This is a genomic window from Acrocarpospora phusangensis (assembly GCF_016862995.1).
Lineage (GTDB): Bacteria > Actinomycetota > Actinomycetes > Streptosporangiales > Streptosporangiaceae > Acrocarpospora > Acrocarpospora phusangensis.
In genome coordinates this window covers 1-56,345 of the sequence record NZ_BOOA01000029.1, presented here as the reverse complement: position 1 = coordinate 56,345, position 56,345 = coordinate 1, and the positions used below count along the sequence as shown (strand labels likewise).

The window sequence follows — 56,345 nt, the reverse complement described above, 5'->3', positions numbered from 1 at the left end:
TGCCGTGCATTGGGCATCCCCGCCGGGGGTGGGGCTAAACCCAACCTTGACTAACAATTGAATAACGCGGCTCACCGGATGGGCGTGTTACCCAGGAGGGTCGAAAGGTCCGAAACCAGCCAACGATCATCGATTCGTACCATGACCAGGCGTGCTCTGTTCTGGACCACCTGCTGCCGCGGGCTCTCCGACGTGGTTTCGGACGAGGACGTCGTGACATTGAGGAAGACCAGTACGCGGGCCTCGTCCGGCGTCGCGGATTCCACGGCGGCTCCGGCGACTACAGCCTGTTGCACCGTTTTCTGGCGCGCGGCGGCCGGGGCGAGCGTCTTCGCGAGGCGGTCCAGCCGGCCCACCAGATCGCCGGTGGCGTGTGCCCGGGCCCGGGCCCGATCCTCCTGGATCGTCCGGTAGTCGTAGGACAACATGTCCGCCGCGTACGTGACGGCCGCGTTGGCCGCCTCCTGGCCCGCCGCACGGCCCTCCGCCATCCGCCGCTGGTCCAGGAACACCCACCCGGCCGCGACGCCCGCGGCGACCGCCAGGACGGCCAGGAAGGCGGTCAGCCGGAGTTTCACGGGACCAGCTCCGCCCGGGACACCAGCCACTTGCCGGACTCCTTGACCACGGTCATCCGCCAGCGGGTGAACCGCTCCTCGGCCGGATCGTCCCGGTCCGCCCAGTCGATCACCGCGTCCGCCACCACGAGCACCTGCGCGCTCCTGGCGTTGTAGGAGGCCAGCCCGGCCGCCCGGAGCACCCCCGTCTGCTGGACCTTGTTGGCCAGCGCGACCTCCCGCATCGTGCCCTGGTAGCCCGCCTTGGCCTCGCCGGTGGAGGTGGCCAGGATGCGGTTGAGGGTGGAGTCGATCGAGCGGTGGTCCAGCGACATCAGGTTGATCGCGTGGGTGGCGGCGGCCTGCACGGCGGCCTGCCGGTCCGCGGCCAGTGCCAGCTCCTCGGCCCTGCCCTGCCAGGCCAGCCAGCCCAGGGCCGTGAAGCCCGCCGCGAGCATGGCCAGAGCGGCGTTCAGCCGGGCCGGCGCCCGGCGCACGTCACGCGCCACCCCGGCCTCCGGAGACGATCTCTCCGCCTGCTTCTACGCCCACACAGGGCACGGTATAGGAACGCGAAAGGAGCGGCCCACCGAAGTGAACCGCTCCTATCGGACAGGATCTGACAAGCGTTACTTGACGGTGACGCTGGCGCCGGCGCCCTCGAGGGCAGCCTTGGCCTTCTCCGCCTGCTCCTTGCTGACCTTGCCGTCGAAGACGGACTTGGGAGCGCCGTCCACCAGGTCCTTGGCCTCCTTGAGGCCCAGGCTCGTGAGGGTACGGATCTCCTTGATGACCTGGATCTTCTTGTCGCCGGCCGACTCGAGGATGACCTCGAACTCGTCCTGCTCCTCAACCTCTTCGACGGCGGCGGCCGGACCGGCCGGGCCCGCGACGGCGACCGGGGCGGCGGCCTTGACGTCGAAGGTCTCCTCGAAGAGCTTCACGAAGTCGGACAGCTCAAGGAGGGTCATCTCCTTGAAGGTCTCGAGCAGCTCGTCGGTGCTGAGCTTCGCCATGGTGTTCCTCCAGTGAATCTAGCTACGTTAAAAGGGACCGCGGTCTGCGTTTCCCCCCGCTTTCGCGGACCTTCCTGATTACTCGCCGGCCTCTTCGCGCTTGACGCGCAGGGCTTCGGCCAGTCGAGCCATCTGCGTGGGCAGCGCGGCGAAGGTGGCGGCAGCCTGGGACTGCTTGGCCTTCAGGGCGCCGGCCAGCTTCGCGAGGAGCACCTCACGGGACTCAAGGTCAGCCAGCTTGGAGATCTCGGCCGGGGTCATCGCCTTACCGTCGACGACACCGCCCTTGATCACCAGAAGGGGGTTGGCCTTGGCGAACTCACGCAGACCCTTGGCCGCCTCCACCACGTCGCCCTTGACGAAGGCGATCGCGGTCGGGCCGTTCAGCAGCCCGTCGAGGACGGTGATCCCGGCGTTGTTCGCCGCGATCTTGGTCAGCGTGTTCTTCGCCACGGCGAACTTCGCATTCCCACCGAGAGAAACGCGCAGCTGCTTGAGCTGGGCGACGGTGAGACCGCGGTATTCGGTCAGAACAGCGGCGCTGGAGCTGTCGAACTCGCTCGTGAGCTCGGCGACCGCGCCGGTCTTCTCCGACTTCGCCATGGGCCCTCCTTCCAGATGTGCCACCGGCGAAGGCGTGAAAAACGAACAAGCCCCGGCGCAGGGCGCACGGGGCTCACGACTAGCGAAGCTCACATCCACACCTGCGCGGGCCGTCCACTCACGTGGATCCTTCGGTCAACGGGCTTGTAGGCACCCGAAGACGACCGGCGGTCTTTGGCAGAACACAGAGTACGTGTCAATCCCCGCTTAAACAAATCGGTGGTGGTGACCAGCCCCCAGGACCGGCCGCCACCACCGACCAAAGCGGGATTTATTCGGTTACCGGGGCGCCCTTGGGCATGTCGCCTACCTGGTCGGCGGGCGGGGCGGCGATGGAGAGCTGCTCGTTGAAGGAGGTGAAGACCAGGGCGGCGCTGAAGGTGCCCTGCTCGGCTCCGCCGTTGAGCTGAATCTTGCGGGGCAGGCCCTCGGCGTCGATCCAGGCGTCGAACTTCATGTCCTTGACCGCCGAGAGCTGCCCGGCGATCGCCGCCTGCGAGTCCGCGGGCAGCAGCTTGACGGCCTCGGCCACCGGGAACGTGCCCGCGTAGTGCGTGGTGTCCACGTTGCTCACGGTCTCCTGGCCGACGGCCTTGACGTCCTTGGAGGCGGTCAGCAGGGCGACGCTGGACTTCAGGTCGATCTGCTGGGCCTGGCTGAGGAACTGCCGGACGCTGACGTCGTCGCCCAGGTCCTTCAGGCCGACCTTGACCCAGGGCTTGGTGCTGCCGGTCAGCTGCTTGAGCACGTCCAGCTTCAGATAGGCGGTCTCGTCGGCGAGGATCACCCGGACGCCGCCCGGCAGGGGCTGGCCGGCGAACGTCACCTGGCTGAGATTGATGTCGGAGGCGAGGGTGGGCTTCTGCTGGAACAGCATCGTGCCGCGCACGTTGCCCGAGGAGCCCTTCTGGTCGCTGAAGTCGACCACGATGTCGGCCGCGTAGGACGTGACGTCCTCGGCCTTCTGAGCGGTCTGGGCTAAGGCGTCGGCCGCCGAGAGCTGGACCTCCCCGAGGGGCTGTGCTGTCGTCGTGCCACACCCGGCCGCGGCGATCAGCGCGGCGGCCACAAGAAGTCGGCGCATGTGTTGTCGTCCCTTCGTCGCCCAGAGCCTACGTTCGCGGAAAGATCGATGCGGCGGTCGCGCGATATCCGCACACTTTCTCCACACCCCCGCGTTCTCCGCGAACAAATGAAAGACCCCCACCCGGTTACCCGGATGGGGGCCTGTCAGTCCTGAGCGGCTCAGGCGTCGATCTCCGCGGTCATCGCGCGCGTCACGTTCGGGTCCACCGGGATGCCGGGGCCCATGGACGTGGCGAAGGTGACCTTCTTCAGGTAGCGGCCCTTGGCGGCGGACGGCTTGAGCCGCAGCACCTCGTCCAGGGCGGCCGCGTAGTTCTCCACCAGCTGGCGCTCCTCGAAGGAGGCCTTGCCGATGATGAAGTGCAGGTTCGCGTGCCGGTCGACCCGGAACTCGATCTTGCCGCCCTTGATGTCGGTGACGGCCTTGCCGACGGCCGGCGTGACGGTGCCGGTCTTCGGGTTGGGCATGAGGCCACGCGGACCGAGCACGCGGCCCAGGCGGCCGACCTTGCCCATCAGGTCCGGGGTGGCCACGACGGCGTCGAAGTCGAGGCGGCCCTTGGCCACCTCCTCGATGAGCTCGTCGGCGCCCACGATGTCGGCGCCCGCGGCGCGGGCCTCCTCGGCACGGTCACCGGTCGCGAAGACCAGGACCCGGGCGGTCTTGCCGGTGCCGTGCGGGAGGTTGACGGTGCCACGGACCATCTGGTCGGCCTTGCGCGGGTCGACGCCCAGCCGCAGGGCCACCTCGACGGTGGCGTCGAACTTGGTGGAGGCGGTCTTCTTGGCCAGCCGCACGCCGTCCAGCGGCGAGAGGACGGAGTCGCGGTCGATCTGGACCGCGGCGTTCTTCCAGTTCTTGCTGCGCTTCACTGCTGCTCCTACAGGAGTTCGTGGTACGGGCCGCGCGAGGCCCTTCCACTGGGTGGGAAAGTCTTACTCGGCGACCGTGATGCCCATGGAACGGGCGGTGCCGGCGATGATGCGCTCGGCCATCTCGATGTCGTTGGCGTTCAGGTCGGGCATCTTCGTCTCGGCGATCTGCCGCAGCTGCTCCTTGGTGAGGTGACCCACCTTGGTCTTCAGCGGGTTGGCGGAGCCGCCCTTGAGGCCGAGCGCCTTCTTGATCAGCTCAGGCGCCGGGGGCGTCTTCGTGATGAAGGTGAAGGTGCGGTCTTCGAAGATGGTGATCTCGACGGGGATGATGTTGCCCCGCTGAGCCTCCGTGGCCGCGTTGTACTGCTTGACGAACTCCATGATGTTCACGCCGTGCGGACCGAGCGCGGTACCGACGGGCGGCGCGGGGGTGGCCTGGCCAGCGGGAAGCTGGACCTTCACCAACGCCGCGATCTTCTTCTTGGGAGGCATGACTCTCTCCGGGTCCTCAATGTTTTTCCGTGGTGCCCCGGCGTTTACCTGCCTGTGGGCAGCCTGGGGCGTCCCCGCGTAGCGGGGAGAACTAGACGAGTCTACTTGACCGGGACGAAGACCCGGGCCAAAGGGCCCGAGCCCCCGGACGACTCCGTCAGATCGTGGAGGTCAGATCGCCGAGATCAGATCTTCGAGACCTGGTTGAACGAGAGCTCCACCGGCGTCTCCCGGCCGAAGATCGACACCAGCACCTTGAGCTTCTGCGACTCGGGGCTGATCTCGCTGACCGAGGCGGGGAGCGTGGCGAACGGGCCGTCCATGACGGTGACCGACTCGCCGATCTCGAACTCGACGGTGGAGGCCGTGGCCTTCGCCGAGGCCTTCTTGACCTCTTCGGTCGGCTCCGGCGCCAGCAGCTTGGCGACCTCGTCGAGGTTGAGCGGGCTGGGCTTGTTGGACAGGCCGACGAAGCCGGTCACGCCGGGCGTGTTCCGCACGGCGGCCCAGGACTCGTCGGTCAGGTCCATCCGGACCAGCACGTAACCGGGGAGCACCCGCTCCTTGATCGGCGTCTTCTTGCCGCCCTTGAACTCGGTGACCGTGTGCGTCGGCACCTCGACCTGGAAGATGAAGTCCTCCATGTTGAGCGAACCGGTACGGCTCTCGATGTTCTGCTTCACCCGGTTCTCGTAGCCCGCGTACGAGTGGATCACGTACCACTCGCCGAACTGGCCGCGGAGCTGGCGCTTGAACTCTTCGATGGGGTCGACATCGGGAAGCACGTCACCGTCTTCGTCGACGGCGGAGGCCTCGACGTCAGCATCGCCTGCGCCGGCGGCCTCCTCGACCTCCTGCTCGACCTCTTCTGCCTCTTCCGTCGTCTCGGCTTCCCACTCGTCGTGCTCGTCGTGGGAGCCGTCGACCGGCAGCGGGGACTCGGACACGGTGACAATTCCTCTTTCTTCGGTGGAACTGACGTGCGCGGCGATCAGGAACCGAAGATCGCGAGCACGCCCCTCGTCAACAGGTAGTCCAGTCCGGACACGATTCCCACCATGATCAGACAGAACACGAGGACCACGATGGTGTAGTTGATCAGGTCCTTCCGGGTAGGCCAGATGACCTTACGCAGCTCGCCGACGGCCTGCCGATAGAAAAGGGCGGGAGAGGTGCGCTTCGTCTTCTTCTCGCCGCTCGGCTTGCCTGGCTGTGCCGCGGCCTCGCCGCGCGTGTCGATCGCCACAGTCCTCACCTGATCCGTCGTGTCCATCGCAACCGGCGGCTCTTACGCCCTTAGTGCGCGGACCGCACTCCGCAGGGCACGAGGGACTCGAACCCCCAACCGCCGGTTTTGGAGACCGGTGCGCTACCAATTGCGCTAGTGCCCTAAGCCGTGCACCACCCTACCCGACTGTTTCGGCGTTGTGGCCCACTAGACGGTGAAGTGTACGTGGGAATGGCTGCTTCGTCGAACCAGTAACTTCCCCGTACGTCCCCGCAGCTCAAAGCTACCGTGTGGCAATGTCCGGATGCTGGAATAGCGCGGGAAACGCGGTCCGTGTTCTGAAAACATGGACTCATGTCCCGAATCTCCGCGCGAGTCGCCGCCATCACCGAGTCCGCCACCCTGGCCGTGGACGCCAAAGCCAAGGCCATGCAGGCGGCCGGCCGCCCGGTGATCGGGTTCGGCGCAGGTGAGCCCGACTTCCCGACCCCGGACTACATCGTCGAGGCGGCGGTGGAGGCGTGCCGGAACCCGCGCTTCCACAAGTACACGCCCGCCGGGGGCCTGCCCGAGCTGAAGCAGGCCATCGCCGACAAGACCAAGCGGGACTCCGGCCTGGCCGTGGACGCCGCGCAGGTGCTGGTCACCAACGGCGGCAAGCAGGCCGTCTACGAGGCCTTCGCGACCCTCCTGGACCCGGGCGACGAGGTGCTGGTGGTCGCGCCGTACTGGACGACCTATCCGGAGGCGATCAAGCTGGCCGGGGGCGTGCAGGTGGACGTGGTCACCGACGAGACCACCGGCTACCTGGCCTCGGTGGAGCAGCTGGAGGCGAAGCTGACCGAGCGCACCAAGGCGCTGCTGCTGGTCTCGCCGTCCAACCCCACGGGTGCGGTCTACTCCCCCGCGCAGATCGCCGAGATCGGCCGCTGGGCGCTGGAGAAGGAGCTCTGGGTGGTCACCGACGAGATCTACGAGCACCTCGTGTACGGCGACGCCAAGTTCACCAGCGTCGCGACCGCCGTGCCGGAGCTCAGGGACCGCGTCGTGGTGCTGAACGGCGTCGCGAAGACGTACGCGATGACGGGCTGGCGGGTGGGCTGGCTGATCGGCCCGGCCGACGTGGTGAAGGCGGCGACCAGTCTCCAGTCGCACGCCACCTCGAACGTGTCGAACGTGGCGCAGGCGGCGGCGCTGGCGGCGGTCAGCGGCGATCTGACCGCGGTGGCGGCCATGCGGGAGGCGTTCGACCGGCGGCGGCAGACCATGGTCCGCCTGCTCAACGAGATCCCGGGCGTGGTGTGCCCTGAACCTTTCGGGGCCTTCTACGCGTACCCGTCGGTCAAGGAGCTGCTGGGCAAGGAGCTGCGCGGGCAGCGGCCGGCCACCACGGCCGAGCTGGCCGGGCTGATCCTGGAGGAGGCGGAGGTCGCGCTGGTGCCCGGTGAGGCGTTCGGCACGCCCGGCTACTTCCGGCTCTCCTACGCGCTCGGCGACGAGGACCTCGCCGAGGGCATCAGCCGGTTGGCCAAGCTGTTCGCCGAGGCCCGCTGAGGGTAAAGCCCGCCCGGGGCCCGGAGCGGGTGCGGCAGGATAAGGAAATGCCACGCCCGCTCCCCACACTGCCCAAGGCACACCTGCACCTGCACTTCACCGGCTCGATGCGGCACACCACGCTGATCGAGCTGGCCGCCGAGCAGGGCGTGCACCTGCCGGACGCGCTGGTGGAGGACTGGCCGCCGCGGCTGCGGGCCACCGACGAGCGCGGCTGGTTCCGGTTCCAGCGTCTGTACGACATCGCCCGCTCGGTGCTGCGCCGCCCGGAGGACGTGTACCGGCTGCTCAGGGAGGCCGCCGAGGACGAGCGGGCGGAGGGCTCGCGGTGGCTGGAGATCCAGGTGGATCCGTCCGGTTACGCGCAGCGGTTCGGCGGGCTGACCGCGACGCTCGAACTCATGCTGGACGCGGCCGACCGGGCCGCCCGGCAGGTCGGCATCGGGGTGGCCGTGATCGTCGCGGCCAACCGCACCCGGCATCCGCTGGACGCGCGCACGCTGGCCCGGCTGGCCACCCAGTACCGGGATCGGGGCGTGATCGGCTTCGGGCTCTCCAACGACGAGCGCAGGGGCCGGGCCAGGGACTTCGACGGCGCGTTCCGGATCGCCAAGCGGGCCGGGCTGCTGGCGGTGCCGCACGGCGGGGAACTGCTGGGCGCGGTCAGCGTGGCCGAGTGCGTGGACGATCTCGACGCCGACCGGGTCGGGCATGGGGTGCGGGCCGCCGAGAGCCCCCGGCTGATGGAACGGCTGGCCGACCGGCAGATCGCCTGCGAGGTCTGCCCGCTCTCCAACGTCGGGCTCGGCGTGGTGGAGCACGCCGAGGACGTGCCGCTGCGGCGGCTCTTCGACGCCGGGGTCCCGATCGCGCTGGGCGCCGACGACCCGCTGCTCTTCGGCGCCCGCCTGCTCCCCCAGTACGAACTGGCCAGAGACGTGTACGGCTTCCGCGACGCCGAACTGGCCGAGCTGGCCCGCCAGTCGATCCGCTCCTCGGCGGCCCCGGACTCCCTGAAGAAGGAACTCCTCACCGAGATCGACACCTGGCTGGCGGACTAGCACCTCCCATTCCGCCCCGACGCATGGGCGCATTTCACGCCGGGCCGATCCAGCTGTCCCATGAGTGATCAATCTCACGCGTGAACCCGCTACTGCGCGGAGGCGCCGATCCGGCGGGCTTCGTCGATCGTGGCCGGGCCTTCCAGGCGGAGGCCGACGGGGCCGCGCTGCCAGATCAGGGTGGGTCCGGCCAGCCGGAACTCCTGGGGCGGACCGGTCGGCGGGTTGTACTGGATGCCGTGCTTCTGCTGGATCCAGACGCCGGGAACGCCGCCCACGTTGACGGACTCCGGCCAGGGCGGGCCCAGGTCCTTGCGCCAGACCTCCGCGAGGGTGCCGTCGTACTGGTCGAGGCGGACGCCGGGCCAGAACATGGAGACGACGCGGCCGTCGTCGGCGACCCTGATGTCGGCGGGTTCGCCGAGCACGGCGGGCACGACCAGCGGGAACCGCACCTGGGCGCGGGCGTCGTCCAGGGAGACGCGGCGTTCGCCCGGCAGCGGGGACGGCACGCCGGTGGGCAGCGGGGACGGCTCGCCGATCCTGATCTCCACGCCGGCGAACCGCAGGATGGACGCGACGGCGGCCCGGCCCTGCGGCGTGGCCGCGATCAGGACCACCAGGAACGCCGCCACGACCGCGACCACCCGGCGCCGCCTCCGCCAACGCCTGGAAACCACGTGCGAACCAGGCCGCTCCGAACCCTCAGCCTCAGGACCCTCAAGCTCCGAAATCTGGCGCCGCGGAGAAAGCGGGGACTGCGGTAGATCGCCCTCGGGGGTTTCGTCGTGTGAGGCGCGTTCCTCGGCTTCGCGTTCCAGGACGGCCCGGACGGCGCGGGCGACGTCGGCCGGTGGGCTCGGTTCGGGGACTGCCAGCGCGTCGCTCAGCGCCCGCAGTTCATCCTCCAGATCCCCAAATCCCGAAAAATCGTCACTTCCCGGCACAACTTCCGGCGTCTGCTCGTTCTCCGGAAATTCGTCGGCGTTCTCAGAAGAGTTATCAGAGGAGTTCACGGCCCACCTCCTCTCGCAGTCGCCGCAGGCCACGGAACGTGCGGGATTTCACCGACCCCACCGGACAGCCGAGCACCTCTGCGGTCTCCGCTTCCGACAACTGCAGGAAATACCGGCAAACCACCGCTTCACGTTCCCGATCAGGCAACCCTCGTACGGCCGCGAGCAACCGGGACGACCGATCGGCCGCCACGGCCTCCCCCTCCGGGTTCCCGTCCTGGGACACCTCCTCGGTCTCCTGCCCGAGCCGTACGGCGAGCTCGGCCCGCCGCCCCCGCGACCGCGTCAGGTTGTGCGTCTCGTTGGCGACGATCCGCAGCAGCCACGGCTTGAAGGCCGAATCCCTCCGGAACCCCGACAGATGCCGGTACGCCTTGACGAACGCCTCCTGGACCACGTCCTCCGCCTCGTGCCCCGCGCCGAGCAGGTGCGCGGTCCGGTGCGCGACCGCGCTGTACCGGGCGACCAGCACCTCGTAGGCGGCCAGATCGCCGGACAACGCGCGGGCTATCGCCTCGTCGTCCTGCATTCGGGGGGATCAACTTCCAGCGGGGATCGGATCATTCGGGGGCGGGAAGATTCCACCGTACAACTCGCGAATTGGGAAGACCGCCCAAGGCGTAACCGACCGCACGCTCGGGAGGGATCGCCTCGCCTTCCCGGTATTCGCGGTCGAACGCCGCGTCGCCCACCGCCGTCCTGGCCCGGTGCTCCGCCTCCAGGCGCGGCCCGGCGAAGTCGGGCGAGCCGAACTGGCTCAGGCCGAAGCCGTCCCAGATCCGCTGGCCCGCGCCGAGCAGCCGGGCCGCCCGCAGGTGGTCGCCGATGGCGGCGGCCGTCACCGCCAGCTGGTCGACCGCGACCGCGCTGCCCAGCACGTCGCCGAACCGCCAGACCGCCTTCAGCCCGGCCCGCGCCAGCCGGTCCGCCGCCACCGCGTCGCCGCGGCCCAGCGCCACCCGGGACCTGATGTAGTCGCCGCACGACCGGGCCCAGACCTCCCCCACCAGCTCGCACTCGGTGCCCTGGGCGGCCATCACGGCGGCGGCCCGCTCGTGCTCGCCGCGCATCAGCAGGCAGAGGCTGAACACGGTGGCGGCCACCAGGCGGCCGACATGCCGGCCGCCGGCCTGGTCGAAGTAGCGGATCGCCTGCTCCACGACCGCGCCGCCGTGCGCAGGATCGCCCTTGACGATGGCCAGCGCGCCCAGGCCGAGGTGGGCGTATCCGGCGCCGACCCAGTCCTCCTGGGCCAGCGCGGCCTCGCAGGCCTCGGCGGTGCGGCGCGCGACCAGGTCCAGGTCGCCCTGCGCGAACGACACCCAGGCCGCGGCCCACAGCGCTTTCGTCCGGGCTGGTCCTGGTTTGCTGTTACGTTCCAACGCCCGGTCCAGGTAGTAGCGCCCCTCCCGGATCTCGCCGAGGCAGAACCAGACGAACCAGAGCGCGCCGACCAGCTCCAGGCCGACCGCGCTGGCGATGCTGTGGTCCAGGGCCAGCCGCAGGTTGGGCAGCTCGCAGCGGACCCAGAGCGCCCAGGTGAACTGGTTGGGGCCGAACCAGTCGGCGTCGGCCTCCCGGGCCAGGGTGAGGTAGTAGTCCCGGTGCCGCCGGAGCTGGAGTTCCTCCTCGCCGAGTTCGCGCAGCCAGTCCCTGCCGTACTCGCGGATGGTGTCGAGCATGCGGTAGCGGTCGTCGCCGGCCCGCACGATGGACTTGTCGGCCAGCCTGGCCAGCAGGCCCGGCACGTTGGCGAGACGTTCGTCGGCGCAGACCTGGTTGGCCGCGTCCACGTCGAAGGAGCCGGCGAAGACCGACAGCCGGGCCCAGAGCAGCCGCTCGTCGGGCGTGCACAGCTCGTGGCTCCACCCCACCGCCGACCGCAGCCCGTCATGCCGCCCGGTACGGCTCCCGCCCCCCAGCACCGCGAACCGGTCGTCCAGCCGGTCGGCCATCTCCTCGGGGGAGAGCGCGCGCAGCCGCCGGGCGGCCAGTTCGAGCGCGAGCGGGATGCCTTCGAGGCGGCTGCAGAGCCGTACCACGGCGTCGGTCGGGGTGAACTGGGGGAGGACGGCGACGGCGCGCTCGCAGAACAGGCGTTCGGCGTCGGCGGCGATCAGCGGTTCCACCCGGTAGACGCGCTCCCCCGGCAGGCCGAGCGGCTGCCGGCTGGTCGCCAGCAGGCGCACGCCGGGGGCGGCGGCCAGGATGCGTCCCGCCAGGTCCCTGGCGGCCTCGATGAGGTGCTCGCAGGTGTCCAGGACGAGCAGCAGCCGCCGGCCGGCCAGATGGTCGGCGACCACCTCGGCCTGCGGGCGGACCGACTGCTCGCGCAGGCCGAGGGCGGCGGCGACCGCGTGCGCGAGCAGGTCGCCGTTGCGTTCCGCGGCCAGTTCGGCGAAGTACACCCGGATGCCGGGATCGGAGGCGGCGGCGCGGATGGCGAGGCGGGTCTTGCCGACACCGCCCGGACCGGTCAGCGTGACCAGCCGCGACTCGCCCATTAATCGGCGGAGCTCAGATAACTCCAGGTAGCGGCCGACAAAGGTGCTCGTCTCGGCGGGCAGATTCACGCCCGCAGCAAATCACGCTCAGGGCCGAGAATCGACCACACCTGTGGAGAAAACCACTCCTGGGGAAGATATTTCTAACGCATAGTCCAGCCCGGCCTGGCGGCCTCTGGCCAGCGCGGCCTCGTATCCGGCGTCCCCCAGGGCGCTTCTGGCCCGGCTCTCCCAGTCCTCGTGCGGGGCGTTGAAACCGCGCGAGCCGAACAGGGGCGGACCGACCGAGCGCCACAGCCGGGCCGCCGCGCCCCGCAGCAGCACCGCCCGCCCGTACTCCCCGGCGTCCGCCAGCACCAGGGCCAGCAGTTCCACGTCCAGCACCGTGCCGACCAGGTCGTCGAAGGACCGATTGATCTCCAGCGACTCCCGGGCGAGCCGCTCGGCCTCGTCCGGCTCCCCGTTCGCCCAGTGCGCGTACGCCTGCGCGTAGTACGCGTACGACAGCACCCACCGGTCGCCGTGGGCCTCGCAGTCGGCCCTGACCTCCTGGGTCAGCCGCAGGCACTCCTGGAGCCGCCCGTCGAAGGCCAGGGCCAGGGACAGGCCGACCTTGCCCAGGAGGGTCTGGCTGTCCAGGATGCCGAGCCAGGCGTACTGGTCCAGGGCGTCCTCGAAGAGGGGGATGGCGGCGGCGTAGTCGTCGGTGAGCAGGGCGGCGCTGGCCAGCCGGTGGGTGGCCCTGGCCCTGGTCCGGTTGTCGCCGCCCTCCCGGCACTCCTCCAGCAGGCGTACGGCGCGGTCGGTGTCGCCGCCCAGCAGGGCCACGTATCCGGTCGCCCACAGGGCCTTGGCGCGTTCCGGCGTGGGCGAGGGGTCCAGCGCGAGCGCCTGTTCCAGCCAGTGCCGGCCCTCGCCGAGGTGGCCGCAGCCGACCCAGTAGAACCAGAGGCAGCCGGCCAGCTCCAGGCCGTCGCGGACCTCGCCGGGGATGCTCAGGCAGAACTCCAGGGCGCTGCGCAGGTTGCCGTGCTCGGACCTGGTCCTGGTCAGGACCGCCCCCTGGCCGGGGCCGAACCACTCGGTCTCGCCGCGGCGGGCCAGGCGCAGGTAGTAGTTCTTGTGCCGGCGGCGCAGGCGGAAGGTCTCCTCCTCGCCGAGGCGGCGCAGCCACTCCGCGCCGTACTCGCGGACGGTGTCCAGCATGCGGTAGCGGGAGCCCTCCTCGCGCACCAGGATCGAGCGCTCCACCAGGCCGCTGACCAAGTCGAGCACCTCGTACGGCGGGATGACGCGGTCGGCGCAGACCTCCTCGGCGGCGGACAGGTCGAAGCGGCCGGAGAAGACGGCCAGCCGGGCCCAGAGCAGCCGTTCGCCCGGGGAGCACAGCTCGTGGCTCCAGCCGATCACCCGGCGCAGCCCGTCCAGCAGGCGGAACCGGTCGCCGAGGCCGCCGATGACCTCGGCCACCGACCGGTCGGCGAGGCGGCCGGCGGCGAGTTCGATGGCCAGCGGGATGCCGTCCAGGCGTTCGCAGAGCCCGCCGTCCTCGACCAGCGCGCGTCCGGCGCGTTCGTTGAGCAGGGTGATCGCGTCGGCCTTGGCCAGCGGGCCGACCACGAACAGGTGCTCCCCCGCCACGTCCAGGGACTGCCGGCTGGTCACCATGATCCGCAGCTCGGGCGCGGCCTTGAGCAGGGTCTCGGTCAGCCTTGCGCATCCGTCCACCAGCGCGTCCGCGCCGTCGAGCACGAGCAGCTGCCGCCGGTCGGCCAGGTACGCGGCGAGCGTCTCCTCCGGGGTCCTGGCCGGCTCCTCGGCGAGCGGGACGGCCTCCGCCACCGTGGGGGCGAGCAGTCCGGGGTCGCGGACCTCGGCCAGGTCCACCCGGGTGACGCCGCCGGGGAAGCCCGCCCGCAGCTCGTCCGCCACCGCGCCGGCCAGCCGGGACTTCCCGATTCCGCCGACGCCGGTCAGCGTGACCAGGCGCGACAGCTCCAGCAGTCGGGCGACTTCGGCGATCTCCGGCCTGCGGCCGACGAAGCCGGCCTGTTCGGCGGGCATTCACGAATCGTAACCCTCAGGACGCGGAACGGGTGTTCTGAATCATCCGCCCGGGCCGGGGCACTAGACTTCGCACACCGCCACCTGCCGTAAACGAGGATCGCATGTCTGGGTATGACCGAGTAGTTCAGCCGGCGGCCGGAGACGAGGCCCTGGAGAACCACCTGGGCGGGGACGAAGCCCGGAATTACCGGCAGTACGAGTTCGACATGGTCGCGCCGCACGTCGGCCGGTCGATGCTGGAGATCGGATCCGGTCTCGGGCACTTCGCCGAGCAGTTCCTGCCCCGGCTGGACCGGCTGGTCGTGAGCGACTTCGACCCGTACTGCGTGGAGCAGCTGGAGAAGCGGTTCGCCGATCGGGACGACATCGACGTGCTGCAGTTCGGGCTGCCGACCGCGATCCCGCTGGAGAACAAGGTCGACACCGTGGTGATGATGAACGTCCTCGAGCACATCGAGGAGGACGTCGAGGCGCTGCGCTCGCTGGCCGAGGTGACCCAGCCCGGCGGCAAGATCATCATTTGGGTGCCCGGCTACATGCAGCTCTATGGGGACTTCGATCGCAAGGTCGGGCACGTCACGCGGTACACGCCGGCCACGCTCGGCCGTACCGTCGCGGCGGCGGGGCTGGACGTGGACGTGCTGAAGCCGATCAACTTCCTCGGCGGCATCGCCTGGTGGCTGGCCGTGCGGCGGGGCGGTGTCGGGTATCCGGACCCGCGCCTGGTCAAGATCTACGACCGGACCGTGGTGCCGAGCACGCGGTTCATCGAGCGGTTCATCCGGCCGCCGTTCGGCCAGACCGTGTTCTGCGTGGCCAGGGTTCCCTTCTAGTTCACACGGATTTCTCACCTTTCTCCGCTGATCAGCCCAGCGTGGGCGGCTTTGCTGGGCTCCATGAGAATGAAGCTCGCCCTCGGCGCCACGGTCGCGGCCGTGTTCCTGGCCTCGGCCCCCGCGTCCACGGCGTCCGCCGGCCCCGTCGCGTACGCCCCGGCGAAGGCCTCCGCCGATTCACGGCAGGGGGCCGCCACGCCGCTCAGCCGGGTCAAGCGCAAGGCCGTCGGCATCCACGGCACCGCCACCCTGCGGACCAAGAACGCCTTCGTCGACTACACCTGGCAGCGTGGCTCGATCGTCGCGAAGGACGCCTCGACGCTGACCGTACGGAGCCGTGACGGAGTGACCTGGACGTGGAAGACCACGTCGGACACGCGGTTCCGCCGCGCCGGGGCCAAGGCCGACCTGGGCACGCTCGTGGTGGGTGACCGGGTCTTCGCCATCGGCGTGGCCGGGAAGCCGAACCCGACAGCGGCGCTCGTGCGCGTACCAAAGAAGCTCAAGAACCCCGAAAGCAAGGTCCTGGGCAGCTAAAACGGACATTTGGGGCTTCTGGCCGTACGGAAGCACCCATACTTGTGTCAGTCATGAGTGAGACCAGAATCCTCGTCGTCGAGGACGAACCGAATATCCGGGACATCGTGGATGTCGCGCTGCGCTTCCACGGCTTCCACGTGACGGCGGTCGCCAACGGCCGCGACGCGCTGCGCGAGTTCGCCGCCCGGCGCCCGGATCTCGTCGTCCTCGACGTCATGCTGCCCGACATCGATGGATTCGAGGTGTGCCGGCGCATCCGGTACGAGGGCGTGCAGACACCGGTGATCTTCCTGACCGCGCGGGACGCCGTCTCCGACACCGTACGCGGGCTGACCATGGGCGCCGACGACTACGTCACCAAACCGTTCTCGGTGGAGGCGCTGATCGCCAGGATCCGGGCGGTGCTGCGCCGTACGACCGTGCCGGACGCCGAGGAGCGGCCCAACGGCGACGTGCTGCGGGTGGCGGACCTGGAGCTGGACGAGGCGCGGTGGGAGGTGCGCCGGGGCGGCGTCCGGGTGGACCTGTCCCCCACCGAGTTCCGGCTGCTCGCCTTCATGATGGAGCACCCGGGCCTGGTGCTGACCAAACGGCAGCTGCTCGACCAGGTGTGGGGCTACGGCGGCTCCTCCCAGGTCCTGGAGACCTACATCTCCTACCTGCGCCGCAAGCTGGACCCGCTCGGCCCCCCGCTCATCCACACCCAGCGCGGTGTGGGGTACGCCCTGCGGCCCTAGATGTCGCTGCGCACCCGTCTTCTGGCCGGACTGCTCGCCATCAGCGCCCTCCTGCTGGTGGTGTTATCCGCGGTCAGCGCCGTCGTGCTCCGGGGCCACCTGTACGACCGGCTGGAAGGCCAGCTGCTGGCCGCCACCTCCACCGCGTCCCGCCGGGTGGAGGCCACCGACACGCTCACCCAGGCCCTGACCGGGTCCACCTTCGCCGTGGTCACCCTCAACCTGAACAACCGGCGGACCCGGCTGGTCAGCGGGGACGCGCCGCAGGCCGGTTCGGTGCCGGGGCTGGTGGAGGGCATCGGCCTGGAGCGGCTGACGGCGCACGCGTCGGCGGGCCGTACCTTCGAGCTGGGCGGGGATCTGATGGCGGCGGCGGCGCGGACCCGGATCGGGGCCCGGCTGGTGATCGTCGCGGTCCCGCTGGACAGTGTGGACGATCCGGTCCGCCGGGTGCTCCTCGCCGAGCTGGTGACGGGCGGGCTGCTGATCGCGCTGCTGGCGCTGCTCGGGCGGCTGCTGATCGTGACCGGCCTGGCGCCGCTCGGGCGGATGGCGCGGATGGCCCTGGGCATCGCGCGGGGCGGCGACCTGTCGGCGCGCATGCCGGAGGGCACCTCCGAGGTGGGCAAACTGGGCAGCGCCATCAATCTGATGCTGGACCGGATCAGCGCCTCGTTCCGGGACCGGTGGGCCTCCGAGGACCGGATCCGCCGTTTCGCCGCCGACGCCTCCCACGAGCTGCGTACGCCCCTGGCCGCCATCCGCGGCTACGCCGAGCTGTACCGCGCCGGGGCCATCCCCGAGAAGGAACTGCCCAAGGTCATGGGCCGGATCGAGGACGAGGCGACCCGGATGGGCAAACTCGTCTCCGAGATGCTGGAGCTGGCCCGGCTCGACCGCAGCGCCGCGCTCACCCTCTCCGAGACCGACCTGTCGGAGATCGCGCGGGAGGCCGCCGCGGACGCCACCGCGCTGGACCCCGAGTCCTCGATCATCGTGGACGCGCCCCCGACGCTCGTCGCGCTCGTGGACGAGGCCAGGATCCGCCAGGTCGTGGTCAACCTGCTGGCCAACGTGCGCGCCCACACCCCGCAGGGCACGCCCGCGTTCATCCGGCTGGCCGAGACCGGCGGCAAGGTGCTCCTGGAGATCGCCGACGACGGGCCGGGCATGTCCCCCGAGCAGGCCGCCCGCGCCTTCGACCGCTTCCACCGCGGCGAGGAGCGCCTGTCCGACGGCGCCGGCCTGGGGCTGTCCATCGTCAAGGCGATCACGGACGCGCACGGCGGCCGGTGCTGGATCTCCTCCGCGCTCGGGTCCGGGACGATCGTGCACATCGAGCTGCCGGCCGCCCGAGAGCTCGCGGACAAATGAGAGGACCGCCCCGCGTGCGGCAGGACGGTCCTCTCGGGTGGTGATCGCTTCTCGGGTGTGATCGTCAGAGGCGCTCGATGATGGTGACGTTGGCCTGGCCGCCGCCCTCACACATGGTCTGCAGGCCGTAGCGGCCGTTGACCCGCTCCAGCTCGTGCAGGAGCTTCGTCATCAGGATCGCGCCGGTGCCGCCCAGCGGGTGGCCGAGGGCGATCGCGCCGCCGTTCGGGTTCGTCCGGGCCGGGTCCGCGCCGAGCTCGGCCAGCCAGGCCAGCGGAACCGGCGCGAACGCCTCGTTGATCTCGACGACGTCGATGTCGTCGATGCTCAGGCCGGCCTTCTGCAGGGCCTTCCGGGTGGCCGGGATGGGCGCGGTGAGCATGTAGACAGGGTCGTCGCCGGTCAGGGCGAGGGTGACGATGCGGGCCATGGGGGTCAGGTTGTGGTCGCGCACCGCCTGCTCCGAGGCGATCAGGAGGGCGCCCGCGCCGTCGGAGATCTGCGAGGAGGTGGCCGCGGTGATGCGGCCGTCCTCCCGCAGCGTCCGGAGCTGGGCCATCTTCTCGATGGTGGTGTCCGGGCGCGGGCCCTCGTCGTCCTCGACCCCGTTGAGCGGAGCGATCTGGTCGCGGAAGTACCCGTTGGCGATCGCCTTCGCCGCCCGCTGGTGGCTCTCGTACGCGTAGCGGTCCAGGTCCTCGCGGGACAGGTTCCACTTCTCGGCCATCAGCTCGGCGCCGCGGAACTGTGAGATCTCCTGCTTGCCGTACCGCTCCACCCACTTCTCGCCGAAGGGGAAGGGCATGCCCTTCTCCAGCGCGGCCGTGATGCTGGAGCCCATCGGGACGATGGACATGGATTCGACGCCGGAGGCGACGACCAGGTCCTGGGTGCCGGACAGCACCCCCTGGGCGGCGAAGTGGATCGCCTGCTGGGAGGAGCCGCACTGGCGGTCGATGGTGACGCCCGCCACGGTCTCCGGGAGGCCCGCGCTCAGCCAGGCGTTGCGCGCGATGTCCATCGACTGCGGGCCGAACTGCATGACGCAGCCCATGATGACGTCGTCCACGGCCGCCGGGTCGACGCCGGTGCGCTCGATGAGCGCGCTGAGCGTGTGCGCGGCCAGGTCGACGGGGTGAACGGCGGACAGCCCGCCCTTCTTCTTCCCGACCGGGGACCGGACCGCTCCCACGATGTACGCCTCTGCCACACTGCCCTCCAACTCAGAAACCGAGCATTGTTCGGTCAGTAACAGCTTACCGCAGAACGGTATTCCGCCAGGGGTGCCCGCCGGGTCATCTGCCGATCGTGACCACGGTGCCCATCGGGACCTTCGCCATCGTCTGGAGGGCCGACCGGGGCACGCGGACGCAGCCGTTGCTGACGCTCTGGCCGAACACACTCGAGTCGGACCAGCCGTGCAGCCCGATGGTGGCGGGGCCGCCGTCGAAGGTGCGCAGGGTGGGCGAGTGGGTGCCCAGCGGAAGCACCGGCACGCCGTACCCCTTGCCGGTGTCGACCGCGGACATGACGAACGTGCGGCCGACCGGGGTGGGCGTGCGCGCGGCGCCGGTGGCCACCCGCCAACTGCCCACGACGCGGCCGCCCCGGTGAATCGACATTCGGTGCGAACTCAGGTCGACATTGATTCTGTAGTCGCTGTGGGAGTACTGCACGCCACCCGAGCCGGTGTGAATCCAGCCGGTCGAATGGTTGGGACGGCTGGGCAGGAGCACGCGCGCCCAATCCGGTCGCGAGTCCACTACCGGGACCCATGTCGGACTTTCTACCAAATGAGTGGGCAGGACGCCGATCGGCTTTCCGCCGGGGCGGCCATAAACGATTTTCGGCTTCGTCGGATGAAGGATGCGGCCACTGGTCCGCGCGAAAGCGTGGTGATCCCGGGGCACTCTGGGCAAAGTGGACCAAGTAGTGACACGGGGCAAATGTCGCTTAATTCCGTCGGGCAGGTTCATAGGCGCGATGGCACGCGGACGGTCCTGCGGGTACGAAATAGGACGAATCATCGGGCGCGAGCTGTAACCGTCCTGCGAACGGTCGTCGTAACGGTCCTGCTCCGCGTAACGCGACTGCGGGCGCTCGGCGTAACGCTGCTGGGGCTGCTCGGCGTAGCGCTGCCGCGAGTCGTCGGAGTAGCGCGACTGCGGCTGCTCGAAGTAGCCCTGACGCGGCTCCTCGGCGAAGCGCTGCAGGGGCTCCTCCATGTAACGCGGCTGCGGACGCTCGGCATAGCGCTGCTGCGGCTGCTCGACGTAACGCGGGCGCGACTCCTCGGCGTAACGCTGCCGCGGTTCTGAGGCGTAACGCGGCTGCGGGCGCTCGGCATGGCGCTGGCGCGGCTCCTCGTAACGCCGGTGGTGCGGACGCCCCGCCTGGCGATGCCGGGTCTGCTCGACACGCCGCTCCTGCTTGAGCTCGGCCTGGCGCATCATCTGCTTCTCGACCTTGCGCTCGGCGGCGCGCTCCATGAGCCGGATGCGGCGCGCCATGGGCCCCTGCACCCGCGTCTGGGCCCTCCTGACGCCCGCCTTGGCGTGCCCGGCCCGGTAGTGGACTCCCCCGCGCACGCGGTAGTGACGTGCGCCCTTCCCGCGGGCGCGATTGTGCCCCTTCGTCCGGGGCTTGCCCTGGGCCGGCGTGGCCTGGGCGGGCTCGGTGAACGCGGTCACGGCGCGCTTGGCGTACGCGATCTCGGCGTGGGCGGTCGCGCCCAGGACATCACCGAAAACGGGGACCAAAACGCCGATCGCGCTACCGGTGGCTATCGAGAGCAAAAAAGGTACTCGCATCGGACACCTCCGAAAAGAAACCAACGAAGGAACTATGACATGCGAAGGCCCGAAATTAAGGACGGCGACACGAGCGGTTCGTCTCCGGCAGGGCCGTACCACCATGTCAGAGCCAATCAATAACGCCACGCCGTGTCGTATTGCAAAGAATCGGCTTGTGTGAAAATCAATCGTCCTTTACGCATGAGTGTGTCGGCTTCTTTCGAAAATCGGGGAGATCGACAAGTAGCAAGCGATTCGAGTAAGAAGATCACTTAGATACGGGATCGACGAATCTCGCATCGTTTCTCATAAAAGAGAGGATCGTCTAATGAAGAGCCAACTCAAGCTCGCTCTGGCGACCGGTTTCGCCGTTGTTCCGGCCGTCGCCGCCATGTTCGCCATGGCCCCCAGCGCGCACGCCGCCGCTGTCGCCCTGAGCGCGACCGCGAAGGTCCAGCCGGTCGTCCCGGCGCAGCCGGAGGGCCCGGGCGAGGCTGCCGAGAACCTCATGCAGCACGACCCCGAGGAGCGGCGCCGTCACCACGACGACATCGACATCGACATCGACAACCGTCAGCGCCAGGACAACGACCAGCGCCAGTTCAACAACCAGCGCTTCTTCGTCGAGCAGCGTCACTTCGGCGACCAGCGCCACCACGGTGAGCACCGGGTCTTCGGTCACCACCGTCACTGGGGCGAGCACCGTCACTGGGGCCACCACCGCCACCACGGCCACCACCACCACCGTCACCACGGGCATGGCCACTTCCACCACCGCCACCACCACTTCGGCCACATCCACCACCGCCACCACCACTGTGGCCGGTTCGGTGTCGCTGGTTGAAGGCGATAGCCGACTTCCTGCCGGGGTGACACGGCAGGAAACCGGATGAAAACCAAGCGGACCCCTCCGTGCCTGGCACGGAGGGGTCCGCCCCTTTGTTGCCTGTTACCTGTCTCGGATCAGGCGCGCCGCGCGGGCAGCAGATCCTCCGCTTCCAGAATCTGGAAGCCCCACGCGTCCACGACCGGGCCGTCCAGCGCGCTCCCCAGAGCCAGCGCCACCTTGCCGGGTTCGAGCACGAGATCGTCCCCCTCCAGCTCGCCGTCCTCCAGCGCCCGCACCGCGATCCTGACCACTTCCGTCGCGTACGGCAGCAGCCCCGCGACCACGGCGGGGAACCGCGTCTCATAGCTGGCGGTGACCTGGATGTCGGCCCCGGTGTAGACGATGCTCTGCCCCGCCTGAACCACCAGCCCGCTCTTCCCGGGCTCATCCACCTCTTCCTCAGAGGCGGCCTCCTCGGACGCGGTGTCGTCCGTCGCAGCCTCGGAACCGGCTTCGGGCGTGGTTTCGTCGGAAGCAGCGCTCTCAGACGCGGCCTCAGTGGACGCCGCCTCCTCGGACGCCGCCTCCTCGGATGCCGCTTCCGCGGATGCGGTCTCCTCAGCGGCGGCTACCTCGGCTTCTTCTGCTTCTTCGGTTTCAGCCTCGGCGGTGGTTCCGGCGGCTTCGGTGGCTTCCGTGGTTTCGGCGGTTTCGGTGGCTTCCGGGAGGCGTAGCAGGCCGCGGAGGAGGGCGGCGAGTTCCTCCTGGTCCGGCATTTCCGGCAGGTACACCGCCGCCAGGCGCGAATCGTCCTCGGCCGGGTCGTCCGCGGAACCCTCGCAGAGCGACCACCCGCCGTACCGGTACGCGATCCCGGCCGCCAGGAACTTGTCGTAGTAGTCCATCGGCAGCGGCCGCTCGGCCACCACCCGGTACGCCCAGAGCCGTTCCTCGTCCTCGATGCTCAGCTTCCGCAACAGGTCGGCGGTCAACTCCAGCGGCGCGTGGATCCGGGTCCCGGCCGCGAGCAGTTCCTCGCCGTCCTGCGCCGCGGTCGGATCGGCGAGCTGTACGGCCTCCAGCAGCGCGTCCGGCTTCACCTTCGCGGGCAACAGAACCGTGGGCCCCGTCCTAAGCCGCCCCGGCAACAGAAGATTCGATAGCAGGCCCACGAGTCCTCCTCCTCTTTTTGAGGAGCACGATAGTCGTATTTGGCGCTCTTTGTGATCAGGAGTTCGCGAGCCGCGTTCCGGTCATTCTCGCGTACACGATGACATTATCCACATAGTGCCCCGTGCTCCGGTTGTAGGTGCCGCCGCAGGTGATGAGACGCAGCTCCGCGTCGTCGGCGTTGCCGTACACGCGGTCGGTGGGGAAGGTCTCCTTGTTGGCCTGCTCGACGCCGCCGACGGTGAAGATGGCGATGGTGCCGTCGCCCCGGATGACCTCGACCGTGTCGCCGTACCGGAGTTCGTGGAGGCGGCTGAAGACGGCGCTGCGGGTCTGGGTGTCCTTGTGGCCCAGCATGATGGCGGGCCCGGCCTGGCCGGCGGTGGGGCCGCCGCGGTACCAGCCGACGAGGTTGGGGTTGGCGATCGGCGGCGTCTCGATCGCGCCGCGCTTGTCCAGGCCCACCGACTTGATCGGCGCGTTGATGCCGAGCTTGGCGATGATGAGTCGTTTGGGCGAGGAGGGCAGCAGCGGTTCGGCCGCGGGCAACGGCGGCGCCGGCGGCGGCGCGGACGGCTCCGCCTGGGCCATCTGCCCCGGCCCGCCCGGCCCCACGCTCGGCGCCAGCACGCCCGCCTGCGACCGCAGCGTGGTCCGCTCCGGCGCCGCGTACTCCTCCGGCGAGCCCAGCCAGAACATCAGCCCGGCCGCGACCGTGGCCACCCCGGCCAGCGCGGCCAGAATCAGCACCGCCCGCACGACCTGCGTCCCGTTCAGCCGGGGACGCCTCTCATACTCCTGCGCGTACGGCTGGTAGGCGGGTTGCGCGTACACCTGCTGCTGGTATCCCGGATGTCCGGGCGGAAAATGTCCCGGCGGCGTCGTCATACGCGTCCTACTGGCGTACGGCGCCGCGCCGCGAACGCAGCATCAGCCCGCCGGTGATGGCGGCGAGGATCAGCGCGGTCCCGCCAAGAACGAGCAGCCGCCCGTCGGGGCCCAGTTCACCGCCGCCGCCGGTCGAGACACCACCGCCGGGGGTGTTGGTCACCTGGCCGGGCTGGCTGGCGGTGACGGTCGCGGTGAACGTTCTGGTCTGGCGGGGAGTGGGGGTGGTGGCCGAGGGCGTCGGGCTCGGTGTGGGCGTGGGGGTGGGGCTCGGGCTGGCCGCGCCGCTGGCGACCACGACGGTGGCGGCGGCTGCGGTCGCGGTGGAGGCCATGGCGCAATCGTATTCCCGGGCGGATGTGCTCGCACCGATGGTCAGCAGGAATCCGGTGGTCTTCACCGAGACGGTGCCGGTGGCGGCCGGGGTCGCCGTCACGGAGACGGTCGGCAACGGAATCGCCGCTCCCTGCGCGACCTGCGCGGCGGGGGTCAGCGTGGCCAACGCCGTGACCGTGGCTGTGACGCCCGTCTGAGGGCCGGTCATCACGATCTCACCCTCGAAGATCACGGTGTCGGTGGTGTTGATGGTGACGGGCGCGGTCATCATCTTGCCGGTGACGGTGTTCAGGTTCGTCCAGACCATCGCGATCCTCTGGATGGAGGTGGCGGTGGTACCGGCCGTTGCGGTGGCGGTCAGCGTGGTGATGAGGTCCGGGTTCTGCGGATCGCCGCCCGAGGTCGTGCAGTTGTAAGTGATCGTCTTGGTGTCCGCGGTGGCTCCGAACAGGGGTAAGACGCCGAAGAGGATGCCTGCGCTGACAACTCCGGCTGCGGCGGCCTTGGTGGCGATGCGACGCCGTGCCTTCAACTTCAGCACTGACCTATCTCCCATTTCAGACAGTCTGCCCGGTTTACGGTTGGCCCAGCTTTCCAGCCCATGGTCACGGTTCGGTTTTCCGATCCTATGGAGTTGTCATGGGGTCTGGGGTGGATACGGTCGATCTGTCATCGATTACCCACACCGAGGGAACCTAACAAACATGGTGTGCGTGTGTCGCATCAGGTGTCCGTACCACGATTGGCGTGAAGGCTGAGGCGGCGGCCCAGGCGATGACGAAGGACCAGGCCACCGATGGCGGCGGCCCCGATGAGCGCCGTCCCGGCCATCATGATGAGCCGCGCGTCCGGCCCCAGATCCCCGCCCCCACCGGTCTGCGCCCCACCCACCGGCGTGATCCCAATCTGCCTCGTGTTCGTGACCGAAACCGTGTTGGTCGTATCAACCGAGTTGGTCACCGTCTCGGTCTCCGTTTCGGTCGCCGTCGCCGTGACCGTCTCCGTCTCGAACGCGGTTTGGGTCGTCGTGGTGGTGGGGTCGTCCGACTCGGACGTCGCGGCGGATGTGACGACCGCGATGGTAAGAGTCGCCAGCGACGCCGGGTTGGCGAGCTCGCAGGTGTAGGGGGTGCTGGTCGAGCCGCCGCCAGACGGGATGATCTTAAGAACGAAGCCGCCCGCGGCGACAGCCACCGTGCCTGTCGCCGTGGGCGTGAACACCAGCACCATGTCGGGTATCAGCGACATCGTTGCGCTCGCGGTCAGCAACGCCACAGCCGATTCGGTGGCGCTAGGCGACGCCGAGATCGTGGTCGCACCCAGCGGCAGGCCCGTGATGGTCGCCTTGCCCTCGATCACCACAGCGTCGCTCGGTGAGATGTCCACCGGTGCGGTCAGCAGAGACTCTGTTGGAGCGCCGCCCTCCGCCGGGCTGGACGGGGCATCCGGAGCCATGGCCCAGGTCACCGTGACGACCTGGCTAGGCGTCGGGTTGGCGGCCGGACCGTCCAGCGTCACCTGGAGGGGGTAGGTGGTGCTGGAGCAGTTGTAGCGGACCGTATCGTCGAAGTCGGCGGCGAGGACGGGGAGGGCGATCAGGCCGAGGAAGGCGGCGGCTCCGGCGACGGCGGCTCTGGTGGCCAGGCGGTGTCGTCCGGTGGTGGTCGTCACTTCCGCTCCCCTAGGTGGTGGCCAGATAGCGCATCAGCATTTCAGGAAATATCGAGTTATATGCCGGGCGAATCCTGAGAATCCGCTGAATTCTGGCTGGGAATCCGGTCACCCGTTGAAGGACTGGGCCGATCTGCTGAGGTGCCTGCTTACTTTGCGCTGGCTTGCGTGGTTCGGGTCCGTACGGGGGTCTACGTGGTCTTGGTGGCGCTCAGGGTCGCGTAGACGATGATGTTGTCCGTGTAGTGGCCGGTTCTGCGGTTGTAGACGCCGCCGCAGGTGATGAGGCGAAGCCCGGCGGTATCCAGCCTGCCGTACACACGATTGGTCGGGAAGGTGTTCTTGCTGACTTGTTCGACCCCGTCCACGGTGAATTCGGCCACCGTGCCGTCGGTCCTGACAACCTGGATCTTGTTGCCGCGCTTCACCTCGCGGAGACGGTGGAAGACGGCGGGTCCGCGCTTGGTGGTGACGTGGCCGAGGATCACCGCGGGTCCCGGCTGGCCGGGCACCGGGCCGAGTTTGTACCACCCGGCGACCCTGGGCATGGACAGCGGCGGCACCTGAACCTCACCGTTCCGGAGAACCCCCACAGAACGAAGCGGAGCGTTGAGCCCGACCTGCGGAATGACGATCCTCGCGGGGGCGACCGCGCCGGTGCTGACGATCGGGTCCACCGGCACCACGGCCGGGATCGGCGGTGGCGCGCTCGGAGCCGCCGCCGTGAGCGGAACATCGGCCCCGCCTGGCCCCACCGTCGGCGGCAACGCCCCCGGCTGCGCCATCGGCGTGATCCCCGGCCCCGGCGGCCCCTGGATCGCGGCCTCCTGCGGCGACAACACCGCCAGCAACCCCGCCATGATCAGCGCGATCCCACCGAAGGACCCGACCACCAAAATCGCCGGCAACGCCTTGTTCCACCGCTGCCGCCGCTGCTCCTCAGGCCCCACCGGCGCCTGCTGCGGCACCGCCTGCTGAACCTGCATCTGGTACTGCTGCGCCATCTGCATGACGTGCTGCTGCGCGGGCGTCAACTCCACCGACGTGGGCGCCACTCCCGGCTGCTGCACCGGCTGCGGCTGCATCGGCTGCACGGCCTGCGGCTGTGGCTGCCCGGCCTGCGGCTGTATCAGCTGTGGCTGCACGGCCTGCGGGTACACCTGCGGCACCTGCATCGGCTGCCCTTGCGGCCCTTGCATGTGCGACGGCTGCTGACCCGGCTCCAGCTCGTTCATGACACCCCGAAAACCTCAGCCCGCGCGCCCGGCGTCCGCCTTGACACGCCGCCGCCAGACCAGCCCTGCGCCCACACCGCCCAACACCAGCACAACCCCGAGCCAGATATAAACCCGCCCCGAAGGCCCCTCAACCGCCATCTCCCCGGTCTGCGCCCCACCCTTCGGCGTGACGATCACCTGCGGCGACTGACTGGTCGAAGCCGACGGCGTCACCGTAACGGTCGTCGTCGTAGTCGGCCTAGGCGTCGGCGACACCGTCGTGTGGTTACTGGAGGACGGCGTCGCGCTGGGCTTGACGACCTTGATCTGGGACACCACGACGTCCGTGGGGGCCTCGCACTTGGTCTCGAAAGCCTTGTAGAGCTCGGGCTTCGACTCCGCGTAGACCTTGAGAGCATCGAGGATCATGTAGGTCCCGCCGGGAGTCCCGCTGACCTTGGACAGCTTCACTGTGTGCTCCCCATAGGCCAGGCCCTTCACAGACCAGAGAGCTTCCTGCCCCAATTTGTTGGGCTCGGTCGCGCCCAGCGGGGTCCCGTCCGCCTTCTTCGAGGCGTCCCTGATCACAGGTGTCGTCGCGTCATCGAGCAGGATGGATACCTGGCCCATGTCGTTGTCCCGCTCCGAGAGGATGTCGATCCCGGTCCCGGTGAACTTCACCGTCGCGGTCGCGTTGTCCACCGTCGCGTGCTGGATGTCGTCCTGATAGTCCTTGAGGCTGCCGGACGCGAACTCCACATTCGCGCGATTGCCCGCGTAGGTCCACTGATTGCCGAAGTTGAACCATCCGCGAACGAGACCCTCACCGGGGTCAGCGACGATGGTGTCGTTGAAGAGGCTCGAAGTCTCCGCAGGCGCGAGATTGAAGACCAGGTCGCTGGGCTTCGCGTTGATGGTGCCGTCACGGCTGGTCATGTAAGAGCCAGCGGTGATGGTCGGCAGGGTTAACGCGGCACCCTTCGCGAGAGCAGCCGTGGTTGTGCTGCTCCCGGTCGACTCAAGCAGACCGGTGCCATCCCAATAGTTGGCAATCACAGCCGAAGCCTTCACGGACAGCTTCGCGCCGACCGCGAGCGCCTCCGGTGCCTTGAACGGCGAGTCGCCGAGCGCCCACCCCACCTGGAGGCCCTGACCACTGGTAACCGTGCGCGGGACGGAGACGGTGACCTTCAGAGGCTTGGTGCCCTCGACCAATGCCCCCTTGCACAGGTAGTCATACGTGCGGTGATCGGTGTCCACCGCCTCCGCGGGGCCGATCAATAAGATGGCACCGCTCAAGATGCCCAGGCCAGATGCGACAGCCGCTTGTCGGAGTACTGATCGCCGCCTGAACACCGCACGCTCCGAATGGTCGAAGATCGGCCCAAATCGGACCACTCAAACATGAAACAGACGTGATCCTAGGGGCTCAACAAGGATCTCAGCAGCCCCTTGAACACCCTTACCAAGCTTGTGGCCCAGTTGTAACAGAAGAGACGTTTGCCGTTCAGCGGGAGCGCTCCAGCGGGTATCAATCCCCCAGAACGGTGTACCTGCACGAAACCGAATCGTATTCTGGCCACGGCGGACCCAGCCCGACCCCGGAAGGCGTACCCGATGCAGCGTGACCTCTACGACGAGGAGCATGAGCTCTTCCGCGAGACCGTACGCGAGTTCCTGGCCCGCGAGGTAGCCCCGCACCATGCCCAATGGGAGCAGGACGGCGTCATCCCGCGCGAGGTCTGGACGGAAGCCGGCAAACTCGGCATGTTCGGCTTCGGCGTCCCCGAGGAGTACGGCGGCGCCGGCGTCACCGACTTCCGCTACAACGCCGTCATCGTCGAGGAGATCATGCGCATCGGCGCCACCGGCGTCGGCTTCTCGCTCCACAACGACGTCATGGCGCCGTACTTCGTGGATCTCACCAACGACGAGCAGAAGCAGCGCTGGCTGCCCGGCTTCGCCTCCGGCGAGCTGATCACCGCGATCGCGATGACCGAACCGGGCGCGGGCAGCGACCTCCAGGGCATCCGCACCACCGCGATCCGCCAGGGCGACGACTACATCGTCAACGGCCAGAAGACCTTCATCACCAACGGCATCAACTCCGACCTGGTCGTCACGGTCGCCAAGACCGACCCCTCCGCCGGGGCGCGCGGCACCACGCTGTTCGTGATCGAGCGCGGCATGGAGGGCTTCTCCCGGGGCCGGAACCTGGACAAGGTCGGCATGCACGCCCAGGACACCGCCGAACTCTTCTTCGAGGACGTCCGGGTGCCGGCCGCCAACCGGCTGGGCGACGAGGACGGCCAGGGTTTCTTCCACCTGATGAAGAACCTGCCGCAGGAGCGCCTGTCGATCGCGGTCGGCGCGGTGGCGGTGGCCGAGACCGTGCTGGCGGCGACGATCGACTACTGCAAGAGCCGCCAGGCGTTCGGCCGCAACCTCGGTTCCTTCCAGAACACCCGGTTCGTCCTGGCCGAACTGGCGACCGAGGTCGACATCGCCCGCCTGTACGTGGACAAGTGCATCCTGGCCCTGAACGCCGGCGAGTTCACCGCCGTGGACGCCGCCAAGGCCAAGTGGTGGACGACCGAGCTCCAGACCAAGCTGGTGGACCGCTGCGTGCAACTCCACGGCGGGTACGGCTACATGCTCGAATACCCGGTCGCCAAAGCCTGGCTGGACAGCCGCGTGCAGACCATCTACGGCGGCACCACGGAGATCATGAAGGAAATCATCGGGCGCTCGTTCGGCTTCTGACGAACCCCGCCAAGCCCCGGATTTTCCGCTCATAATGGGCGTGTGGACACCACCGGGCTGATTCTCCTGATCTTCCTGGCGTTCCTGTTCGCGTGGCTGTTGAACAAGGTGCGCCGGTTCTTCCGGCTGGGCAATGTCGCGTACGCCGGCGTGATGATCGTGTTCGTCATCGCCATGCTGCTGATCTGGGGTCAGACCGTTAGATGAAGCCCATTCTTGACCCGGAACTCCCGGCGTCGGACCGTGCCCTGATGGCGGCCCACCCCCAGTTCCTCAACACTCCGATCGCTGCGCCGCGCTGGGGCGGCCGCGTCCCCGCCGACGCCTGGGCGAGCCTGCTTTCAGCATCCTTATGGGGATTCCTCCCCGCGCTGATCGCCCCCCTCTACGGCCGCCTCGCCCTGGTCGGCGGCCTGATCCTCCAGGCCGGCCTGCTCACCCTCTGGATCGGGTACGGCTTCACCACGATGTTCCTGACCGGCCTCGGCCTGGAACTGATCGTCTTCCTGCTCCTGCTGGCCCTGGCCGGCGAATCCCCGGTGAGCCGCCTGGCCCGCCGCCACCGCGGCCGTTTCCGGCTGGCCGGCGACTTCGAGCCGGAGGACGCCGCCCTGATGGAGCGCACCCAGACCGCCGTCGCCACCGTCCTGGAGTCCAAGGTCAACGAGGCCGGCCTGCTGGACGACATCGCCAACCGGGTCACCCTGCCCCGCCAGGAATGGGAGATCGCCGAAACCCTGACCGAGATGACCCGCCTGCGCCGCGAGCAACGCTCCGTACGCCGGGGAAAGGTCACCGACCGGATCTCCACCATGCTGGCCACGCACGCGGACGCGCTGCGGGTGGCCACCGAGTCGCTGACCCAGCGGGTGGACGCCCTGGAGGACTACGCGTTGCGGACGATGGCCGCCGACGAGGCGTACACGGAATGGCAGACACTCCAGGACATGGCGGAGGACAGCGACGCCTACCGGGAACTGCTGGCGCGCACGGTGCGCGACCGGCTGGCCGCCGGTGAGCTCGACGCGATGAGTGAGCGGGCCCGCCTGGTCGAGGCCGCACTGCGGGAAAGTGTCAAGGACGCCCGCCGCGCCGGCCTCGTGCTCCTCCCCGAGGCGAGCTGATGCCCAAAGTATCCCCCCGGGGTCAGAGGATCTTCGGCCGCGTCCCCACGGCCGTCAACGTGCTCGGCTCGGCCCTGCTGATCACCCAGATCGTGGTCGGCATCTCCCTCGCCACCAGCTCGGACACCCCGGAACCCGGCCCTGCCGCCGTGACCCCACCGGCTCCGCCGGTTCCGCCGACTCCCCCGGAACCCGAGATCGCCGAGGTGCCCACGCCCGAGCCCCCGAGCCCCACTCCCAGCCCGACGCTCCAGGTCGAACGCATCGCCGAAGGCGAGATCGTCCGCCTGAAGCGCTACCCCGGCCAGGGCTCCGCCGTGATCGGCCAGGTCAGGGACAAGAAGGCCCGGCTCACGTTCGTCGAACTCGGCAAACCCTGGGGACGGAGCAAACCGCTCGGCACCGGCCCGATCGTGGACGGCACCTACACCCGACGCCAGACCTTCGTCACCGAGGAGTACGGTCCCGACCTGGACCGCCAGTGGTGGGCCGACATCGACAGCTACCGCCACACCGCCGACCTGACCCCCGGCGACAGCATGTACGAGATCGTCGCCGGCTTCCTGGACGCCAGACAGGACGGCAACTTCCCCAGCGGCACCGCCGGCGTCGACGTGGCCTCGTACCCGGTCAAGAACGGCTGGGTGATCGTCCGCGAGATGCACATGCCCGAGAGCGACGCCGGCCGCAAGGCCAGGGTCGAACTCGCCGCGGTGGTCGCCCTGGACACGGGCTCACCCCGCCCGGGCATCCTCTGGATCACCATCCCGGACACCCACAAACGCCTCTGGCCGGACATCGGCCGCGTGATCAGGTCGGTCCGCGTGTTCACCCCGTAGGACTGAGCTCCCGCGCCCCATCAGTGATCACCCGCGTCACCAGCTCGGGATCGTCGCTCATCGGCAGGTGCCCGCACCCCTTCAGCAGCTTGACCCGCTGCTGCGCCCACCGCCCCGCCCGTACGGCTTGGCGGCGCACCAGCAGCCGGTCGTGCTCGCCCCAGGCCACCGTGATCGGCACCTTGGGCGGCGCGGGCGGCGCCTGCCACAGGAACGAGTCGAGCGTGTCGTCGAACCCCACCGAGGCCCGCAACGCGCCCATCCCCGCCACCAGCTCCTCGGACGGCACCCGCGACGGCTTCCACACCAGCAGCCGCCCGAGCATCGCCCGCCCCAGCCGTGATCCCGCCATCTCCGGCGGGGACGCCACGGCGGCCGCCCGCAGCAGCCGCAGCATCGCCCGCGCGTAGAACAGCTCCGACCGCGACCAGAACCCCGTCGGCGCCAACGCCGTGGCCGACCGCACGACCCCGCGCGAGGCCATGTCCAGCGCCAGATACCCGCCCAGCGAGCTCCCCGCCACATGCGGGTCCCGGACACCCAGCCGCTCCCAGCACGCCTCCACGGCATACGCCAGCGTCTCCGCGTTGTACGGCATGCCCGGCGGCAACGGCGGCGAGGCCCCGAACCCCGGCAGATCCACCGCGATCACATCGAACCGCTCGGCCAGCAGGTCAAGGACGGGTGCCCAAGCCTGCCAGCGGTGCCCGATGCCATGGATCAGCACCAGCGGCGGCCCGGACCCCCTGCGCTCGTACACCAGCTCCATGGTTTCGAGTCAAGCACCGAAGCCGGTCACATGCCAGCAACCCACCTGGGGGATTTCGGCAGTTCAGCGACCGCCGAGCGGGATCTCGAACCAGACGGCCTTGCCTTCCTTGGTGGGGCGGGAACCCCAGCGGCGGGCCAGCTGGTCGACCAGGTAGAGCCCCCGGCCGCCCTCGTCGTTCTCGCCGGCGCTGCGGATGCGCGGCAGCCGCAGGTCCTGGTCGAAGACCTCGACCCAGATGGACTCGTCGCCCCGGCGCAGGCGCAGGGTGAACTCCTTGTCGTTGGCGATCTCCTCGTCGAGGCCGGGCACGTCCCAGGACTCGTCGAACGGCAGCGGCGGCCCGTCGAGCGCGAGCTCCCTGCGGGGCACGCTGGCCGCGGCCGCGTGCAGCACCACGTTGGTGACCACCTCGGAGACCAGCAGGCAGGCCAGATCGGCACGTTCCTCGGGGACGTTCCAGCCGGCGAAGGCCTCCGACGCCATGCGCCGCGCCTCGCCCACCATGATCGGCTGAGCCGGGAAGGTACGCTCCTCGAACTCCAGCTCCGCGCCCACCGAGCGCACGACCAGGATGGCCATGTCGTCGTCGATCTCGCCGGGCACCGCGACGGTCGCGGTGTCGGCGATGCGCTCCACCGACTCCCCGGCGATCTTCGCGACCTTGTCGCAGAGGATCTGCAGGGTCTCGTCGTCCGACAGCGAGGGCTCGTCGGTCCCGCGGGCGGGCCGCCGGTCCACCAGGCCGTCGGTATAGAGCAGGAGCGTGGCCCCGGGCGGCAGGACCCGGGTCTCCTCCTTGTAGACCAGGTCGGCGTGCATGCCGGAGGCCCGTACGCCCAGGGGCTGGCCGACCTCGGTGATGTCCAGTTCGGTGACGCTGCCGTCCACGATCAGCAGCGGCGGCGAGTGGCCGGCGTTGGCGAAGGAGAGCTGCCGGGACCAGGCGTCGTACACCAGGTACTGACAGGTGACGATCGGCGGGCTGGTGACGTCGGCGCCGAAGTCGTCGTGCTCGGGTGCGGCCACGACCCTGGTCCACTCGTCGAGCCTGGCCAGGATGTCGGCGGGCGGCTTGTCGTCCTGGGCGAAGGCGCGCAGCGCGGCCCTCAGCTGGCCCATGACCGCGGCGGCCTTGGCGCCCCGGCCCTCCACGTCGCCGATGACGATGCCGACGCGTCCGGCGGAGAGCGGGATCACGTCGTACCAGTCGCCGCCGACCTGGGTCTGGATGCCCTGGCCGTGGCTGGCCAGCGGCGCGGCCGGGTAGTACCGGACGGCGATCTCCAGCCCGTCCAGCGTCGGCAGCTCACGCGGGAGCAGGTGCTTCTGGAAGGACTCGGCGGTGTGCCGCTCCTCCTCGAACAGCAGCGCGTTGTCCACGGCGAGCGCCACCCGGGTGGCGATGGCCCCCACGAAGTCGCGGTCGAAGGCGTCGTAGTGCGGGGAGCGCCGGTCGGTGAGGTTGGACATCGCCAGGTACATCAGGCCGAGCGTCTCGCCGCGGGCGCACAGCGGCGCCACGATGGCCGAGGTCATGCCGATCTCGCCGCACACCCGGGCCGCGCCCTCGCTCGGCGACGGGTAGCTCACCTGGGAGAAGTCCTCGACCAGGATGGTCTCCTGGCGGCGCAGCGCGGCGTCGCCGTAGTGGCCCTGCGGGTAGCGGATCTCCGCGCCGATGGGCTTCCAGGTGTCCGGCGGCGGCGTCCAGCCGTTCACGTGCGTGGACACCTTGCGGATCAGCCGGTCGCCCTCCATCAGCTCGATGAAGCAGTGGTCGGCGAACTGCGGCACGAGCATCTCGGCGACCCGGTTGAGGGTCTCCTCCACGTACAGCGAGCCGGCCAGCCGTTCGCCGATGCGCTCCAGCAGGCCGAACCGGTCCTTCTCGCGCTCGTTGCTCCGCATCGCCTCGCGCGCGGTGATAACGATCCCGGTGACGGATCCGGACGGATGCCGCATGGGCACCGCCTGGGCCCGCACGTAGATCATCGTCCCGTCGATCCGTACGACGTCGAAGGTGCCCTCCCAGACGCCGCCCTTCAGGACGTGCTTGGCGAGGTCCACGGCGAGCGGGTGGTCCTTCTCCATGATCCCGAGCGAGAGCACGTCGTCGAGGCCGTGGTGACCGGGCCGGCCGAACAGGCGCTCCGCGAACGGGTTCCAGTAGAGGACGTTGCTGAAACGGTCGGTGACGACGACCGCCATCTCCGCGTGGTCAAGGACGGAACCGGCGGAAAGATGGTCGGCGGTGTCCTGCGACAGATCCCCCCAACGTTTCATCCAACGACCACCCCTCGGGGGATGCGGGCCACGGGTGCTCCTGCCTTGCCAGAGCCAGTGCTGTCGTGGGAGAGGAGGGGCTCCCGGGAAGAACCGCTGGGATCAGCGTCTGGTGACGAATACATGCGTGGCGACATCGCGCGGTAGCTCCGCGAGAGTGTTGTCCGCTTCGTCGTCACCTGTCACCCGCACACCGTCGTCGCTCGCCGCGAGCGTCACCTCGCGTCCGGGTTGTATCCCAACTTGCTTGAGTTTAAGCATCACGGCGGGATCGCTTTGCACTTGTTCGCTAATTCGGCGGACCACCACGGGTATATCTCGGGGTCCGGCCAGATCAGCCATAGCCGAGACCGCCTCATATTCCTCCAAACCGGACGCTCCGAGTTCGTCCAGTCCGGGGATGGGGTTCCCGTGCGGGCATTCGGTGGGGTTGTCGAGCAGCTTCACCAGCCGCGCCTCCACCGAATCGGACATGACGTGCTCCCATCGGCACGCCTCGATGTGCACTTCCTCCCAGGGCATGCCGATCACCTGGATCAGCAGGCACTCGGCCAGGCGGTGCTTGCGCATCACCCGGATCGCGAGCGTGCGCCCGAGATCGGTCATGGTGAGGTGGCGGTCGCCCTCCACTTTGACCAGCCCGTCGCGCTCCATCCGCGCCACCGTCTGGCTGACCGTGGGGCCGCTCTGCTGCAGTCGTTCGGCGATGCGCGCGCGCAACGCGACGATGCCTTCCTCTTCCAGCTCGTAGATCGTGCGGAGATACATCTCCGTGGTGTCGATCAGGCCGTGTGCGGTCACAACGTCTTCCTCCCGGTCTGCCCTCGATGCTACGACCTACCAGCTGGTTCAGCCGACCTGGGCGGCGAACCCGTGCACGATTGGCAACGTGCGAGGGACCTGAATCCTTCCATGTCCGCGACCGGACCGGGACTCGGAAGGGTTCTCGAAGGATTTACCTCAGGATCGCACCTGGTAGCGGCGGAACGCGGGCACCGCCAGCCCCACGACCACCACCGTCACCGCGCACAGCAGGCCGCCGCCCACCCACGCCGGAACCAGCCCGAAGGAGCTCGCGGTGGCGCCGGCCCGGAGATCGCCCAGGCGCGGCCCGCCCGCCACGACCACGAAGAAGACGCCCTGCAGCCGCCCGCGCATGGCGTCCGGCGCGTACGTCTGGAGGATGGTCTGCCGCCACACGGCCGAGACGAGGTCCGCGAAGCCGCCGAAGGCCAGCAGGAGCACGACCAGCCACAGGGCCTGGGCGAGACCCGCGGCGGCCACCGTGACGCCCCAGACGGCGATCACGAACGTCAGGGCGAGCCCCTGCCGCCGCACCCGCCCCACCCACCCCGAGAACAGCCCGCCGGCCACCGCGCCGAGCGCGATCGCCGCCGACAGCCAGCCGTACGCGATGCCGGAGCCGCCGAAGCGCATCTCGGTCATCTCCGGGTAGAGCGCCCGGGGCATCGCGAAGGACATGGCGATGATGTCCACCACGAACGACATCAGCACCACCGGCGTGGCCATGATGTAGCGCAGCCCGCCGGCCACCGCCCGCAGGCCCGGCGCGGTCACCTCGCCCTGCGGGTCCAGCCGGGGCAGCCGCAGCGCCGCGTAGAGGCTGGCCGTGAACAGCACCGCGTCGATCAGGTAGGCGAAGCCGTACCCGCCGCCGGCGATGATGAAGCCGCCGAGCAGCGGGCCGAGGACCGAGCCGATGCTGCTGAACAGGAAGTTGAGCGTGTTGGCCGAGGGCACCAGCTCGCGCGGCACCAGCCGGGGGATGATCGCGTTGCGGGTGGGCGAGGCGATGGCGAACCCGGTCGACTGCAGGGCCACCGCGGCCATGATCACCCACACGTTCTGGAGCGTGAAGGCGTTCACGACCAGGACCAGCGTGGCCGACCAGCTGATCATGGAGGCGGTCAGCAGGAGCCTGCGGCGGTCCATGGCGTCGGCGATGGCGCCGCCCCACAGCCCGAAGACGATCAGCGGGATGAGGGCGACCGGGCCGAGCAGGCCGACCCAGAGCGAGGACTTGGTCAGCGTGAACACCTCGGCGCTGACCGCGACGGCGGTGAGCTGGAACCCCACGAAGGCCACCGCCTGGCCGCCAAGCAGCCGCCGGTAGTCGGGGATCTGGAGCGGCCGGGTGTCGACGAAATGGCGCCTCAGGAGGTCTCTGACAAAGCTCACGGCTGGCTAGCTTCCCATGGCACGAACATCAGCCCATGTCAGGGGGTGTCGCACGAGGGGTCAGGGGGCCAGTCGCTCGATGACCCAGCGGCCGTCGGAGCGGCGGTAGCGCAGGCGGTCGTGCAGGCGGTCGGCGCGGCCCTGCCAGAACTCGACCTCGACCGGCGCCACCCGGATGCCGCCCCAGAACTCCGGCACCGGCGGATCCTCCGGCCAGCGCTCGGCCAGCTCCGCGAAACGGTCGTCCAGCTCCTGGCGGGACCGCAGCACCGCCGACTGCCGGGAGGCCCAGGCCGCGATGCGCGAGCCGTACGGGCGGGAGCGGAAGTACTTCTCGGTCTCCTCGCGCGACACGCGGGAGGCCCGGCCCTCCACCCGCACCTGGCGGCGGAGCGGATGCCAGGGGAAGAGCAGGCAGGCGCGCGGGTTCTCGGCCAGATCCCGGCCCTTGCGCGACTCGTAGTTGGTGAAGAACGTGAAACCTTGCTCGTCGAAGCCTTTCAGCAGAACTGTTCTGGCCGAGGGTCTTCCCCCCGCCGAACTGGTTGCCAGGATCATGGCATTGGGTTCCGGGAGCCCGGCGTCGACCGCGTCGGCGAACCACCTGGTGAACTGGGTCACCGGGTCGTCGGCCACGTCGAGCAGGGGCTCGCCGTTGTAGCTGCGGCGGAGCCCGGCCAGGTGCGATCTGCTGTCCACGAAAAGGTATTCTTGCGCGCTTGGTAGATGTCCGACGCACGACCCCCTACCTGGGGAGACGGTGTTGGGGAGGGACCGGCGGCGACCCGCGGCACCGCGAGAGGTTAAATTGACCCGCCGGTATCTCGACATCAAGGCTTTTGACTTCACAAGAGAGGGAGGCGGCCGAGAGTGTCCGACTTTAAACCCGGGCTCGAAGGCGTGGTGGCTTTCGAGACCGAGATCGCGGAACCGGACAAAGAAGGGGGCGCCCTGCGATACCGGGGCGTCGACATCGAGGAGCTGGTCGGCCGGGTCTCCTACGGGAACGTATGGGGTCTGCTGGTCGACAACGAGTTCCAGCCGGGCCTCCCCCCGGCCGAGCCGTACCCCGTTCCTGTCCATTCCGGTGACATCCGGGTAGACGTGCAGAGCGCCCTGGCCATGCTGGCGCCCGCGTACGGCTTCCGGCCCCTGCTCGACATCGACGACGTCCAGGCCCGCGACGACCTCGCGCGCGCCTCGGTGACGGCGCTGTCGTTCGTCGCCCAGTCCGCCCGCGGGCTCGGCCTCCCGATGGTCCCCCAGAGCCGCGTGGACGAGGCGGAGACCATCGTCGAACGTTTCATGATCCGCTGGCGGGGCGAGCCCGACCCGGCGCATGTGAAGGCCATCGACGCGTACTGGACGTCGGCCGCCGAGCACGGCATGAACGCCTCCACGTTCACCGCGCGGGTGATCGCCTCCACCGGCGCGGACGTGGCCGCGGCCCTGTCCGGCGCGGTCGGCGCCATGTCGGGCCCGCTGCACGGCGGCGCTCCGGCCCGGGTGCTGCACATGATCGAGGGCGTCGAGCAGATGGGCGACGCCAAGAAGTACGTGCAGAGCGAGCTGGACAAGGGCCAGCGGCTGATGGGCTTCGGCCACCGGGTCTACCGGGCCGAGGACCCGCGGGCGCGGGTGCTGCGCCGGACCGCGAAGGAGCTGAACGCGCCTCGCTACGAGGTGGCGGCGGCGCTGGAGACGGCCGCGCTCGAAGAGCTGCACGCCCGCAAGCCCGACCGGGTGCTCGCCACCAACGTCGAGTACTGGGCCGCCGTCATCCTGGACTTCGCCGAGGTCCCCTCGCACATGTTCACCTCCATGTTCACCTGCGCCCGTACGGCCGGCTGGGCCGCCCACATCCTGGAGCAGAAGCGCACGGGCAGGCTCGTCCGCCCCAGCGCGACCTATGTGGGCCCGTCCCAGCGCTCGGTCCACGACGTTCCCGGCGCCGCCGACGTGGTCGGCAAGCACTGACCCCTTCCTGAACCCGTCCTCTGACGTGCCCGCGGCTCACGGAGCCGCGGGCTCTGTCGTGCAGCCCACGTCCAGCTCGGCCGGGTCCTCCGTGCTCGTGTCCACCGTGCACTTGCCCCGCAGGATCGGCACGGTCTGCCCCGGTTCGCTGGAGAAGAGCCAGAGTTCCCGCGGCAGCGCGGTGTGGAAGTCGGCGTCGGTGGAGAAGTAGAAGCTCCCGGTCGCTCCCTGGATGTGCCCGTCCACGCCCAGCCCGCGCAGGTTGTAGGCGACGCTCTGGGCGATGTTCACGGCCGGATCCACGTTGGTGGCCTTGATCTGGTCGATGGCGCTGGTGATCGCCAGAAGCGCGTCGTAGCCCATCCTGGCGTGCACCCGGGAGACCGACCGGCCGCGCTCGGGGTGCACGTCCTTGATCCACGCCTCGATCTCGCGCTGGGTGTCGTTGATCGCCTCCGAGCCGTCCTGCTCGGCGCGGGCGTCGTTGAGGGCGATGAAGGAGATCTGCGGGTTGTTGACCGAGGAGCCGTCGGCCAGGATCTGCGCCAGCCTGCCGGTCACCTCGTCGCCGGCGAGCACCCGTACGTCGCGGCCGCACTGGTGTTCCTTGGTGTCCACCAGGTTGCCCAGGTAGCTGGAGCGGCCGGTGTAGAAGAGCACGGCCGCGCCGTCCTGGCAGGCCTGGTCGACCTGGGCGGCCAGCTGGTTCTCGTCGCGGAAGACGTAGCGCCTGGCGTCGGCGTACAGCGCGCCGGGCCGGGCGGTCAGGCCGTCGGCCAGGTCCTTGCTGTACAGCTCCCGCCCCCGCTCGTCGATCTCCAGCAGGACGGCCACCTTTTCGGCCGGGACCTTGCCGCCGCCGGGCAGGCCCCGCTGGAGCCAGAACTCGGCGGCCTTGGCCTGGGCGGAGTTGGGGGCGGCCATCCGGAAGAAGGAGGGGGAGGGCTTCATGCCGTACACCAGCGGGGTGGTGTCGGCGGTGTTGGTGGTGCTCAGCATCGGCATGTGCGCGTCGCTGAGCAGCCGGATCGCGTCCTGCGTCTCGGTACGGCTCCAGGCGAACCCGATGGCCCCCGCGATGTTCGGATCCCCCGCCGCCCGGTCCTTGATCATCTGGGCGGCGTAGGCGGCGCTGACGAAGTCCTGGCCGGCGTTGGCGAACTCGACCCTGATCTGCCAGCTGTGCAGCCGGTTGTAGGCCAGCTGCCGGGCCGCGATCCCGGCCAGTTCCCCCGCCGAGCCGCTGATCTGGTCGCCGCCGCTGCGGCTGGTGGTGAGCGGGCCGAGATAGAAGACGGTGATCACCCGCTGGTCGTCCTGGACCTCGCGGTTCTGCCGCTGGATGCGCTCCAGGACGGGCGCGAGCAGCGGGTCGGGCTCGATCTCGTTGAGATCGTCGCTGAGGCCGACGCACTGCCTCTCGACCTCGCGCAGGCCGTCGCCACAGCCGATCCAGGTACGCCCCACCACCGCGATCGGTCCGAAAGCAAGCAGAGCCACCACGGCCCAATAGCCGAATGCCCGCAACGGCGTCGGTCGAAATGCCCCCATGTCGGGAATGTCAGACTCATTCACGGTGACCGGGATGAATGGCTCGGGCACCTGCGCGCGCCAGTCCTGAATCGCTTCGGGCAGCAGCGCGAGCGGCCGGACCGGGGTGGCCGGCGGGATCGGCCCGTCCCCGGCGGCCAGCACCAGCAGGGGCGGATGCACGCCGGTGTCGGCGATCACGTCCCGCAGCACGCCCAGGAACCGGGTCACCCCAGGTCCGGGCTCCCGCAGCACCAGCAGGCCGTACCAGCCGCGCCCCCAGCTCGGCCACGGGATGACCCATTTCTGGTACGCCTGCCGGAGGTCCTGGAACATCGCGTAGACCAGCAGTTTGTCCAGGTCGGGCTCGGCGGCCAGGCGTAACGCGTACTTGTGGCGGCTCTCGAATCGTTTACGGCGCAGATTCACGTACCGGTGGCGGCGGAACCAGCCGGAGAAGAAAGTCCCCCTGATCGACAGCGCGGCCTGGACGGCGGTGCCCGCCGCGGCCACGATCAGGCCGACCACCCAGGGGATCAGCGAGAGCAGGTCGACGACGTCCCATCCGGCCAGCAGCGCCACGGCCATGCCGAGCGGCACCCAGGTGGTCGCGGCGCGCACCACGAAGTCCGCGGCCGTACGGCGGGCCCGGCGTTCGCCGTACCGTTCCCAGCGCCACTTGCGGTAACGGGCCCGGAACTCGTCCTGGCCCTTGCGGGACTCGGGCGCGGGCGGCCACACGCCGGTCCAGTCCTCCGGCCGCTGGGCCCGCTGCTCCCGCGCCCACAGCACGAACTGCGCGAGCGGGAACCGGGGCGCCGGCAGGAACGACCCGCCGATCGCGGCCCCGAGATCGCCGTTCTCCCCCGCCAGCGCGTTGACCAGCGCCGGCACGTCCTTGAGCTCCTCCCCCACCGGCGCCGCGTACGGCAGGCTCCCCTTGAACGGCGCCGCCAGCGCCACCGCCGTGTCGGCGGAATCCGCGCCGACGAGCAGGAGCACCGGCAACGGCGGATCCCCACGCCAGAACGAGGGCCGCCGCAGCAGCCCCTCCAGCACCCCCTGCAGTCGCCGCTGATCCGCCGCGATCATGCCCATCCTTTCCCTCATCCTTATTCAATTTACCCCTAATTCCCGTTAGGGGTATATTTCCAGAAAACCTCCCTTAAGGGTTTCATGTCAGCCTATGTACCTTGAGTCGCTAAAGTTACGGATTACATAATTCCCGGACATATGCCACTAAGTCGCGGGAGTGTTCATGGCTGCACACGGAGCGAACCGGGGAGTGAGCCGACGGGGATTCCTCGCCGGACTCGGCGCAGGAGCTGGGGCGCTGTCCCTGGCGCCGGCCGAGGCGATAGCCCGGGTGGTGACCACACAGTCCGGAGGGACCGCCGTCGCGTCCGACCGTTTCGGACGGATCTTTAACCTGCCACCGTTCGCCGATTTCAACGCGTCGAGCCTGCGTCCCGCACTCGTCGAGATGGGCCGCGCCGGCGGGGTCGTCGACGCCAAGGACCCGCTCGCCGAAGGCCCGATCCGGCTCATCACCAATCCCGAACTCAGCCCGAACAACCTCGACAATGCCACGCACACCGCTGGCGTCACCTTCTTAGGTCAGTTCCTCGACCACGACATGACGTTCGACCGCTCCTCGCCGCTCGGCACGGTGACCGCGCCGGAGGCGACGCCCAACACCCGCACGCCCGGCCTGGACCTGGACTCGGTCTACGGCCGTGGCCCGGTCGCCGACCCGCAGCTATACAACCCCGCCGACCCCGCCAAACTCAAGGTCGAAAGCGGCGGCCTTTTCGAGGATCTGCCCCGGATGGCGAACGGCCAGGCGATCATCGGCGACCCCCGCAACGACGAGAACCTGATCATCGCCGGCCTGCACTGCGCGTTCCTGCTCTTCCACAACCGGGTGGTCGACCACCTGCGCGCCCAGGGCATGACCGGGAACGTCTTCCCCGCCGCCCAGCAGCTGGTGCGCTGGCACTACCAGTGGATCATCCTGCGGGAGTTCCTGCCGCTGGTCATCGGCCAGGACGTGGTGAACTCCATCCTCATCGGCGGGCGCCGGTTCTACCGCCCGCTGGCGGGCCAGCAGTTCATCCCGGTGGAGTTCCAGGGCGCCTGCTACCGCTTCGGGCACAGCATGGTCCGGCCCTCCTACCGGGCCAACCTGGCCGGCAACCCCGACGGCTCGGCCTTCTTCGGCTTCATCTTCGACCCGGCCGGCCAGGGCCAGGCCGACCCGGTGGACCTGCGCGGCGGAGCGCGGGCGCCCCGCCGCTTCATCGGCTGGCAGACCTTCTTCGACTTCGGCGACGGTCAGGTCCGGCCGAACAAGCGCATCGACACCAAGATCTCGACCCCGCTGTTCAACCTGCCGCTGGGCGCGATCGCCTCCGGCGAGCCGCCCACCTCGCTGGTGCAGCGCAACCTGCTGCGCCACGTGACCTGGTCGATCCCGTCCGGGCAGAACATCGCGCGCGCGATCGGCATCCCGGCCCTGGAGGCCCAGCACTTCCCCGAGCTCCAGGCGATCGGGCACGGCCTGCCCGCCAGCACGCCGCTCTGGTACTACATCCTCAAGGAGGCCGAGGTCGCGGGCGGCCTGAAGCTGGCCGGCGTGGGCGCCCGGATCGTGGGCGAGGTCTTCATCGGCCTGCTCCAGCTGGACAACAACTCCTTCCTCCGGACCAACCCCACCTGGGTGCCGACGCTCCCGCGGCGCTCCGGCCCCGCGGGTGACTTCCGGATGGTCGATCTGCTGACCTTCGCCCGCGTCGACCCCACCAGCCGCGGCCAGTAGGGGTCAGGCTCAGCCCGGCACGAGGCCCTGACGGTACGCATTCGTCAGGGCCTCTGGGCGGTTTCTGGCCCCCAGCTTGCGGAACAGGCGGCCCTGGGTGTTCTCCACGGTCTTGACCGAGATGCCGAGCGAGCGGGCGGTCTGCTGGAGGGTGTGCCCGATGGCGATCGAGTCGAGGATGTCACGTTCCCTGCCGCTCAGTTCCAGCGAGGACGCGGCGGGCAGATGGGTGCCCGCCATGATCACGTAGCCGTGGGCGACCATGGCCAGCGTGGTGCAGAGCAGGTCGGGCACGTCCTCCAGCCAGACCAGGGCGCGGGCGCCGTACCGCATGGCCTCCCGGACCAGGTCGTCGTCGGAGCGTACGGACGGGATCACCACGACCGGGGCGCGGAAGCAGGCGGTGGCCAGCCAGTCGTGCGGGGTGGGATCCACCAGGACGGTGACGAAGCGGCCCCGGAAGCGCCACTGGCCGGGGTCCAGTTCGGGGGTCAGGATGAACGGGCGGCCGTGGCTGAGCAGCGCCTGGGTGACCTGCCCGACCGGCGCGCCGGGGCGGGCGTGCACGACCACCATCTCGGTCTCGTCCCGGTCCTTGGCCGGGGCGTCGAACAGGCCGAGCGCGATGGCCTGGGAGACCGCCTGACTCTGGTGGGTGACACCGAGCTTGGCGTATATGCGGCGTTTATGACTTTCCACGGTGGACGCGCTGATGCCCAACTGCGCGGCGATGTGCTTCGCGCTGCTGCCCGCGCCTATCAAGGAGAGCACGGTGAGTTCACGCTCGGAGAGAGTGCCAACCGAATCGGACATTTGGGAGACCACACTTCGCTAGGTGGCGGAGTGGGAGCGCTTTTTAAGCGAACGATGGGAGTTTTGCTCCGTTACGTCAAGGGGGACACCATCTCATGATGCGGACCTGCGTCAAGACCACGGCCCCCTCTCAGTACGCTTGGGCGAGTGGCTGACATCGTGATTCCCGCTGACATCAAGCCCGCCGACGGCCGCTTCGGCTGCGGGCCCTCCAAGGTTCGTTCCGAGCAGCTGGCGGCCCTCGCCGGCCCGGGAGCGAGCCTGATGGGCACCTCGCACCGCCAGCAGCCGGTCAAGAACCTCGTGGGCCGGATCCGGTCCGGCCTGGCCGACCTGTTCTCGCTCCCCGAGGGCTACCAGGTCGTGCTCGGCAACGGCGGCACCACCGCGTTCTGGGACATCGCGGCGCACGGTCTGGTCCGGGCGAAGTCCCAGCACCTGCACTTCGGCGAGTTCTCGTCCAAGTTCGGCGCCGTGGTCAAGAAGGCGCCCTGGCTGGCCGACCCGTCCGTCATCACCGCCGAGGTCGGCAGCCACCCGCTGCCGGTCGAGGAGGCGGGCGTGGACGTGTACGCGCTGACCCACAACGAGACCTCCACCGGCGTCGCCATGCCGATCTCCCGGGTCGGCTCCGGCGACTCGCTGGTCCTGGTGGACGCCACCAGCGGCGCGGGCGGCCTGCCCGTCGACGCCGCCGACTTCGACGTCTACTACTTCGCGCCGCAGAAGAGCTTCGCCTCCGACGGCGGCCTGTGGCTGGGCCTGTTCTCCCCGGCCGCGCTGGCCCGGGTGGAGGAGATCGCCGCCTCGGGGCGGTACATTCCGGAGTTCTTCAGCCTGCCCATCGCGATCGACAACTCGTCCAAGGACCAGACGTACAACACGCCCGCCGTGGCGACGCTGTTCCTGCTGGCCGACCAGATCGAGTGGATGAACGGCAACGGCGGCCTGGCCTGGACCACGGCCAGGACGGCCGACTCGGCGTCCCGGCTCTACACCTGGGCCGACAAGACCGCCTACACCTCGCCGTTCGTGGCCGACCCGGCGCAGCGCTCCAACGTGGTCGGCACGATCGACTTCGACGCCTCGGTGGACGCCGCGGCGGTGGCCAAGGCGCTGCGGGCCAACGGCATCGTGGACACCGAGCCCTACCGCAAGCTGGGCCGCAACCAGCTGCGGGTGGCCATGTTCCCGGCCGTCGACCCGGCCGACGTCGAGGCCCTGACCGTGTGCATCGACTACGTGGTGGAGCGGCTCTAGTCGCCGGGATTGGGCGGGGGCACCCAGCCGGGCGGCTGCTCGGCGGGGCCTCGCCCGGCGCGGCGGGCCAGCTCGTCCAGCAGGCGCAGGGCGTCGTCCAAGTCGACGCTCTGCGCGAACCTGCTCAGCACCGGCGACCGGTCCGGGCTCTCGGCCAGCGCGTCCAGCATCAGGTCGGTGAGATGCTCGGCACGCGAACGGGCCGCGCCGTAGCGGAAGGCCTTCCGCTCCGGGGCGCGGCTCAGCAGTCCCTTGCGCACCAGGCGCTCCGCCACGGTCTGGATGGTCGTGTACGCCAAGGGCTTCTCGGCGCCCTCGTTGAGCTGTTCCTGGATCTCACGGATGAGCAGGGACTTCTTGGCGTCCCAAACCACGTCCATGATCGCGCGTTCCAGGGGCCCCAAATTCACAAGAACAATTGTGTCAGTACTCGCGCCTGCGGCGCAGCAGCCAGGCGGCCAGGACTCCGCCGATCAGCCCGAACAGGTGCCCCTGCCAGGAGATTCCCGCCTGTCCCGGCAAAATCCCGAAAATAATCGAGTAGTACATGACCGCGACGACAACGGCCAGCACGATGTCGAGAATCCGCCGGTCGAAAAGCCCCCGCCCTACGACATATCCGAAATAGCCGAATACCAGGCCGCTGGCGCCCAGGGTCACCGTGTTCGGCGGGGCCACGAACCACACCCCGAGCCCGCTCACCAGGATGATGATCAGGCTCGCGCCGAGGAACCGGCCGATGCCCCGGATGGCGGCCAGGAAGCCCAGGATCAGCAGCGGCAGCGAGTTGGCGATCAGGTGCTGGAAGCCGGCGTGCAGGAACGGCGCCGCGAAGATGCCCGCCAGACCGTCCGGGTCGCGGGCCACGATGCCGTACTGGTCGAGGGCGCCGTCGCCCAGGTAATCGACGATCTCCAGCGCCCACATGCCGCCGACCAGGAACAGCATGACGATGACGCTGCCCAGGGCGCCCGCCAGCAGGCTGGCCGTACGCTCCCGGGGGGTCGGGGTGAGAGGGGGCAGTCCGTCGCTCATGCCTTTACGGTACGCAGTTCGGGCCATGCGCGCGGACTACCCCCCGGACCCGTCGTTATTCGCCCTTCCAGTTGGGCGCGCGCTTCTCCGCGAAAGCCGCGGCGCCCTCCATCGCGTCCTTCGACCCGAAGATCGGGTTGACGATCGCGCCCTGCTTGGCGAACATCTCGTCCCGCGACCAATCCTGGGACTCCAGGATGATCTTCTTGGTCGCCGTCAGCGCCAGCGGCGCGTTCGCCGCGATCTTCTTGGCCAGCTCCAGCGCCCCCGCCAGCGAGCCCCCCGCCGGGGTGACCCGGTTCACGAGACCGAGCTCGTAGAGGCGCGCCGCCGGATAGTGCTCACCGGTGAGCGCGATCTCCATCGCCACGTGGTACGGAATGCGCCGCGGCAGCCGCATGATCCCGCCGGCGGCGGCCACCAGGCCCCGCTTGGGCTCCGGCAGCCCGAACTTGGCCTCCTCCGAGGCCACGATCAGGTCGCAGGAGAGCGCCAGCTCGAAGCCGCCCGCCAGCGCGTACCCCTCGACGGCCGCGATCAGCGGCTTCTTGGGGGACGACTCGGTCAGGCCGCCGAACCCGCGGCCCTCCACGGCGGGGAAGTCCCCCGCCAGGAAGCCCTTCAGGTCCATGCCGGCGCTGAAGGTGCCGCCCGCGCCGGTGAGGACCAGGGCGGAGACGTCCGACCTGGCGTCCAGCTCGTCCACGGCCGCCGCGATGCCGCGCGCCACCGCGCCGTTGATCGCGTTCCTGGCCTGCGGCCGGTTGATGGTGATGACGGCGACGCCGCCGTCGGTTTCTACCAGAACCTCGTCAGACACGAGACCTCACTTGGGTTACTTCGGCTGGAATCGAATGCCGCCGTCGAAGCGGATGACTTCGCCGTTCATGTAGTCGTTCTCTACCAGGGCGCGGACCAGGTGGCCGAACTCCGACGCGCGGCCCATGCGCTTCGGGAACGGCACCGGCGCGGCCAGCTGCGCCTTGAACGCGTCCGACTCCGGCCCGGAGCCGTAGATCGGGGTGTCGATGATCCCCGGGCAGATGGTCAGCACCCGGACGCCGATGGCCGCCAGGTCGCGGGCGGCGGGCAGCGTCATGCCGATGATCCCGCCCTTGGACGCCGAGTAGGCGACCTGCCCGGTCTGCCCTTCCAGGCCGGCCACCGAGGCCGTGTTGATGACGACGCCGCGCGCCTTGTCCTCCCCCAGCGGCTCGGTCCTGGCCATCGCGGCCGCGCCGATCCGCATCAGGTTGAAGGTGCCGATCAGGTTGACGTCGATCACCTTCCGGTACGACGCGAGGTCGTGCGGCGAGCCGTCCCGGTTCACCGTCCGGGAGGCCCAGCCGATGCCGGCGCTGTTGATCACCGCGCGCAACGGCTTGCCGGTCGCCACCGCCGCGTCCACCGCGGCCTGCACAGACGCCTCGTCCGCCACGTCGGTGCGGACGAACACGCCGCCCAGTTCGTCGGCGAGCGCCTTGCCCCGCTCCTCGTTCAGGTCGGCGATGACGACGGTCGCGCCGACGCCCGCCAGTTCCCTGGCCGTGGCCTCGCCGAGACCGCTGGCGCCGCCCGAGATGATTGCTGCTGCATCCTTCAGGTCCATAGCCGGACCCTAACCCGCCAACCGAATGAAGTTCTACTCGGGGTGCCGCAAAATGGCCGTGTCGACATCCGGGTAGACCTTGATCCGCCGATCCAGCCCGGTGGTGCGCAGGATCCGGGCCACCGGCGCCTGGGGCGCGGCCAGCGTAACCCCGCCGCCCTCGCTGGTGGCCAGCCGCCACGCCTCGATCAGCACGCTCAGCCCGCTCGAATCCATGAACGACAGCGAGGTGAGGTCGAGCACCAGGACGGCGCCATCCTGTTTGATGGCGTCGCGGACCTCATCGCGCAGGAAGGGTGCGGTGAACAGGTCGAGTTCGCCCTCGACGGCCACCACGACGGCACCGGAGAGCGATCTCCGCGCGAGCCGCAGCTTCATATGAACCTCCTCCGCGTGGCCCACTTTACCCAAGGCCCCCACAAACCTCCGGTCCTACCGCCGGGGACCGAAGTGGCCCCTGATATGCGGACGGCCAGACCGTAAGATCGGCGGGTGACCGATGAGGGCATCCGCCTGCCGCGGATTTCCGTCAGCCCGCTCCGCGCCGTGCTGCGCCGGATCTGGTATGCCTTCGCCGCCCTCGGCCTGGTCTTCCTCCTCGTCGCGGTGGACCGGGACGGCTACCGCGACACCTACGACGGCGAAGTCTCGGTGCTGGACGCGCTGTACTACGCGACGGTGACCGTCTCCACGACGGGCTACGGCGACATCACGCCCGTCTCCGACACGGCCCGCCTGATCAACATCCTCGCCGTGACGCCGTTGCGTATCGTCTTCCTGGTCGTGCTGGTGGGCACCACCCTGGAGGTGCTCACCCAGCGGACCAGGGAAGAGTTCCTCGCCAACCGCTGGAGGTCCCGATTGAGCGGGCACACCGTGGTCGTCGGCTACGGCACCAAGGGCCGGGCCGCGATCCGCACCCTGCTGGACAACGAGCGGGCCAAGGAGTCGATCGTGGTCGTCGACCCCAACCCGGCCGCCATCGCGGAGGCCAACGAGGACGGGTTCGTCGGCGTCATCGGCGACGGCACCCGCGGCGAGATCCTGCGCCGGGCCAGGATCGCCCAGGCCGCCGAAGTGATCATCGCCACCCAGCGGGACGACACCACCGCGCTGGTCACGCTGACCGCGCGCAACCTCAACCCGGGCGCGACCGTGGTGGCCGCGGTGCGCGAGTCGGAGAACGACCCGCTGGTCCGGCGGAGCGGCGCCGACGTGGTCATCACCAGCTCGGAGGCGACCGGCCGGATGCTCGGCGTGGCCACCCAGAGCCCGGCCGTCAGCACCCTCATCGAGGACTTCCTCGTGTACGGCCACGGCCTCGACCTCTACGAACGCCCGGTCTCCGCCGCCGAGGTGGGGCAGCCCCCGAGCCGGGCCGAGGGCATGGTCATCGCGGTCGTCCGCGACGGCCAGGTCGTTCCGTACGCGCGGGTGGACACCTTGGCGGCGGGCGACCAGGTCGTGGTCATCCACGTGCCCGAGGAAGAGCCCGGAGAGCCCGGAGAGCCCGATCAGGTCCCTGGGGAGGGCACCGCGAACCCGTAGGGCAGCTCCAGGCGGTGGGTGGTCAGCAGGCTCTCGTCGGCCAGCAGCTCCCGGGTGGGGCCGTCGGCGGCGATCACCCCGCCGCTGAGGATGAGCGACCGTTCGCACAGCTCCAGCGCGTACGGGAGGTCGTGGGTGACCATGAGGACGGTGACGTCCAGGCTGCGCAAAATCTGGGCCAGCTCGCGGCGGGAGGCCGGGTCCAGGTTGGAGGACGGCTCGTCCAGGACGAGGATCTCCGGGTCCATGGCCAGGACGGTGGCCACGGCGACCCGCCGGCGCTGGCCGAAGGACAGGTGGTGCGGCGGCCGGTCGATGGCGTCCAGCATGCCGACCCGGTCCAGGGCGTCCCGTACCCGCCGGTCCAGTTCCTCGCCGCGGACGCCCATGTTGGCCGGGCCGAAGGCGACGTCCTCGCGGACGGTCGGCATGAACAGCTGGTCGTCGGGGTCCTGGAAGACCAGGCCCACCCGGCGCCTGATCTCGCGCAGCGTCTCCTTGCCGACCTCCAGGCCCGCCACCCGCACGGTGCCGTGCCCGGCCGTCAGGATGCCGTTCAGGTGCATGACCAGGGTGGTCTTGCCGGCGCCGTTCGGGCCGAGGAGCGCCACCCGCTCGCCCCGCGCGATCCGCAGGTCCACCCCGAACAGCGCCTGGGTCCCGTCGGGGTAGGCGTAGGCGAGGTCCCGCACTTCGAGCGTCATGTCAGGAACAGTACGGCCGCCGCCGCGAGAGGAAGCGCCCCCGCGGCCAACCACTGCCGCACATCAGCCGAAATATCGTGCAATATGGGCATCGATCCCGTGTACCCCCTGCTCAACATGGCCAGATGCACCCGTTCCCCCCGCTCGTACGATCGGATGAAGAGCGCGCCCGCCGACTTGGCCAGGATGGGCGCCTGCCGGATGTCCCTGGCCTGGAAACCCCGCGACTCGCGGGCGACGCGCATCCGGCGCATCGAGTCCAGCACCACGTCCAGGTAGCGCAGCATGAACGTGGCGATCTGCACGAGCAGCTGGGGCATGCGCAGCCGCTGCGCGCCCAGCAGCATGCCGCGTGGCTCGGTGGTCGCCGCCAGCAGGATCGAGGCGATCACGCCGAGGGTGGCCTTGGCCAGGATGTTCCAGCTCGCCCAGAGCCCGTCCACGCTGAGCGAGACACCCCAGACGGTGATCCGCTCGCCCAGCCCGATGACCGGGATGGCGAAGGCGAACAGCACGAACGGCAGCTCGACCACCATGCGCCGGAGCACATGCCCGGGCGGGACCCTGGCGATCGCGGCGACGGTCGCCAGCAGCAGGAGATAGCCACAGAAAGCCCAGAACCGTTCTCGCGGGGTCGCCACGACCACGATCGCGAACGCGGCCACCGCCACCAGCTTGCACTGCGGCGGCAGCCGGTGCACGAGGGTGTCCCCCGCACGGTACAGCTGGTGGTGGTGACCGGCGCCCAACTCAGCTGGCGACCTTCTGCTTGCGGCGCACGAGGTAGCCGATGCCCAGGCCGACCGCGAGCGTGATCAGCACGCCCAGCACGCCCGCGACCCCGACCGGGATGCCGCCGACGTCTCCGTAGTCGGCCAGCGCGAAGCCGCCGAAGAGGTGGTCGGCGGCCTGGCCGAGGAAGCCCTTGTCCTCGGCGACCTTCTCCAGGCCGTCGGGCGAGCTGGACGCGAAGAAGCTGACGATGCCGGCGAGCAGCAGCGACACGACGCCCGCGCCGACCAGGAACGGGCGCAGCGGCTTGGGCTCGGCGGGCTGCTGCTGCGGCGCCACGACCTGCTCGCCCTCGGCGGTGCGGAGCACGAGCGGCCTGGCCAGCCCGCGCGCGCCGTACACCAGGTCGGGGCGGACGGCCAGCACGCTGCTGACGGTGACGGCGGTGATCAGCCCTTCGCCGATGCCGATGAGCACGTGCACGCCGCCCATGGCGGCGGCGACCGCGCCCGCGTCGATCGGGGCCGTGCCGCCGATGGCGAAGAGCACCGCGAAGACCAGCGCCGAGACCGGCACCGAGACCAGCGCCGCCACGAACGAGCCGATCACGACGGCGCCCCGGTTGGGCGCGGCCCGCACGATCAGCCGGAAGACTCCCCAGGCGACGGCGGCGGTCACGATGCCCATCAGGGTGATGTTGATGCCGAGCGCGGTCAGCCCGCCGTCGGCGAAGAAGAACCCCTGCACGAGGAGGACCACGGCGATGCAGAGCACCGCCGTATAGGGCCCCACCAGGATCGCGGCCAGCGCCCCTCCCAGGAGGTGGCCGCTGGTGCCGGCCGCGACGGGGAAGTTGAGCATCTGGACCGCGAAGACGAACGCGGCCACCAGGCCCGCCATGGGCGCGGTCCGGTCGTCGAGCTCCTGTTTGGCGTTGCGCAGCGCCACGCCCACCCCGGCGGCGGCCACGACGGCCGCCCCTATGGACACCGATGCGGTGAAGAAGCCATCAGGCACGTGCACGGGATTACCTCCGCTAATGCGAACTTTGACCACAACAGTAGAGCAGTTGCAAATGCTTCGCATTAGCGGGAGTTGGCCTAGAAACGAATCCTCCGGAAAGCCCGGCGGGCGAGCGTGAAGAAGGACGCGCGCCGCACTGACGTGCTCAATCGATGGCTGACCGCCGTCGCGTACGGACGGGTGGTCCAGCGCGTCGTGCCCTGCCACCATGTTCGCGGACGCTCCAGGCTCTTGGGCTCCCCCACCTTGACCGGGAATCTGGCCGTGGGGCCGCCCATGTCCAGCTCCAGGTAGGCGTCCCAGGTTCCCCGGCCGAGCGGACCGGTCTCGGCGGCGAAGGCCCGCGATCCGGTGGACACGGCCTCCTCGTGGCGCTCCCTGCCGGTCCGCCGCTCCCGCCAGACCAGCCGGCGCACGGCCGCCGCTCCCGGCCGGCCCCCCACCATGACCTGGCCCTCGATCCGTAACCGCCGCTCGATCCACTCGGTGTGCGTGAGCCGCACCGACGCGGGCACCCGGACCACGTGCCCGCCCACGTCCAGACTCAGGTTCCCGTACGGCCTGGTCAGGTACGGCAGCGCCACCACCCCGCCGGTGAACCGCGGCACCGGCCGGGTCGCACGGCGGTCCCGGTCGGCGCCCAGGCGGCCGAGACGGCGGATGCCCTCGCACTCCACGGCCACGAAGACGTCCCAGATGCCCGTCGCCAGCTCGCCCACGTCGATGGAGGCGCTGAACAGGTCGGCCACCCGGGTCACCGGGATCTTGCGTTCGGCGCGCTGGGAGCGCTCCTTCAGGAGCAGGCCGACGGCGCCCTCGAAGCCGGTCAGCGTGACGCTGCCCGAGATCTGCAGGTGGTCGCCCGCCCATTCCAGGGCCGTCAGGCGGCGGCGGAGGGGGGCGGACTGCACCCGCGCGAGCCGTACCAGCCGGTCGGGGTCGGTGAGCGAGGTGAGGCGGGCGTTGTCGGCGGCGCTCAGCCGGGCGCGGACCCCGTCGGTCAGCCACTCGTCGCAGAGGTCGGCCACCTCGACGGCGATCTTCTCGCGGTCGCCCTCGTCGGCCGCCAGGAACGGCTCGCCGAGCTGGGCGAGCACGTCGAAGGTGAAGTGGCGCAGCAGCAGATGGTCGCGGAGCGGGCCCGGCGGCACGTGCCGCGCCATCCGGCCGATCGGGATCCTGACCATGCGCAGCCAGGCGATCGGCTCCCGGCTGCCCGGCTCCTGCATGACGCTGGTGCCGTCCTCCCGGTCCATCAGGTGGTAGCAGTCGTAGTCGGCGACGACGGAGATCACGTCCGCGTGACAGTACGCGTGGACGGCGAAGTCCATGTCCTCCCCGACCCGCAGCGACTCGTCGAACCGGATGCGGTGCCGTTCCAGCATGGACTTGCGGTAGAGCTTGAAGACGTTGAGGTTGTTGTAGACCGTGCTGCCCTGGAGGGTCACCCGGTCGGCGTTGGCCCGGAACATGGACGCGGGCGCCCGGCGGCCGTGCCCCACGACCTTGCCGAGCACGATGTCCGACCCGTTCCTGTCGGCCATCGCCAGCATCTTCTCCAGGGCGAACGGCCCGAGATAGTCGTCGGCGTCGCAGAAGAACACGTAACGCCCGCGAGCCCGGCTCAGCGCGCGGTTGCGGGCACTGCCCGGCGCGCCCGTGTGCTCCTGGGAGATCACCCTGATCGCGGGGTGGTGCCGCGCGTACAGCTCCAGCAGCGCGAGACTCTCGTCGGTGGAACCGTCATCCACCACGATGATCTCTTTGCTGACCCGCTGCACCAGCAGCGAGGTCAGACATCGATCAAGAAAAGCCCGGCAGTTGTACGCGGGGACGAGCACACTGACATCGACGGGGTAGTCACTTAGCGCATCCATTGCGTTTCATTATGTAACGCATCCCAGCTCAGGCGCTCCCTCTTGACGATTTCCGCACCTGGGAGGCGGCCCCGATCGAGGGCGATGTGACCCCCGACGTCCGGTCAGGGGCCGCATCCGCTTCGTCAGGGGGCCATCGGCGCCCGCGCGGGCTTGCGCCGCCGCAGCCGCCAGCCCACGAACACGCCGGTGGCCACGAGCAGTCCCAGGCCGCCCACGGCGATGTACCACTCACTCGCGCTGGTGCCCGGCACCTGGCTCTGGACCGGCCCGCCCGCGGCCGGCACCCGGTCCGAGTGCGCCGCGCAGACGATCGACCGCTCGCTGCTCTTGTCCGCCGCGCAGGCCACGACCGTCAGCCGTTGCAGCTGGGCTTCCAGCTCACCCACTTCGGCGGTCACGTTGAACTCGGCCTTCTCCCCGGCTGCCAGCGACTTGTTCCATTCGATGTTCTTCGCCGTGACCGTGCCCGCCGGCGTCGAGGAGATCAGTTCGAGGCCCGGCACCAGGGCCTGGAAGACCCGCAGGACCGGGGTCGCGGCGGCCCCGGTGTTCGCGATCTTGATCGTGTAGGTGAGCCGGTCACCTTGGCGCACGCTGGTGTGCCCGTTGTCGATGGCGATGTTCAGCGCGGGCGGCTTGGGCGAGGGCTTGGGCTTGGGCGTCACGGACGCGTGCGCCGTGCCGCTCCAGGACTGCGCGGCGAGCAGCGCGATCGCCGCCGCGGCGTGGGCGCGGGAAATACGCCCGGCTCTCCGTACGCAACTGTCACGAAAGACCATTAAACGCATACCTTTGAATAAAATTATCGCCCACCGGCGGCGCCGTGAGCGAATATGGACCCCCTAATAATAGGGCCGGTGGCGTAAATTCCCCCGGCCCCGCGACCGCCGCGAGTCCCGCCCGTTAAAGCGTGGTGGCGACGTAGTTGAGCGTCGTCGTGTAGGTGTCCGGACGGACGAATGGAATGGTGATCTGGTAGTCGTTGTTGATCGTGTCACCCGCGGCCACGGAAGCGTTGTCCTGGGTGTGCACCACGAGCGGGGTACCGAAGGTCAGGCCGGTGAAGGCAGCGCCCACGCCTGTGCCTTTGACCTGGAGGAGGCCGGCCGGGATGACGTCGCTGTTGCCGGCGATCGCACCGGTCAGGTTGGCGGTGGCCGGCGCCACGGTGACGTTGTAACCCGCGAAGTTGTTGGTGGTGACCTTCATGCTGATCTGCGTGCTCGGCGTGTCCGTGGGGGCGCCGGTCAGGGTGAATGACGCAGTCAGATCGCTCAGCGTGATGGACGAGGTGACCTCGACGTTGGCCGTCGTGGTGCCCGTGTCGGTGTCCGCCAACGCCGGGGACCCGGCCTCCAGCGCCGCCACGGTCACCGCGCCCGCCAGCGCCAGGCAAATGCCCAGAATATGCGCATTCCGGAATGTTGGCATTTCAACTCCCTCTTTAATCTTTCATCCCTTCTGACATGATCGCCAGACGGACTATGAAACAAACCCCTAGATCATCTTTTTAGGTATTCCCATGAAGACGTTGGGGGGCCGATATGTAGGCCATATCGGATACATCGTCTTTTATTGGGTGCTGGCGATGTAGTCGAGGGTCACCGAATAAGTCCCAGAAGGGACGAATGGGATATCGACCTCATAATCCGTACTCAGGGGGTCGCCGGCCGGGGCCGACGCCGTGTCCTGCTCGTGGACGGAGACCGGCACGGTGCTGGACATCTGCTGGAAGGTGCTCGTCCCGCTCTCCCGGACCTTCAGCGCCGACACGGGGATCGTGGCGGCGATGCCGGGCGCGGTGAGCTCCGGCGCGGTGGCCCGGACCGTGACGTTGTAGCCCGTCGGGCTGTTGGTGATCACCGTCATGGTCACGGCTCCGTCGCCGCGTACGGTGCTGTCCGGGACGCCCGTCAGGGTGAAGTCCTCGGTCAGGTCGGCCAGGACGATGCTCTGCGCGATGACGGTCACGCTGGTGGCGCAGCGAGGATCGCCGCCTCCCACCGGGCAGGTGCTGCCGCGCGTGCCCGAGGTCAGGGCGCCGACGAGGGTGGCGTCCCCGCCGCTCGGATTGACCGCGGTCACGCTGTACGTGATGGTCGCGCCGGCCCCGACGGCCAGGTCGCCGGTCCACGTCAGGGTGGGCGCGGTGAACTGCACCTCGCCCGTCGTCGCGGTGGCGTCGTTGCCGTACGTGGCGTCGTCCAGGATCCCGGCCAGGGAGTCGGTGAAGCTCGCTCCCACGTACGGGACCTGGCCGGTGTTGGTGACCGTCACCGTGTACACGACCTTGGCGCCCGCGACCACGGTGGCCACGTCGGTGCTCATCGCCAGGGTGAGGGCGGGGACCAGGACCGTGACGGCCGCCACGCACCGGCTGTCGGCGCTGCCGGCGGGGCAGGTGTTGCCGAGCGTCGTGGAGACCACCCGGTTGGTCATGAACTTGTCGCCCGGGTCCGGGTCGCGGACGGTGACGGAGTACGTGATCGTGGCGACCGCGCCCATGGCCAGGTCACCGCTCCAGCTCAGCAGCGGGCTGGCGAAGTCGACGGCGCCGATGTCGGTCGCCGCGTCGTTGTTGTAGATCGCGTCGGGCAGCACACCGGAAAGCGAGTTCGTGAAAGCCGCCCCCGTATAGGGGGTCTCGCCCGTGTTCGTCACGGTCACCGTGTACGCCACGGTCTCACCCGGTTCGGCGGTCACCTTGTCGGCCGCCATCACGATCGTCAACTCCGGACGCAGCACCTCCACCGACGTCACGCACCCCGGATCGGAACTCCCCACCGGACAGTTGCTGCCCGTGGTCGTGGAGGTGACGAGGCTCGTCATCGTGTCGCCACCGGTCGCGGGATTGTTGACCGTAATCGACGCCGTGGCGGTCATCGTCTCCCCCACCGCCAACGGCCCCGACCACGTCACCGACCCATCCGGGTTGAACGTCAACCCCCCCGAACTCGCCACCGCGTCGTTGTTGTACGTGGCGTTA

The 56,345-nt window shown here is 69.5% G+C and carries 56 protein-coding genes and 1 tRNA gene; 15 read left to right on the top strand and 42 right to left on the bottom strand.

The annotated features are described in order from the left end of the window. Positions 1-71: 71 nt before the first annotated feature. From Aph01nite_RS18825 to Aph01nite_RS18780, 10 genes are all read right to left on the bottom strand, one after another. Positions 72-578 (bottom strand): Rv1363c family protein, encoded by a 507-nt coding sequence (locus Aph01nite_RS18825; RefSeq protein ID WP_204042229.1) that lies wholly within the window; start codon positions 576-578, stop codon positions 72-74. Then, positions 575-1,066: an Rv1363c family protein gene (locus Aph01nite_RS18820; RefSeq protein ID WP_204042228.1), complete on the bottom strand. Its 492-nt coding sequence runs from the start codon at positions 1,064-1,066 to the stop codon at positions 575-577. The genes Aph01nite_RS18825 and Aph01nite_RS18820 overlap by 4 nt, the downstream gene beginning before the upstream one ends. Before the next feature lie 120 nt (positions 1,067-1,186). After that, positions 1,187-1,573: a 50S ribosomal protein L7/L12 gene (gene rplL / locus Aph01nite_RS18815; RefSeq protein ID WP_204042227.1), complete on the bottom strand. Its 387-nt coding sequence runs from the start codon at positions 1,571-1,573 to the stop codon at positions 1,187-1,189. A gap of 78 nt (positions 1,574-1,651) precedes the next feature. Next, positions 1,652-2,176, bottom strand: a complete 525-nt coding sequence (rplJ, locus tag Aph01nite_RS18810; RefSeq protein WP_204042226.1) for a 50S ribosomal protein L10 — start codon at positions 2,174-2,176, stop codon at positions 1,652-1,654. Between the two features lie 271 nt (positions 2,177-2,447). Next, positions 2,448-3,260, bottom strand: coding sequence for an SCO4651 family lipoprotein (locus Aph01nite_RS18805; protein WP_204042225.1), 813 nt, complete (start codon positions 3,258-3,260; stop codon positions 2,448-2,450). Positions 3,261-3,421: 161 nt separating this feature from the next. Further along, entirely contained in the window at positions 3,422-4,135 is a 714-nt protein-coding gene (gene rplA, locus Aph01nite_RS18800) for a 50S ribosomal protein L1 (RefSeq protein WP_204042224.1), read from the bottom strand. Between the two features lie 63 nt (positions 4,136-4,198). Further along, the gene (gene rplK / locus Aph01nite_RS18795; RefSeq protein ID WP_204042223.1) at positions 4,199-4,630 is read right to left on the bottom strand and encodes a 50S ribosomal protein L11; all 432 of its coding nucleotides are present in this window, start codon (positions 4,628-4,630) and stop codon (positions 4,199-4,201) included. A gap of 185 nt (positions 4,631-4,815) precedes the next feature. Further along, a complete protein-coding gene (gene nusG, locus Aph01nite_RS18790) occupies positions 4,816-5,577 on the bottom strand; it encodes a transcription termination/antitermination protein NusG (RefSeq protein WP_204042222.1) in 762 nt (253 codons plus the stop codon). A 44-nt stretch (positions 5,578-5,621) separates the two neighbouring features. Next, positions 5,622-5,876 carry a preprotein translocase subunit SecE gene (gene secE / locus Aph01nite_RS18785; RefSeq protein WP_239161801.1) on the bottom strand — a complete coding sequence of 85 codons (255 nt, stop codon included), beginning with the start codon at positions 5,874-5,876 and terminating at the stop codon, positions 5,622-5,624. A 72-nt stretch (positions 5,877-5,948) separates the two neighbouring features. Beyond that, positions 5,949-6,021 (bottom strand) — tRNA-Trp (locus Aph01nite_RS18780). Positions 6,022-6,212: 191 nt separating this feature from the next. On the opposite strand from Aph01nite_RS18780, the gene Aph01nite_RS18775 reads away from it, so the two are divergent. Together Aph01nite_RS18775 and Aph01nite_RS18770 are read left to right on the top strand one after the other, a co-directional pair. Next, positions 6,213-7,412 (top strand): pyridoxal phosphate-dependent aminotransferase, encoded by a 1,200-nt coding sequence (locus Aph01nite_RS18775; RefSeq protein WP_204042220.1) that lies wholly within the window; start codon positions 6,213-6,215, stop codon positions 7,410-7,412. A 47-nt stretch (positions 7,413-7,459) separates the two neighbouring features. Continuing rightward, positions 7,460-8,473, top strand: coding sequence for an adenosine deaminase (locus Aph01nite_RS18770; RefSeq protein WP_204042219.1), 1,014 nt, complete (start codon positions 7,460-7,462; stop codon positions 8,471-8,473). A gap of 89 nt (positions 8,474-8,562) precedes the next feature. Here the strand turns inward: Aph01nite_RS18770 and Aph01nite_RS18765 are convergent, their stop codons facing one another. The 4 genes from Aph01nite_RS18765 to Aph01nite_RS42185 all read right to left on the bottom strand — a co-directional run bounded on the left by Aph01nite_RS18765 (position 8,563) and on the right by Aph01nite_RS42185 (position 14,057). Continuing rightward, positions 8,563-9,120 carry a hypothetical protein gene (locus tag Aph01nite_RS18765; protein ID WP_204042218.1) on the bottom strand — a complete coding sequence of 186 codons (558 nt, stop codon included), beginning with the start codon at positions 9,118-9,120 and terminating at the stop codon, positions 8,563-8,565. Between the two features lie 355 nt (positions 9,121-9,475). Then, positions 9,476-10,018 (bottom strand): RNA polymerase sigma factor, encoded by a 543-nt coding sequence (locus Aph01nite_RS18760; RefSeq protein WP_204042217.1) that lies wholly within the window; start codon positions 10,016-10,018, stop codon positions 9,476-9,478. A 31-nt stretch (positions 10,019-10,049) separates the two neighbouring features. After that, a complete protein-coding gene (locus Aph01nite_RS18755) occupies positions 10,050-12,062 on the bottom strand; it encodes an ATP-binding protein (RefSeq protein WP_204042216.1) in 2,013 nt (670 codons plus the stop codon). An 18-nt stretch (positions 12,063-12,080) separates the two neighbouring features. Beyond that, entirely contained in the window at positions 12,081-14,057 is a 1,977-nt protein-coding gene (locus tag Aph01nite_RS42185) for an ATP-binding protein (protein WP_204042215.1), read from the bottom strand. A gap of 104 nt (positions 14,058-14,161) precedes the next feature. Between Aph01nite_RS42185 and Aph01nite_RS18745 the strand changes: the two genes are divergently transcribed. The 4 genes from Aph01nite_RS18745 to Aph01nite_RS18730 all read left to right on the top strand — a co-directional run bounded on the left by Aph01nite_RS18745 (position 14,162) and on the right by Aph01nite_RS18730 (position 17,547). Beyond that, positions 14,162-14,893 (top strand): class I SAM-dependent methyltransferase, encoded by a 732-nt coding sequence (locus Aph01nite_RS18745; protein ID WP_204042214.1) that lies wholly within the window; start codon positions 14,162-14,164, stop codon positions 14,891-14,893. Positions 14,894-14,956: 63 nt separating this feature from the next. After that, a complete protein-coding gene (locus tag Aph01nite_RS18740) occupies positions 14,957-15,433 on the top strand; it encodes a hypothetical protein (protein ID WP_204042213.1) in 477 nt (158 codons plus the stop codon). A gap of 53 nt (positions 15,434-15,486) precedes the next feature. Continuing rightward, a complete protein-coding gene (locus tag Aph01nite_RS18735) occupies positions 15,487-16,173 on the top strand; it encodes a response regulator transcription factor (protein ID WP_204042212.1) in 687 nt (228 codons plus the stop codon). Then, complete coding sequence (locus Aph01nite_RS18730) at positions 16,174-17,547, top strand: sensor histidine kinase (RefSeq protein ID WP_204042211.1); 1,374 nt, start codon at positions 16,174-16,176, stop codon at positions 17,545-17,547. 64 nt (positions 17,548-17,611) lie between these two features. Here Aph01nite_RS18730 and Aph01nite_RS18725 read toward each other — a convergent pair whose 3' ends face one another. From Aph01nite_RS18725 to Aph01nite_RS18685, 9 genes are all read right to left on the bottom strand, one after another. Next, positions 17,612-18,757 carry an acetyl-CoA C-acetyltransferase gene (locus tag Aph01nite_RS18725; RefSeq protein WP_204042210.1) on the bottom strand — a complete coding sequence of 382 codons (1,146 nt, stop codon included), beginning with the start codon at positions 18,755-18,757 and terminating at the stop codon, positions 17,612-17,614. Between the two features lie 85 nt (positions 18,758-18,842). Continuing rightward, positions 18,843-20,357, bottom strand: coding sequence for a L,D-transpeptidase family protein (locus tag Aph01nite_RS18720; RefSeq protein WP_204042209.1), 1,515 nt, complete (start codon positions 20,355-20,357; stop codon positions 18,843-18,845). 307 nt (positions 20,358-20,664) lie between these two features. Further along, positions 20,665-21,156, bottom strand: coding sequence for a hypothetical protein (locus tag Aph01nite_RS18715; RefSeq protein ID WP_204042208.1), 492 nt, complete (start codon positions 21,154-21,156; stop codon positions 20,665-20,667). A gap of 146 nt (positions 21,157-21,302) precedes the next feature. Next, entirely contained in the window at positions 21,303-22,280 is a 978-nt protein-coding gene (locus Aph01nite_RS18710; protein WP_204042207.1) for a hypothetical protein, read from the bottom strand. A 115-nt stretch (positions 22,281-22,395) separates the two neighbouring features. After that, entirely contained in the window at positions 22,396-23,226 is an 831-nt protein-coding gene (locus tag Aph01nite_RS18705; RefSeq protein WP_204042206.1) for a class F sortase, read from the bottom strand. A 7-nt stretch (positions 23,227-23,233) separates the two neighbouring features. Beyond that, entirely contained in the window at positions 23,234-24,103 is an 870-nt protein-coding gene (locus Aph01nite_RS18700; protein ID WP_204042205.1) for a hypothetical protein, read from the bottom strand. 182 nt (positions 24,104-24,285) lie between these two features. Beyond that, positions 24,286-25,233: a hypothetical protein gene (locus Aph01nite_RS18695; RefSeq protein ID WP_204042204.1), complete on the bottom strand. Its 948-nt coding sequence runs from the start codon at positions 25,231-25,233 to the stop codon at positions 24,286-24,288. A 191-nt stretch (positions 25,234-25,424) separates the two neighbouring features. Next, a complete protein-coding gene (locus tag Aph01nite_RS18690) occupies positions 25,425-26,468 on the bottom strand; it encodes a class F sortase (RefSeq protein ID WP_204042203.1) in 1,044 nt (347 codons plus the stop codon). A gap of 15 nt (positions 26,469-26,483) precedes the next feature. Next, positions 26,484-27,749 carry a hypothetical protein gene (locus tag Aph01nite_RS18685; RefSeq protein ID WP_204042202.1) on the bottom strand — a complete coding sequence of 422 codons (1,266 nt, stop codon included), beginning with the start codon at positions 27,747-27,749 and terminating at the stop codon, positions 26,484-26,486. A 318-nt stretch (positions 27,750-28,067) separates the two neighbouring features. Here Aph01nite_RS18685 and Aph01nite_RS18680 point away from each other — a divergent pair, with 318 nt between their 5' ends. The 4 genes from Aph01nite_RS18680 to Aph01nite_RS18665 are packed head-to-tail and all read left to right on the top strand — an operon-like array spanning position 28,068 to position 31,176. Further along, positions 28,068-29,213, top strand: a complete 1,146-nt coding sequence (locus tag Aph01nite_RS18680; protein ID WP_204042201.1) for an acyl-CoA dehydrogenase family protein — start codon at positions 28,068-28,070, stop codon at positions 29,211-29,213. 42 nt (positions 29,214-29,255) lie between these two features. Next, entirely contained in the window at positions 29,256-29,420 is a 165-nt protein-coding gene (locus Aph01nite_RS18675) for a hypothetical protein (protein ID WP_204042200.1), read from the top strand. Next, the gene (locus Aph01nite_RS18670; RefSeq protein WP_204042199.1) at positions 29,417-30,337 is read left to right on the top strand and encodes a hypothetical protein; all 921 of its coding nucleotides are present in this window, start codon (positions 29,417-29,419) and stop codon (positions 30,335-30,337) included. The genes Aph01nite_RS18675 and Aph01nite_RS18670 overlap by 4 nt, the downstream gene beginning before the upstream one ends. Beyond that, positions 30,337-31,176, top strand: coding sequence for a hypothetical protein (locus Aph01nite_RS18665; RefSeq protein ID WP_204042198.1), 840 nt, complete (start codon positions 30,337-30,339; stop codon positions 31,174-31,176). Before Aph01nite_RS18670 ends, Aph01nite_RS18665 begins: the two co-directional genes overlap by 1 nt. Here the strand turns inward: Aph01nite_RS18665 and Aph01nite_RS18660 are convergent. The 5 genes from Aph01nite_RS18660 to pdxH all read right to left on the bottom strand — a co-directional run bounded on the left by Aph01nite_RS18660 (position 31,166) and on the right by pdxH (position 37,129). After that, positions 31,166-31,945, bottom strand: a complete 780-nt coding sequence (locus Aph01nite_RS18660; RefSeq protein ID WP_204042197.1) for an alpha/beta fold hydrolase — start codon at positions 31,943-31,945, stop codon at positions 31,166-31,168. The genes Aph01nite_RS18665 and Aph01nite_RS18660 overlap by 11 nt on opposite strands. A gap of 63 nt (positions 31,946-32,008) precedes the next feature. Further along, positions 32,009-34,231 (bottom strand): ATP-binding SpoIIE family protein phosphatase, encoded by a 2,223-nt coding sequence (locus tag Aph01nite_RS18655; RefSeq protein ID WP_204042196.1) that lies wholly within the window; start codon positions 34,229-34,231, stop codon positions 32,009-32,011. A gap of 102 nt (positions 34,232-34,333) precedes the next feature. Further along, positions 34,334-35,032: an iron-dependent transcriptional repressor DtxR gene (locus tag Aph01nite_RS18650; RefSeq protein ID WP_155359840.1), complete on the bottom strand. Its 699-nt coding sequence runs from the start codon at positions 35,030-35,032 to the stop codon at positions 34,334-34,336. Between the two features lie 159 nt (positions 35,033-35,191). Beyond that, on the bottom strand, positions 35,192-36,430 hold the full coding sequence (locus Aph01nite_RS18645; protein WP_204042195.1) for an MFS transporter: 1,239 nt from the start codon (positions 36,428-36,430) through the stop codon (positions 35,192-35,194). 60 nt (positions 36,431-36,490) lie between these two features. Further along, positions 36,491-37,129, bottom strand: coding sequence for a pyridoxamine 5'-phosphate oxidase (gene pdxH, locus Aph01nite_RS18640; RefSeq protein WP_239161800.1), 639 nt, complete (start codon positions 37,127-37,129; stop codon positions 36,491-36,493). Between the two features lie 171 nt (positions 37,130-37,300). On the opposite strand from pdxH, the gene Aph01nite_RS18635 reads away from it, so the two are divergent. After that, on the top strand, positions 37,301-38,407 hold the full coding sequence (locus Aph01nite_RS18635) for a citrate synthase 2 (RefSeq protein ID WP_204042193.1): 1,107 nt from the start codon (positions 37,301-37,303) through the stop codon (positions 38,405-38,407). Positions 38,408-38,443: 36 nt separating this feature from the next. Here Aph01nite_RS18635 and Aph01nite_RS18630 read toward each other — a convergent pair whose 3' ends face one another. Then, positions 38,444-41,029, bottom strand: a complete 2,586-nt coding sequence (locus tag Aph01nite_RS18630; RefSeq protein WP_204042192.1) for a type 1 periplasmic-binding domain-containing protein — start codon at positions 41,027-41,029, stop codon at positions 38,444-38,446. 166 nt (positions 41,030-41,195) lie between these two features. On the opposite strand from Aph01nite_RS18630, the gene Aph01nite_RS18625 reads away from it, so the two are divergent. Beyond that, on the top strand, positions 41,196-42,755 hold the full coding sequence (locus tag Aph01nite_RS18625) for a peroxidase family protein (protein ID WP_204042191.1): 1,560 nt from the start codon (positions 41,196-41,198) through the stop codon (positions 42,753-42,755). A 9-nt stretch (positions 42,756-42,764) separates the two neighbouring features. On the opposite strand, the gene Aph01nite_RS18620 is transcribed toward Aph01nite_RS18625, so the two are convergent. Beyond that, positions 42,765-43,568 carry a response regulator transcription factor gene (locus Aph01nite_RS18620; protein WP_204042190.1) on the bottom strand — a complete coding sequence of 268 codons (804 nt, stop codon included), beginning with the start codon at positions 43,566-43,568 and terminating at the stop codon, positions 42,765-42,767. Between the two features lie 147 nt (positions 43,569-43,715). Between Aph01nite_RS18620 and serC the strand changes: the two genes are divergently transcribed. Continuing rightward, positions 43,716-44,828 carry a phosphoserine transaminase gene (gene serC / locus Aph01nite_RS18615; protein WP_204042189.1) on the top strand — a complete coding sequence of 371 codons (1,113 nt, stop codon included), beginning with the start codon at positions 43,716-43,718 and terminating at the stop codon, positions 44,826-44,828. Here the strand turns inward: serC and Aph01nite_RS18610 are convergent. Genes Aph01nite_RS18610 through Aph01nite_RS18590 form a run of 5 tightly spaced genes read right to left on the bottom strand, consistent with a single transcriptional unit; the run spans position 44,825 to position 47,850 of the window. Next, positions 44,825-45,238 carry a BlaI/MecI/CopY family transcriptional regulator gene (locus tag Aph01nite_RS18610; RefSeq protein ID WP_204042188.1) on the bottom strand — a complete coding sequence of 138 codons (414 nt, stop codon included), beginning with the start codon at positions 45,236-45,238 and terminating at the stop codon, positions 44,825-44,827. The genes serC and Aph01nite_RS18610 overlap by 4 nt on opposite strands. Before the next feature lie 13 nt (positions 45,239-45,251). Beyond that, positions 45,252-45,863, bottom strand: a complete 612-nt coding sequence (locus Aph01nite_RS18605) for a rhomboid family intramembrane serine protease (protein WP_204042187.1) — start codon at positions 45,861-45,863, stop codon at positions 45,252-45,254. A gap of 55 nt (positions 45,864-45,918) precedes the next feature. Continuing rightward, positions 45,919-46,683 carry a crotonase/enoyl-CoA hydratase family protein gene (locus Aph01nite_RS18600; protein ID WP_204042186.1) on the bottom strand — a complete coding sequence of 255 codons (765 nt, stop codon included), beginning with the start codon at positions 46,681-46,683 and terminating at the stop codon, positions 45,919-45,921. A 15-nt stretch (positions 46,684-46,698) separates the two neighbouring features. After that, positions 46,699-47,472, bottom strand: coding sequence for an SDR family NAD(P)-dependent oxidoreductase (locus tag Aph01nite_RS18595; protein ID WP_204042185.1), 774 nt, complete (start codon positions 47,470-47,472; stop codon positions 46,699-46,701). A gap of 33 nt (positions 47,473-47,505) precedes the next feature. After that, positions 47,506-47,850: an STAS domain-containing protein gene (locus tag Aph01nite_RS18590; protein ID WP_204042184.1), complete on the bottom strand. Its 345-nt coding sequence runs from the start codon at positions 47,848-47,850 to the stop codon at positions 47,506-47,508. Between the two features lie 114 nt (positions 47,851-47,964). Here Aph01nite_RS18590 and Aph01nite_RS18585 point away from each other — a divergent pair, with 114 nt between their 5' ends. After that, a complete protein-coding gene (locus Aph01nite_RS18585) occupies positions 47,965-49,020 on the top strand; it encodes a potassium channel family protein (protein ID WP_204042183.1) in 1,056 nt (351 codons plus the stop codon). On the opposite strand, the gene Aph01nite_RS18580 is transcribed toward Aph01nite_RS18585, so the two are convergent. The 7 genes from Aph01nite_RS18580 to Aph01nite_RS18550 form a co-directional block, all read right to left on the bottom strand. Next, complete coding sequence (locus Aph01nite_RS18580) at positions 48,987-49,724, bottom strand: energy-coupling factor ABC transporter ATP-binding protein (protein WP_204042182.1); 738 nt, start codon at positions 49,722-49,724, stop codon at positions 48,987-48,989. The two genes, Aph01nite_RS18585 and Aph01nite_RS18580, sit on opposite strands and share 34 nt — an antisense overlap. Beyond that, positions 49,721-50,473, bottom strand: a complete 753-nt coding sequence (cbiQ, locus tag Aph01nite_RS18575) for a cobalt ECF transporter T component CbiQ (RefSeq protein ID WP_204042181.1) — start codon at positions 50,471-50,473, stop codon at positions 49,721-49,723. Before cbiQ ends, Aph01nite_RS18580 begins: the two co-directional genes overlap by 4 nt. A 1-nt stretch (position 50,474) precedes the next feature. Beyond that, the gene (locus Aph01nite_RS18570) at positions 50,475-51,479 is read right to left on the bottom strand and encodes an energy-coupling factor ABC transporter permease (RefSeq protein WP_239161799.1); all 1,005 of its coding nucleotides are present in this window, start codon (positions 51,477-51,479) and stop codon (positions 50,475-50,477) included. Between the two features lie 77 nt (positions 51,480-51,556). Continuing rightward, a complete protein-coding gene (locus Aph01nite_RS18565; protein ID WP_204042179.1) occupies positions 51,557-53,356 on the bottom strand; it encodes a glycosyltransferase in 1,800 nt (599 codons plus the stop codon). A gap of 125 nt (positions 53,357-53,481) precedes the next feature. After that, positions 53,482-54,138: a DUF11 domain-containing protein gene (locus tag Aph01nite_RS18560; RefSeq protein WP_204042178.1), complete on the bottom strand. Its 657-nt coding sequence runs from the start codon at positions 54,136-54,138 to the stop codon at positions 53,482-53,484. Between the two features lie 124 nt (positions 54,139-54,262). Further along, entirely contained in the window at positions 54,263-54,790 is a 528-nt protein-coding gene (locus Aph01nite_RS18555) for a hypothetical protein (protein ID WP_204042177.1), read from the bottom strand. A gap of 141 nt (positions 54,791-54,931) precedes the next feature. Further along, positions 54,932-56,077: a DUF7927 domain-containing protein gene (locus tag Aph01nite_RS18550; RefSeq protein WP_239161803.1), complete on the bottom strand. Its 1,146-nt coding sequence runs from the start codon at positions 56,075-56,077 to the stop codon at positions 54,932-54,934. Here Aph01nite_RS18550 and Aph01nite_RS41530 point away from each other — a divergent pair. Continuing rightward, positions 56,010-56,345, top strand: a 336-nt coding sequence (locus tag Aph01nite_RS41530) for a hypothetical protein (RefSeq protein ID WP_239161805.1), incomplete at its 3' end; no start/stop codon positions are given. The genes Aph01nite_RS18550 and Aph01nite_RS41530 overlap by 68 nt on opposite strands.

Bases quoted from the DNA above. Each gene is read 5' to 3' on its own strand.
- rplL (WP_204042227.1), bottom strand. From the start codon at position 1,573: ATGGCGAAGCTCAGCACCGACGAGCTGCTCGAGACCTTCAAGGAGATG.
- rplJ (WP_204042226.1), bottom strand. From the start codon at position 2,176: ATGGCGAAGTCGGAGAAGACCGGCGCGGTCGCCGAGCTCACGAGCGAG.
- Aph01nite_RS18805 (WP_204042225.1), bottom strand. From the start codon at position 3,260: ATGCGCCGACTTCTTGTGGCCGCCGCGCTGATCGCCGCGGCCGGGTGT.
- rplK (WP_204042223.1), bottom strand. From the start codon at position 4,630: ATGCCTCCCAAGAAGAAGATCGCGGCGTTGGTGAAGGTCCAGCTTCCC.
- Aph01nite_RS18775 (WP_204042220.1), top strand. From the start codon at position 6,213: ATGTCCCGAATCTCCGCGCGAGTCGCCGCCATCACCGAGTCCGCCACC.
- Aph01nite_RS18770 (WP_204042219.1), top strand. From the start codon at position 7,460: ATGCCACGCCCGCTCCCCACACTGCCCAAGGCACACCTGCACCTGCAC.
- Aph01nite_RS18760 (WP_204042217.1), bottom strand. From the start codon at position 10,018: ATGCAGGACGACGAGGCGATAGCCCGCGCGTTGTCCGGCGATCTGGCC.
- Aph01nite_RS42185 (WP_204042215.1), bottom strand. From the start codon at position 14,057: ATGCCCGCCGAACAGGCCGGCTTCGTCGGCCGCAGGCCGGAGATCGCC.
- Aph01nite_RS18745 (WP_204042214.1), top strand. From the start codon at position 14,162: ATGTCTGGGTATGACCGAGTAGTTCAGCCGGCGGCCGGAGACGAGGCC.
- Aph01nite_RS18740 (WP_204042213.1), top strand. From the start codon at position 14,957: ATGAGAATGAAGCTCGCCCTCGGCGCCACGGTCGCGGCCGTGTTCCTG.
- Aph01nite_RS18735 (WP_204042212.1), top strand. From the start codon at position 15,487: ATGAGTGAGACCAGAATCCTCGTCGTCGAGGACGAACCGAATATCCGG.
- Aph01nite_RS18730 (WP_204042211.1), top strand. From the start codon at position 16,174: ATGTCGCTGCGCACCCGTCTTCTGGCCGGACTGCTCGCCATCAGCGCC.
- Aph01nite_RS18720 (WP_204042209.1), bottom strand. From the start codon at position 20,357: ATGCGAGTACCTTTTTTGCTCTCGATAGCCACCGGTAGCGCGATCGGC.
- Aph01nite_RS18705 (WP_204042206.1), bottom strand. From the start codon at position 23,226: ATGACGACGCCGCCGGGACATTTTCCGCCCGGACATCCGGGATACCAG.
- Aph01nite_RS18690 (WP_204042203.1), bottom strand. From the start codon at position 26,468: ATGAACGAGCTGGAGCCGGGTCAGCAGCCGTCGCACATGCAAGGGCCG.
- Aph01nite_RS18680 (WP_204042201.1), top strand. From the start codon at position 28,068: ATGCAGCGTGACCTCTACGACGAGGAGCATGAGCTCTTCCGCGAGACC.
- Aph01nite_RS18670 (WP_204042199.1), top strand. From the start codon at position 29,417: ATGAAGCCCATTCTTGACCCGGAACTCCCGGCGTCGGACCGTGCCCTG.
- Aph01nite_RS18665 (WP_204042198.1), top strand. From the start codon at position 30,337: ATGCCCAAAGTATCCCCCCGGGGTCAGAGGATCTTCGGCCGCGTCCCC.
- Aph01nite_RS18660 (WP_204042197.1), bottom strand. From the start codon at position 31,945: ATGGAGCTGGTGTACGAGCGCAGGGGGTCCGGGCCGCCGCTGGTGCTG.
- Aph01nite_RS18655 (WP_204042196.1), bottom strand. From the start codon at position 34,231: ATGAAACGTTGGGGGGATCTGTCGCAGGACACCGCCGACCATCTTTCC.
- Aph01nite_RS18630 (WP_204042192.1), bottom strand. From the start codon at position 41,029: ATGATCGCGGCGGATCAGCGGCGACTGCAGGGGGTGCTGGAGGGGCTG.
- Aph01nite_RS18625 (WP_204042191.1), top strand. From the start codon at position 41,196: ATGGCTGCACACGGAGCGAACCGGGGAGTGAGCCGACGGGGATTCCTC.
- Aph01nite_RS18620 (WP_204042190.1), bottom strand. From the start codon at position 43,568: ATGTCCGATTCGGTTGGCACTCTCTCCGAGCGTGAACTCACCGTGCTC.
- Aph01nite_RS18605 (WP_204042187.1), bottom strand. From the start codon at position 45,863: ATGAGCGACGGACTGCCCCCTCTCACCCCGACCCCCCGGGAGCGTACG.
- Aph01nite_RS18595 (WP_204042185.1), bottom strand. From the start codon at position 47,472: ATGGACCTGAAGGATGCAGCAGCAATCATCTCGGGCGGCGCCAGCGGT.
- Aph01nite_RS18590 (WP_204042184.1), bottom strand. From the start codon at position 47,850: ATGAAGCTGCGGCTCGCGCGGAGATCGCTCTCCGGTGCCGTCGTGGTG.
- Aph01nite_RS18580 (WP_204042182.1), bottom strand. From the start codon at position 49,724: ATGACGCTCGAAGTGCGGGACCTCGCCTACGCCTACCCCGACGGGACC.
- Aph01nite_RS18565 (WP_204042179.1), bottom strand. From the start codon at position 53,356: ATGGATGCGCTAAGTGACTACCCCGTCGATGTCAGTGTGCTCGTCCCC.
- Aph01nite_RS18560 (WP_204042178.1), bottom strand. From the start codon at position 54,138: ATGGTCTTTCGTGACAGTTGCGTACGGAGAGCCGGGCGTATTTCCCGC.
- Aph01nite_RS18555 (WP_204042177.1), bottom strand. From the start codon at position 54,790: ATGCCAACATTCCGGAATGCGCATATTCTGGGCATTTGCCTGGCGCTG.
- Aph01nite_RS18550 (WP_239161803.1), bottom strand. From the start codon at position 56,077: ATGGCGGCCGACAAGGTGACCGCCGAACCGGGTGAGACCGTGGCGTAC.